This is a genomic window from Dietzia sp. NCCP-2495 (assembly GCF_026011735.1).
In the GTDB taxonomy this organism is placed as follows: Bacteria; Actinomycetota; Actinomycetes; order Mycobacteriales; family Mycobacteriaceae; genus Dietzia.
On record NZ_BRVN01000021.1, the window covers coordinates 1 to 53,089 of the forward strand.

The window sequence follows — 53,089 nt, forward strand, 5'->3', positions numbered from 1 at the left end:
GGACGGACGCCACTGGAAACACAGGAGCAGCTGGCCAAAGAAAAAGACCGCGACGCCGAACTCATGGCACTCGGCTATCGCGTTCTTCACTGGCGATGGCGAGACATCATGCAACCGGATCGACTCTCAGCTCGCATCAGGAAAGTCCTGTACGGCGTCGCATGCTCATGACAGCGGGCGCCCCATGCTCGTGACAGCGGGCGCCGCACGTACCAGCGCAGAGGACTCTGTTGCACGAATGATTCGCTGCGCCTATCGGATTTCACTGCGCCTATGGAATTCCATGGGCGTAGTGGAATCGTATGGGCCTCGATGCGCCTTAGATCGACCCGAGCCTGACATTCGAGCACGAAGCTCGAGCACGAAGCTCGAGCCCGAAGCTCGAGCCCGACACGCCAGCTCCCGCATCCAGCCCCGCTATCCAGTCCCCAGCGAGTCGACCGACGTGGCCAGCCAGACGATCACCACGCCGATGCCGGTGAAGAACACCACGTCGAAGCCCTTGGTCCGCACGGCCAGCAACCGGGCCCGCTCGTAAGACAGCGAGGCCCGGAGCATCGCTGCCCCGAGCGCCACCACTCCGAGGAGGAACGCTCCACGGCGCCAGCGGTCGACAAACACGAATCCCAGGGAGACCGCCAGGCCGATGAGCACCAGCGCGAGCGGCCACTGGGCACGCACCTGCGCCCAGGTCAGCCGCGCGGGCCGAGTGCGGGCGGGCCGGGCGTCGGTCGGCCGGGGCCGGTCAGGGTAGGGCTGCGTCATGCGGACTCACGCCTCGGCGGCCATCCGCTCGCAGCGCTCGACGACGTTGGCCAGCAGGAACGCACGTGTCAGCGGGCCCACGCCGCCGGGATTCGGCGAGACGGCGCCGGCCACGTCCCAGACGTCGGGATGCACGTCGCCGGCGAGCTTGCCGTCGAGACGGGAGACGCCCACGTCGAGCACTGCGGCTCCGGGGGCGACCATGTCCGGGGTGAGCATGTGCGGCACGCCGGCGGCGGCGATGATCACGTCGGCGCGGCGGGTCTCGGCGGCCAGATCGCGGGTGCCGGTGTGGCAGAGCGTCACGGTGGAGTTCTCGCTGCGGCGGGTGAGCATGAGCCCGATGGGCCGGCCAACGGTCACGCCGCGTCCCACCACCACGACGTGCGCGCCGTTGAGGTCCACGTCGAAGCGCCGCAGCAGCGCGATACACCCGTTCGGGGTGCAGGGCAGCGGCGCGGGCTCGTTCAGGACGAGCTTGCCGAGGTTGGTCGGGTGGAGTCCGTCGGCGTCCTTGGCCGGGTCGATCCGCGCGAGAATCGCGTTCTCGTCGAGGTGCTTCGGCAGCGGCAACTGCACGATGTAGCCGGTGCAGGCGGGGTCGGCGTTGAGCTCGTCGATCACGGCCTCGAGTTCGGCCTGGGTGGTCTCGGCGGGCAGGTCGCGCCTGATGGAGGCGATGCCGACCTGCTCACAATCCTTGTGCTTCATCTTGACGTAGCTGCGACTGCCGGGGTCGTCGCCGACCAGAACGGTTCCGAGCCCGGGGGTGATCCCCTTGGCCCGGAGCGCGGTCACGCGCTCGGTGAGGTCGGCGACTATTTCGTCGCGGGTCAGTTTGCCGTCCAGCTTGATCGCGGTCACGCGGTTCAGTATCCCACTCCGGGCCGGGTGCGTCGGTAGCGCACTGCGAGAATGCCGGACATGAGCGGAGCGGGCGAGGACAGGGCCGGAGTGGGCAGCGACGGGGCCACCGGGGCAACCACGGGTGCAGACGAAGTCGCTGCCACCGGGGCGACCACGGGTACAGACGGCGACGACGCAACCGAGACCGACACCGGGGCCTCCACCGGCGCGGCGGTCCGAGTGCTGTTCGACCGTCCCTGCATTCCGCCCAACACGGGCAACGCGATCCGCATGTCGGCGGGGGCGGGCTGCGAGCTGCATCTCGCGGGTCCGCTGGGGTTCGAGCTCTCGGAGCCGCATCTGGTGCGGGCGGGCCTGGATTACCACGACCTCGCGCATGTGGAGGTCCACGAGAATCTCGAGGCGGCGTATGCCCGGCTCCTGCCCGCGCGCGTCTGGGCGTTCTCCGCGCGGGCCGAGGCGGACCTGTTCGACGTGCGGTTCGAGCCGGGTGACGTGTTGTTGTTCGGCCCCGAGCCGACGGGCCTGGCCGAGGATGTTCTCGCCGATCCGCGCGTGACCGGCACGGTTCGGATCCCGATGCTTCCGGGCCGTCGCTCGATGAATCTCTCCAATGCAGCGGCGGTGGCCGTGTACGAGGCGTGGCGTCAGCTGGACGGGTTGGGCAGGTCGGACAGCTGACGCGAGCGTCACGGAAGGCGCAGGCCGTACAGGCGCCGCGAGCGAATCCACCCCGCCGCAAATGTGATTTCCTGACACCAATGCCTTAAAGTTTCGGCATGCCGAAACTTTGCCCGCTCGGGACCCGTAACCGGCCGGGTGCCCACGCCTCGGCAGGCGCTCACCGCCTGGCGTCGGCCGCCGCCGCCGTCCTGGCGATGTCGGTGGTCGCCGCGTGCGGGATACCTGGCCCGGGCAGCGGGCCCACGGTTGTGGACGACGACGACAACACCGCCCTCACGTACACAGCAGAACGCGACTCCTCGGGCCGCGGCCCGGAGCAGACGGCGCTGGGCGAGGACGCTCCCGGCGGGCCTTCCGGCCACACCAGCGGCGACCGCGTCTCCACCGGCCACACCTCCAGCGGCCACACCTCCAGCGGTCACGCCTCCAGCGGCCACGCCTCAGGCGACCGCACTTCCAGCGACCGCACCTCGGGTGACCGCCTCGTCGTAGCCACCACGTTCACCGTCCTGGCGGACATGGTTCGTGTCGTGGGCGGCGACCGGGTGATCGCGGAGTCCATCACCACCCCGGGCGCGGACGTTCACTACTACGAGCCCACCGCGGGCGATCTGCGAAGAGTCGAGGGAGCGGACCTCGTGGTGAGCAACGGGCTCGGGATGGACGCCTGGCTCCTGCGATTCCTCGACGGCACGGATGTTCCGCACGTCGTGACCAGCGAGGGCATCGACCCGCTCCCCGTCCGTGCCGGCAAGGCAACTGGCAGACCCAATCCGCATGCGTGGATGTCTCCGGTCGAGGGCGCCAGCTACATCCGCACGATCGCCCACGCCCTCTCCGAACTCGACCCCGCCGGCGCCGACGAGTACGCGGCCAACGCCGATGCCTACATCGCCCGGCTCGGAGAGCTGGCCCAGCGCGCGAAGGCCGAGGTGGCGGCGATCCCGGCGGAGCACCGCGTCCTGGTGACCTGCGAGGGGGCGTTCTCGTATCTGGCCCGTGATCTCGGGCTCGACGAGCTGTACCTGTGGGCGGTCAACAGCGAGAACCAGGGTCTGCCACAGCAGGTGTCCGGACTGATCGACGAGGTGCGTCGCCGGGACGTGCCTGCCGTGTTCTGCGAATCGACGGTCTCCGGCGACGCCATGACGCAGGTCGCGAGCGAGACCGGCAGCCGCTTCGAGGGCACGTTGTACGTCGACTCGCTCTCCGCCGCGAACGGGCCCGTACCCACGTACCTGGATCTGCTCGACCACGATCTGAGGACCATCACCAGGGAGCTGACCTCATGACCACGCAGCCACTTCCCTACTCCCCGCACACCGGCCCGCCGGCGGCCGTGGTCAACGACCTGACCGTGGACCGCGGCCCGGTGCGTGCGCTCGATGCCGTCTCGCTGGCGGTCCCGGTCGGCGAGATCACGGTACTCCTGGGCCCCAATGGTTCCGGCAAGTCGACCCTGCTCGAGTCGCTGCTCGGGCTGGTCACCCCGACCTCCGGTTCCGTGCAGTTGCTCGGGATGTCGGTGACGCAGGCGCTACGCAGTGGCCGGGTGGCCGCCGTTCCGCAGGCGGACGCCGTGGACCCGCGGTTCCCCATCACCGCCACCCAGGTGGTCCTGCAGGGTCGGCGGCGGTTCACCGGCCCGTGGCGGCGCCCCTCGTCCAACGATCGCGCAGCCGTGGCCGCAGCACTCGACCGGGTGGGGCTGGAGGAGGTCGCCACCCGCCGGATCGGCGAGCTCTCCGGAGGACAACGCCGCCGCGTGATGCTGGCCCGCGCCCTCGCGCAGGAGGCCGATCTGCTGCTGCTCGACGAGCCGTTCAACGGTATGGACGCCGGCAGCGAGGAGGTCTACATCGACGTGCTGCGCGAACTCACCGCCGACGGTCGAGCGGCCCTCATCTCGACGCATCACCTGGGGACGGTTCAGCGTCTGGCGGACTCGGTCGGGCTGCTCAACGGTCGACTCATCGCGCACGGTCCGGTCGCCGAGACCACCACGCCGCAGATCCTGTCGACTTTCCTCGGCGCTCGCCTCGCCCCCACCAACACCGCCCACACCAGCACCGCCCACACCGGCAACCGTCCCGCCAGCGTCGCTTCCACCAGCACCGCCCCCACCGAGGAGGCCTTCCCGTGATCGATCTCCTCACCGAGCCCCTGACGTACTCGTTCATGCGCCGGGCGTTCCTGGTGGTGGCCGCATCCGGCATCGCCGGCGCCTTATTGAGCTGCTGGCTGGTCCACATGGGCTGGTCGTTGATGGGCGACGCGGTGTCGCACGCGGTGCTGCCGGGCGTGGTGATCGCGGCGATGATCGACATCCCGTTCGCGGTCGGCGCACTGCTCGCGGCCCTGATCGCCGTCGGCATGATCGGCGGTGTCAGAGAGGCGGGCACGGTCCGCGAGGATGCGGCGATGGGCATCGTGTTCACGGCCCTGTTCTCCCTGGGGCTGATCCTCATCGCCCGGTTTCCCAGCGGGCAGGACCTGCACTCGATCCTCTTCGGCAGCGTGTTGGGTGTCCGCGATTCCGACCTCGTCCAGGTCCTCGCCGTGTCGGCGTTCACGGTGATCGTCCTGCTGGCCTTCCGCCGCGACCTTGTCATGCTGGCCTTCGACCGTCTCCAGGCCCACACGTTGGGACTGCGCACGCGCACCCTCACCGCTCTGCTCCTGGCCACCCTGGCCACGGCGACGGTCGCGGGTGTCCAGTCGGTGGGTGTGATCCTCGTGGTGGCGACCCTCATCGTGCCCGGCGCGACTGCACAGTTGGTGGCCGGGACGATGCGGGGGACGATGATCGTCGCCGTCGTCGTCGCCCTGGCCGGTGGGGTCTCCGGCCTGTACGTCGGCTACTACGCGGACCTCCCACCCGGGCCGGTGGTGGTTCTCACCCAGGCGGCGTTGTTCCTGGTCGCGCAGTTGTTCGCGCCGCGGCGCGGGGTGGTCCCGCGGGCGGTGGCGGCCTCGCGCGCACGGCGATCGGGGATGATGGTGGCATGACCCACGACCAGCCCACGAGCCTGGCCGACCTCACCCCCACCACGCAGGCGTATCTCATGGCCGCGCACGCGCTGGGTGCCGGCGGCGAATCCGTGACGTCTGGGGCGATCGCGGAGCGGTTGGGAGCGTCACCGTCGTCGGTGAGCGAGGGCGTGCGCAAGCTCGTGGCCCTCGGTCTGGCCGAGCACCGCCCCTATGCGCCTGTCGAGCTGACGGAGTCGGGGCGGTCGTTCGCGGTGGCGATGGTGCGTCGGCATCGGATCATCGAGACCTTCCTCGCGCAGTGCCTGGACTACCCGTGGGACGAGGTGCATGCGGAGGCCGATGCGCTCGAGCACGTGGTCTCGGACCGGTTCGTCGACGCGCTCGACGTGTTCCTCGATCACCCGCGTCGTGATCCGCACGGCGATCCGATCCCCACGCGCGACGGGCAGGTCGACCGGCTCGGCGACATCCCGCTCGACGAGGTGCCCGAGGGGTCGATGGGCGTGGTGACCCGCGTGTCGGACCGCGACAACACCGTCCTGCGTCACCTCGCCGACATCGGTCTGCGGCCGGACTCCGCGGTGCGTGTGGTGTCGCGGCAGGTCGAGTTGGGGATCATCGCGGTGGCGCTAGGCGGTGAGACCGTGCAGGTGGGCACGCCGGTCGCCGCGGCGGTCCGCGTCCGGGTCGACGAGGCCTGACACCGCCTGGGATGACCGTCCGGGCCACGATGACGACGACGACTGCGACACCGCCGGAATCTCCAGCGGCAGCGGTCGCTCGGGGTTCGTCGCGGGCGTGCCCGGTCGGGTGCTGCGGTTCGTGCCGGTCGCACAGGTACGCCGGTCTAGTCTCTCGTTGCGGGCCGCGTTGGCGGCTCGGGCGGCCGGGACCCGCAGTCCGAGGGCGAGGAGCACGGCCAGCATGAGCGCCCCGTCGATCATCGCTGCGGCGGGCGCACCGGTGACGTCGTGGCGCAGGAGCAGGACGGCGGTCATCGTCATGGATGCCTTGTGGAAGAGCACGACCAGCCACAACACGCCCGCTCCGGGTGGCGCGGCGCCGAGGTAGGCGGACAGGGCGGCAAAGACGAGCAGCCCGTAGGCCTGCCAGTAGCCGGTGAGTTGGTATTCGGGCGTGATCTCCGGCGCCTCGAGACCGGCGTGGAACCCCAGGGCCAGCGCTGCGACGGCGGTGGTGAACAGCAGCGTCCGGTACAGCAGCAGTTGGACTCGATCGGTGGCCATGGTCGGTATCGTCGCCCGCCACCGCCGCTGGGCACATCGGGGAGAACCCCGGGTTTGCACCTGATTTGGCGTCTCGGGGCCGTGGCGCACCCGTGCCCGACCTCCCTTGCCGCACCCGTGCCCGGTCTACAGCATCACGCCCGGGTTGAGGATGCCCTGCGGATCCAGCGCGGTCTTGATGCGGCGGCTGAGTTCCATCACGTCGTCGCCGAGTTGGTTCGGCAGCCACGGCGCCTTGAGGCGTCCCACACCGTGTTCGCCGGTGATGGTCCCGCCCATGCCGATCGCCAGGTCCATCACCTCGCCGAAGGCCTGCTGGGCGCGGTCGGCCCGCGCCGGGTCGTCGTCCTCCAACACGATGATCGGATGGGTGTTGCCGTCCCCCGCGTGAGCGACCAGCGCGATCGTCACCTCCAGCCGGGCGGAGATCTCCTCGATGCCGGCGACCAACTGCGGCAGGGCCGGGAGCGGGACGCCCACGTCCTCGAGGAGCAGTGAGCCGGTCTTGCCGAGGCTGGTGAACGCGGCCCGGCGGGCGATGGTGAACTGTTCGCCCTCGTCGGGGTCGTCGGTGGAGAAGACCTCGGAGGCGCCGTTGGCCCGGAACGCCTCGGCCATGAACTCCGTCTCGGCTGCACGGTCGGCGCCGGTGAGGTCGGATTGGGCGAGCAGCATCGCCCCGGCGGTCGTGTCCAGGCCCATCCGCAGGTCGGCCTCGACGGCTCGGATCGAGACGGTGTCCATGAACTCGAGCATGGCGGGCCGGAGGCGACTGGTGATGGCGAGGACCGCTTCGCTGCAGGACACCACGTCGGGGAAGATGCCCACGACGGTCGAGCGGGGTGGTTGGGCGGGCAGGAGCCGGATGATGATCTCGGTGACGATGCCGAGCGTGCCCTCGCTGCCGACGAACAGTTTGGTCAGGCTGAGGCCTGCCGTGTCCTTGAGCCGGGGGCCGCCGAGTCGCACTGCTGTGCCGTCGGCCAGGACCACGGTCAGGCCGAGGACGTAGTCGGTGGTGACGCCGTATTTCACGCAGCACAGGCCGCCGGCGTTGGTGGCGATGTTTCCACCGATCGAGCAGATCTCGTAGGAGGAGGGATCCGGCGGATACCAGAGCCCGTGCTCGGCGACGGCCGCCTTGACCTCGGCGTTGTAGAGCCCCGGCTGGACGGTCGCGGTGCGGGTCACGGGGTCCACGGCGATGTCTCGCATCAGCTCGGTCGACAGCACGATCCCACCCTCGACAGCCGTAGCGCCTCCGGAGAGTCCGGATCCGGCACCACGCGGAACGACCGGGACCGCGTGCTCGCTCGCCCAGCGCATCACCTCCTGGACGTCCTCGGTGCTCCGGGCGCGGACCACGCCGATCGGCATGCCCGGGTCCGGTGCTTTGGCCCAGTCCTGGCGGTAGCCCTGGAGCAGGTCCGGATCGGTGAGCAGCGGGGTCTGGCCCAGTCGGGTACGCAGGTCGTCGATCGCGTCGGCGGTGGTCTCGCTCATGGGGCCCGAACCTACGCCGGTGCGTCCGGCGCGGCAGCCGCATCGACGGGATCTGCACCCGTGTCGGGTCAGCGGAAGTCACGACTGCGTCCGATCGCCAGGCCGAGGTGGAGCCGCTCGACCTTGTCCGCCACCACGCTGACCGCGCCGGAGCTGTTCTCGACGGTGCCGCGGATGATCAGTGCCGGCGACGAGGAGACGACGGGCCGGTACCGCGCCCAGAGTCCGACGGAGCAGACGATGTTGGTCATGCCGGTCTCGTCCTCGAGGCTGAGGAACGTCACGCCCTCGGCGGTGGCGGGGCGCTGCCGGTGGGTGACGGCGCCGGCCACGTGGACCCGGCTGCCGTCGGGGACGTGGGCGAGCCCGGCGGTGGTGCACACCCCGCGGGAATCGAGCCAGGGCCGGGCGTGGACGGTCGGGTACTCCTCGGGGCTGATGCCGGTGGCGGCGAGGTCGGCGGAGGTGAGTTCGAGGATGCTCATCCCGGGCAGGGCCGGGGCGTCGACCTGGCTGAGGCCGGGCAACATGCCGGGCTTCTCGCGTGCGGCGGTGGCCGCCGACCACAGCGCCGCTCTCCGCCCGCCGGTGCCGAGGCAGTCGAGGGCGCCCGCGGTGGCCAGGGCTTCCATCTGTCTGACGGTCAGGCCGGTGCGGCCGGAGAGGTCGCCGGCGGAGGTGTAGGGGCCATGCGTGTCGCGTTCGTCGGCGATGGCGGCGGCCAGGTCGGACCCGATCGCCCGGACCGATTCCAGGCCGAGCCGCACTTCGGTGCCCTGGTTCTCGCAGGTGGCGCCGCCGAGTGAGCGGTTGACGCACGGGCGGTGCACGGTGACGCCGTGGCGACGGGCGTCGGCGACGAGGGATTGCGGCGAGTAGAAACCCATGGGTTGGCTGCGCAACAGGGCGGCGCAGAAGATCGCCGGGTGGTGGCATTTGAACCATGCGGAGTAGTAGACGATCGCGGCGAAGGACTGCGAGTGGCTCTCGGGGAAGCCGTAGTTGGCGAAGGCGCACATCTTCTCCCAGATCCGCTCGGCCACCTCGGGTCCGGTGTCGGGGGTTCCGGGTGGACTGTCGCCGATGCCGTGGAGTTCGCGCATGCCGGAGAAGAACCGTTCGCGCAGGCGCGCCATCTTCTCGGGTGAGCGTTTGGCGCCCATCGCGCGGCGGAGTTGGTCGGCCTCGGCTCCGGTGAACCCGGCGATCGCAGTGGCGATCTGCATGAGCTGTTCCTGGAAGAGCGGGATGCCGAGGGTCCGGCCGAGGACGGGCTCGAGCGCCGGGTGGTCGAACACCGGCTTCTCGAGTCCGTTGCGTCGCCGGATGTAGGGGTGCACGGAGCCGCCCTGGATGGGGCCGGGCCGGATGAGCGCGACCTCCACCACGAGGTCGTAGAACGTGCGGGGTTTGAGCCTGGGCAGCGTGGCCATCTGAGCGCGTGACTCGACCTGGAACACGCCCACCGAGTCGCCGCGGCACAGCATCTCGTAGATCGCGGGGTCGGCGAGGTCGAGCCTGGACAGGTCCACCTCGAGGTCCTTGTGCTCTGCGGCGAGGTCGATCGCGTGGTGCAGCGCGGTGAGCATGCCGAGTCCGAGCAGGTCGAATTTCACCAGGCCGACCGCGGCGCAGTCGTCCTTGTCCCATTGCAGGACGGTCCGCCCGGGCATCCGTGCCCATTCGACGGGCACCACGTCGGCGACGGGCCGGTCGCAGATGACCATGCCGCCGGAGTGGATGCCGAGGTGTCTGGGCAGGCCGACCATCTGGCGCGCGAGCCCGAGCACGTCCTCCGGGACGGTGTTTTCGGCGGTCTCCCGTTCGTGTTTCTTCAGACCTGACCAGCGGTCGACGCTCTTGGACCAGGCGTCCTGCTGCCCGGTGGAGTAGCCCAGTGCGCGGGCCACGTCGCGCACGGCCGAGCGTCCGCGGTAGGTGATGACGTTGGCCACCTGGGCGGCGTGATCTCGTCCGTAGCGGGCGTAGACGTACTGGATGGCCTCCTCCCGGCGCCCGGATTCGATGTCCACGTCGATGTCGGGCGGGCCGTCGCGTTCCGGGGACAGGAACCGCTCGAACAGCAGCTGCGCGCCCACCGGGTCGACGTTGGTGATCCCCAGCGCGTAGCAGACCGCGGAGTTGGCGGCCGAGCCCCGGCCCTGGCAGAGGATCCCTTCCCGTCGGCAGAACTCGACGATGTCGTGGACCACGAGGAAGTATCCGGGGAAGCCGAGTTCGCTGATGACGGTCAGTTCGCGGTCGATCTGCGCGTACGCCTGCGGGTGCGTCTCGCGACTGCCGTAGCGGCGGGCGGCGCCGGCGTAGGCGTGTTCGGCGAGCATGCTGTCCTCCGTGTGGCCTTCGGGCACGTCGAACGGCGGGAGTTTCGGTGCGATGAGGGCGAGGTCGAAGGCGCATTCCCGACCGATCCTGTCGGCGGCGGCGACGGCGTCGGGCCACCGGTCGAACATCTCGGCCATCTCGTCGCCGGAGCGCAGGTAGGCGCCCCCTGCGGCGGGGAGGTGGGCGGCGTGGGTTTCCAGCGCGTCGCGGGCGCCGAGTGCCGCCATGACCGAGGCCAGGCGCGAGTCCGTGGGGTCGGCGCAGTGGGCGGCGGTGGTGGCGACGACGACGAGGCCTGCCGCCTCCGCCAGTCCCGCCAACGCGTCGCAGCGCTCGGTGTCCTCGGGGACGCCGTGGCAGGTCAGTTCGACGATCACCCGGTCCTGCCCGAAGAGGTCGACGAGCTGGCCGAGGGCCGTGCGGGCCGCCGGGATGTCGTACTCGGCCGCCGCCGGGCCGTTCTTCTCGAGTGCGCGGCGCACCCGCCCGTTGCGGCAGCCGGTGAGGATGTACCAGTGACCGCCTGCGGCCTCGGCGAGTTCGGCGATCTCGTATCGGGGTGCACCCTTGGCCCCTCCGCGCAGATGGGCGCGGGCGATCGCGCGGGAGAGCCTCCTGTAGCCCTCGCCTCCCCTCGCCAGGACCAGGAGGTGTTCGCCGCCGGGGAGTGTGAGTTCGGCGCCGAACACTGTGGCCAGGCCGAGTTCGGTGGCGGCTTCGGCGAAGCGGACGACTCCGTACAACCCGTCGTGGTCGGTGATCGCGAGAGCGGTGAGTCCCAGTTCGGCGGCGGTCTCCGCCATCGCCTCGGGCGATGAGGCTCCGTCGAGGAAGCTGAACGCGGTGTGCGCGTGGAGTTCCGCGTACGGCACGGTCGACGCCGCCGTCCGCAGCGGCGGGGGCGTGTACTCGGATCGCTGCCGTGACCAGGCGGGGGCGTCGTTGCCGTCACCGGGGTGCGGGTGCTCGGGTCCGCGCGGGGCGGGCCGCCCGGAGAGCACTCGTTCGAGCTCGGACCAGCTCTCGGGTCCGTGGTACCAGTTCATCCGGCACCACCCGGGCTGTGGTCAGAGTTCGGTGACCGACTCCACGAACCAGGCCTTGGCGCCGGTGGGCGGCTTGCGGCAGCTCTGCTTGCGGTCCGGGAGCGGCCGGGTGTCGGTCTCGACGCGCCAGGCACGACCGTCGGTGTGGCGGACCACCGCGACGCGGGAGTTCTCGGGGTCGATCTCCACGCGGAGATCGTCGATCCCGGCATCCACGCCGGAGTCTCGAACCGCGACCTCGGCGACCTGCCCGGCCGGCGGCCATGTGCTGCGCCCCCGCAGGTGCTCGGTGACGACCTCGCCTTCCAGTTCGCCCTCGACGATCCGGACTGCGAGATCGATGCCGGCGGGTCCGTAGGTGTAGCCGGTGCCGGGGAGCAGCAGCACGGGAGCGAAGCGGTGTCCCCCGGTGTGCGAGCACTCCCACACCAGCGCGTCGGGGTCGAGATCGAGCAGCCGCCCTCCCAGCTGCTTCTCGAGCACGGCCGCGATGGGCCGACCCCGCACGGCACAGCACTGGTCACGCTTGGCGTGGGTGCACACCAGCGGTAGCGGTGCCGAGACCTCGCGGGTGCCCGGTACGTGCCCGTCCGGCGAGAGGTCCAGGTCGAGGATGTCCTCGGGACGCGCGACGCGGCCGGCCCGAACGGTGCGCCGTCCCGGTCTGGTGTCGCAGATGTAGAAGCGGTGACTGTCGATGAGCTGCCCCTCGCGGCCTGGTCTCCGGATGAAGAGCATGCGGGATCCACAGTCCGCCACGTGCTTCTTGATGCGTTCGGACAGATCTTCGCCGAGGGCCTGACCGTCGAATATGTCGCGACCCCAGTGTCCGGGGATCTCCAGCAGGATCCACGAGATCTCGTGGGCTGCGGTCCCCGCCGGTGGTTCGTCGGCCGACTGGAAGGAACACCAGTCCGAGTATGCGGAGGAATCGTTGACTGCCACGCTTCCATCGTGCCCCACCGATCAAGGATGCGTAACAGTAGCCACCTCGTGGGGCAAAAGTGATTAAAAGGATCTAGCCTGGAGGCATGAGTACCCGACATCGCCGCTTCGTTGCCGCCGCCGCCCTGGCCACCGCCACCGCCCTGGCGATGGCCGGGTGCGGTGCCGATTCCTCTCCCGAGGCCACACCTGACCAGACCACGTCGGCGGGCACCTCGTCCGCTGCTCTGGCCCAGAACCTGACGCCGGATGAGACCGATGCCGCCGACCCGTCGGCCGGCCCGTCTGATCCGGAGCCCAAGAGCGCGACGCCGGACACTCCGGAGTCCGAGCGACCGGCGCTGGTCGTCTCCGAGATCCGCATGGGCGATTACCAGGGCAAGGACCGGGTGGTCTTCGAACTCGACGGCACCGGCGTCCCGAGTTACACGGTGGATTACGCGGACGCTCCCGTCCAGCAGGGCAGCGGCTTCCCGGTCGAGGTGGACGGGGATTCCTTCCTCCAGGTGATGATTGGCGGCCAGGTCCTGCCGACCGAGACCGATATGACCGAGATCCCCGTGGGGCTCGTCACCGGTGACGGCGCCTCCGGGGTGAACGGGGTGTACTTCGCCGGGCAATTCGAGGGACTGGCCCAGTCCGTGATCGGACTGGACGGCACGGACCGTGACTTCTCCGCCTTCACGCTGCAGAACCCCACCCGACTGGTGATCGACATCGCTCGCTGACCTCGGGGGACGGACACAGCTCGCGTCGTGCGCGGTCATTCGTAGACCCCTTCCACGGTCCAGCCTCCGGGTGAGTCCCCGAGCGGGCGGCACAGCAACAATGCGGCCGCCCTCTCGGGGACGACCTGCATCCGGGCCCGGGGCCTGCGGGGATCGGGCCCCTCCGCGGGCTCCCACCACGCTTCGTCGATCGGCCACGGCCTCGACCAGCCGAGCAGCGAGCAGCGCTGCCCGCCCACCTCGACGACCGAGGGCCTGCCACTGAGCAGACCCCGCGGCGTCACCCGGACGTCCGCTCCGGCGTCGGTACGTAACAGGACTCCCCCCGCCACCGGGACGCGCGCCCGGACGCCGGCCCCGGGATCGCGACTCTCACGGATCTCCAACAGATAGCCCGGTCCCGGCCACACCACGGACGGCGACGGTGCGGGGAGCGCCCCCGGCCACGGCCCCTGCGTCACGGGCTCCGAGGGCGCGTCTCCGTAGGGCACCGCACGCACCCGGTCGGCCGGGCCGCGCCCTCCCGTCTCCACCGGAACCTGTACCGACTCCGGTCCGAGCAATCCCTGCACGCGCACGAGTGCGCGGTGGACCCTGGCCTCGGCAAGGCCCGCCTCGCCCCACAGCCCTTCCTGCACACGGCCGGCCGGGACCACCTCCACGGGCTCGAGGACCAGTGCGGTGACCGCACCTCCTTCCCCACCGGCGATCGCCGTACCGGTGAGCCATCCCTCGAGCTGCCACCGCAGCCGGTCGGCGGTGCCCTCCGGGGTCAGCGGCGCGGAGCACCGCCACACCCGGTTGACCTCCTGCCCGCCCTCGACCCGCGCCGTGATGGACAGCCGCAGGCAGGACACCCCTGCGGCCGCGAGCTGTTCATGCAGTTCGCCGGCCAGGCGTCGACCGAGGAATGCCGCCTCGTCGACCCGCTCGAGCGGCGGATCACACCGGTGCTCGATCGCGGATCCGGTGGGTACGGCGGTCACCGATGGCGGACGCCAGGGCACCGCTCGGGCGATGCGGTGGGCGACGGCGCCCACCTCACCGAATCGCGAGGTGACATCTCTGCTGGTGAGCTCGGCGAAGTCGCCGATCGTCCGTACACCGAGCCGGCGCAGGAGCCCCACCAGTTCGGACAGCACCTCCGGGTCACCCAGAGCGGGTTCCACCACGAGCGCCCCGACAGACAGGCCGGCCAGATATCCGGCGTCCCCACCGGGCTCGAGCAGCGCCGAGCCGCGCGCACAGAGCACCGCGGTGGGCAGCTCATCGGCCAGGCCGACCTGGCATTCGACGCCGGCGGCCGCGACCGCGTCCACCACCTGGGTCACGACCTCCTCCACACCGCCGTGGAAACGCAGTGCACCGTCCGCGGAGAACACGAACAGACCTGGCCGCAGCACCTCGATGCCCGGGACCACCGCGTCCAGCGCCTGGACGACGGGTTCGAACCACGCGGCATCGCGTGCCGGGTCCGCTGTGACCACCACGAGCTCGGGACAGCGGAACTGGGCTTCCCGCCGACGTAGGCCACGCCGGACCCCGACCGCGCGCGCGACGGCATTGCAGGCGAGCACCCCCCTGGGTCCGATGACCGCCAGTGGCAGGTGCAGACCGTGCCCCTCTGCCCGGGCCGCCGCGACCGCCGGCCAGTCCGGGCACCACACCGCCATGACCCGGGCGCTCATCCCGCCGCCACCCATTCCGCGGTTCTCGGAGGGGCCGCACGACCCGAGCAGCGCACCAGCGTGGAGACCGACACCAATCGACCCGCGCCCGCGCCCAGTCCGCCGTAGCGACAATGCCGACCGGCCAGGGTGAGCTCGGTGCCCGGCCATCCGGGACCGACGAGAAGCACCGCGCCCGCGGACCGGACACGACCCGCGAGCACACGAGCGCGCGAGGGGGCCACCCCCGCGACATCGGGCCCCAGCAGGACGAGGTCCAGTCCGTCGATCAGCACGGAGACGACCGCCGCAGGATCCGGCCCGGGATCCGGGACCAGCGCCAGACAGTCCAGCCGGCCACCCTGTTCGGCCACCGCCGCCACCCCGAGTTCCGGCCAGCCCACGACCGCACACCGGACCCCGGCCGCCGTGGCCGCGGCCAGCAGACCGATGCGGAGGGTGGCACTCCCCGCGACCGCCGTGACCCGACCCGCGGGCAGCACGCCGCCCGGCAGCAGCCCGGCCACCGATGCTGGCACGGGGACCCCGGGCACCGCGGGGGTGGCCGGTACCGCCGACGGCGCAGCCCCCTCAGGAGACGCAGCAGACGCAGGGGCCGCGGCAGCCCCCGACTGCCCGGACGCAGGAACCGGGCCCGCCGAGATCACCGCCGCCCCCGGGACCGCCGAAGCGCCGACGGAGGACCCCGTTGCGCCAGGAGTCCCTCCACCCCCGGGCGATGGGAGAGCCGTGACACCCGGGCGCGACCGGGCAGCAGCCGGAAGTCCCCCACCGGGCATGGAGGCCAATCGACGCCGCAGTTCAGCAACCCGATCAGCCGTATCAAGCTCCGACAGATCCACACCTGAACGGTCGACAGCAGAACCTCGCAGTACCATCACCACAACCTCCCGCCACGAGCGACACGCCGCCAACGCGTAAATCGAACCGTTTTTCGATGACGACGAATAGTGAACACCACGAGTACGACACGATGCAAGAACTCCTGTTCGAGAACGGTTCCAGCTGCCCTCGGCCCCGAGACGACAGTCTCCGGTGACGCACGACGGCCCGGCGTGGGCATCGTCGTCGTTGTCGTCGTCGACCCCGCTGTTCATCCGGGCTCCACCCCGATGTCGTACCGGGGATCTACTCTCGGTGACCATGAAGGCCTCCATCGGGAACCGCATCGTGCTCATCGGCGCCGGAGACGTGGGTATCGCGTACGCGTACGCCCTGGTCAACCAGGGTCTGGCCGATCACCTGGCGATCATCGATATCAACCACGACAAGCTCGTCGGCGAGGTCATGGACCTCAACCACGGCGTCGTCTGGGCGCCCTCCCCCACCCTCGTCACCGAGGGCACCTACTCCGACTGCACCGACGCCACCATGGTCGTGATCTGCGCCGGAGCCGCACAGAAGCCCGGTGAGACCCGAATCGACCTCGTCGGCAAGAACATGACACTATTCGGAAAAATTGTCAGTGACGTGATGGCGACCGGCTTCGACGGCATTCTGCTGGTCGCCACTAACCCCGTCGACATCCTCACCCAGGCCGCCTGGCGCTACTCCGGGCTGCCCCCAGGCCAGGTGATCGGCTCCGGCACCGTTCTCGACTCCGCACGGTTCCGGTTCATGCTCGGCGAGCACTACGGCGTCGCCCCCATGAGCGTGCACGCCTCGATCATCGGCGAACACGGCGACACCGAGCTGCCCGTCTTCTCCTCCGCCAACGTCTCCGGGGTTCCCCTGCGGCGCGATCTCGACGGAGACCCGGCCAAGCGGGAGCGGCTCACCCAGATCTTCACCGAGACCAGGGACGCCGCCTATCGGATCATCGACTCCAAGGGCTCGACCAGCTACGGAATCGGTATGGGGCTGGCCCGCATCACGCGCGCGATCCTGCACAACGAGCAGGTGTCACTACCCGTCTCGACCCTGCTGCGGGGTGAGTACGGGCAGGAGGGCATCTACATCGGCGTGCCCGCCGTGATCGGGCGGACCGGCGTGCAGAGGGTGGTGGAACTGGAACTCGACGAGACCGAACGGCAACAGTTCGCCCGCAGCGCGAGTGCGCTGCGGGCGGTGTCGGAGCAGTTCGAGGACCTGTGCTGAGTCAGGGAGCTCCGGGCGGATCGCTGGCCGGGAACGACTCCTCGCCCCACTCGTCGGCCAACTCGTCCTTCGAGTTCGGGCGATTGTCCCGCTCGTCCTTCTCTTCCAACTTGCTCTCGGCGTGGTCAGAGTTCTGCGGATTCGACATGCACCACTCCCCTCCTGCCGCACCGGGGCGTGCGACGTGGTCCACGGTACCGGTCAGTGCGGTGGCTTCAACCGAATGGACGCGGGTCGGATTCAGGAAGCGTTCAGCGAACGGAAGAAGCTGGTGGGACGTTCGGCGGCCCGGCTCGATCCGGGGATTCGGGGGCAGTCCGACGCGATCAGGTGAACGATGGGACCGAGAGAGGGAGACGATCGTGCACACCACCGATTACACCGACACCCTGATCCTTCCCGCGCCAGACACCAAGGCGCAGACGGCGACGGCCCCGCCGGCCGGTAAAGGATCGATCGCCGAGCTGCAGTACGAGCGGCTCTCGGCCAGCGACTACGTCTGGACCAGCGACGACCTGATCTTCGATGTGCACTGCCAGCGCAAGGCGATCACCGAAGCCGACCGGCCCGCTGCACGCGCGCAGTTCTTCTCCAAAGGACAACCGTGCCTGCGCACCTCGCCGCTGGCCAAAACCTACGGGTGGGCGTTGCACTTCGATTCCGCCGGGCGGATCGCGCTGCTGCCCATGGGCTCTGAGCGCGTGGCCGAACTGGAAGCCGATCCGGCAGTGACGGTCAGAGCCGCGATGAAGAGCTCGCGCTGACCCGATGCGGATCGGGACGGGCTCTTCTGGCGGACGATTACCAGGTTGCCGGGTTGCCGGGTTCAGCTTCTAACCTGGCTCTGGTTCTAACCTGGTTCTGGCTCTAGCCGGGCTCGGCGTCTGGGAGAGCGCGCAGCCAGTCCAGGACCGGGCGGGTGATCGCCTCCGCGAACTGCGCGTATCCGCCTGGACCGGGGTGCGCGCCGTCCCCCGCGGCCACCTCGCGCATCCACGCCCCACCGGGCCGCAGCGCATCGAAGGTCGGCACGAACGGCACACCCGCCTCGGCGCACACGGACGCGATCGCCTCCGCGCGGGCCACGGTGCGCGCATTGACCTCGTCCCACAGGACCGGCGGCGGGCCGACCACCAGGAACCGCCCCCGCGGTGCCCGGTCGATCATGCCGCGCAGCGCCGCGACCGTTCCCTGCTCATCGACCCGTTCGACCTCGACACCGGGCTCGGCCCCCGCGACACGCATGACGTCGTTGACCCCGAACTCGGCGATCACGGCGGTGGTCGGGAACGCGGCCCGACGCCGGTCGACCTCATCCCAGCGGGCCAGGATCATCTCGGAGGTGTCCCCGCCGATCCCCGCGACCGTGGCGTGGAGGTGCAGATCCTCGTCGGCGGCTGCCTCCACCAGGAGCGCGGTCCAGCCGCGGCCGGTCTCGTCGCCGTAACCGGCCACGAACGAGTCACCGATGATGCACACGGGCAGGTCGCGGGGTTCGCTCACGACGTCACAGTAGCGTCGTCGACAGGAATTCGTGCACGGCAACTCGGCCAATGAGTCACATTGCGCTCCGCGGCGGCGAGCGGTCACAAATGCGACGAAACCCATTCCGAGACCTCGGAGAACGTGAGCGGGTGGGACCACTCGCCGGGGACGCGGCGGATACGTGCGGAGCAGGCCGGGCGGGCCGGGCAACTGGTCGGCCTCACCTCAGCGCCCCGGCCCCGGGCCGGGGTCTCCGAGACGGTCAGTCGAGGTGGCGGGACTGCGCCCAGCGGGTCAGCGCGTGGCGATTGGACTGCTGGGTCTTGCGCAGCACGTTCGACGCGTGGGTCTCCACCGTCTTGACCGAGATGAACAGCTCCTCGGCGATCTCCTTGTACGTGTACCCACGCGCGAGCAGCCGGAGGACCTCCTTCTCACGCGGGGTGAGCGAGTCGACCTCGGGATCGTGTACGGGCTCCCCGCGATCCTCGGGACCGGGTGCGGCACGGGCGAAGGCGTCGAGCACGAAACCGGCCAGGCGAGGGGAGAACACGGCGTCGCCCTCAGCGACGCGGCGGACGGCGTCGGCGAGCTCGTCGCCGGAGATGGTCTTGGTGACGTACCCGCGTGCGCCGGCGCGGATCACGGCGATCACGTCCTCCGCGGCATCCGAGACGCTCAGCGCGAGGAAGGTCGGGACGTGGGCGGCCTCGTCGCCGGAACCGGCGGACTCGAGCACCGAGCGGAGGACTGCGACACCGCCGCCGTCGGGCATGTGTACGTCGAGCAGGACCACGTCGGGCTGCACGCGCGCGATCCCGGCCACCGCCTCGGCGACCGATCCGGCTTCGCCCGCGACCTCGATCGACGGCTGTCCGCCCAGCTCGGCGCGAACGCCACTGCGGAACACCGCGTGGTCGTCGACCAGGAAGACCCGGCACACCCGGCCACCGGCAGCACCGCCAGCAGCACCCTCGGACGCATCCGCACCGCCGACCACAGACTCATCCGTCATCGCGCACCTGCATCATTCGCCCTCCAGCGGCATCTCGATCCCGATCTCGGTCCCGCGTCCGAGCGTACTGCGCACCGTGACGCTGCCCCCGCGACTGGTCACGCGATGCCGGATCGACTGCGCGAGACCGTGCCGGTCATCGCCGACCGTCTCGGGGTCAAAGCCGGCGCCACGGTCGCGGACGAACGCGGACAGCACGCGCCCGTCGATCTCGACGTACACGTCGGCGGTGTCGACGCCGGCGTGCTTGGCGACGTTGACCAGTGCCTCGCGGATGGCGCCGAGCACCGCGTCCTCGGCGTGGCCAACGGCCCGGTCTCCGCCCACCACGACCTGGTCGACGCGGAGTCCGTAGTCGTCCTCGACATCGGCGACCAGCACCCCGACAGCCCCGGCGACGCTGGTGGCGCCGGACGACATGCGGGCCTCGGCGCCGAACAGCCACTGCCGCAGCTCGCGTTCCTGCCGGCGGGCCAGTCGGGAGACCTGGACCTGGTCGTCGGCGCGCTTCTGGATGAGCGCGAGGGTCTGCAGGACGGAATCGTGCAGTTGGGAGGCGATGTTGCTGCGCTCGGACTCGCGGATCCGCGCGGCGCGTTCCTCCTCGAGCGAGTGCCACATCCTCAGTCCGACGGGGACGGAGAGCAACACCACGCCGACGAGGGTCGCCACCACCGCGAGGAGGGAGGACCGCAGGGCGGCGAGCTCGACCTGTCCCAGGACCACCACGGCGAGGCCGACGACAACGAGGGTTGCACCGGCCGTGACGCGGGCCCAGTCGAAGGCCGACCGTGGCGAGGTCTTTCCCCCGCGGTCGTACTGCTGCCAGACGAGCCCCGCACCGAGCGCCACCACCAGGACGGGGACCACAACGTTAAGTCCCGTCGCGGTGGTCAGCATGAACGAGAGCACGGCGCCCAGAATCGCCACCACGAGCAGCGCCTTGCCCCTCCGGTGCTCGCGGGGATCCACGGGCTTCGAGGCTGCAGCTGCACCTGCGCCAGAGCCTGCGCCTGCGCTTGGACCCGCGCCGACACCGGAACCGCCGCGAGGGCCGGGGCCGCCGACAGGTGCGGCCGGGAGCATCACCCAGAGCACGGAGTACATGGCCACGCCGGCTCCGGCGAGGCTGGCGAGCAGGACCATGACCAGCCGCACGTGCGTGACGCTCACCCCGAGGTGCTCGGCCACGCCCGCGCAGACGCCACCCAGGACGGACCCGTTCGGGGACCGCGTCAGGCGCGGGTACCACCGGAACCTCGCCGGCGGCCCGACGGGAAGCCGCACGGTCGGGGCCTCGGCGGGCAGCGGACCGTGCGCTCCGACCCGGGGTGCGGGGTCGGTCGCGTTCTCACTCATAGAAGCCATGGTCACAGATGACCCCCGGGTCCGCATCAGGGGTCGACCCCGAGATTTCCGGGGTCGAAATATCAGGGTTGCTCCCCGATGTGCTGAGAGCGGGGACAGACCACGATAAGAGCCATGTCCAGCACCAGTACCCAAGACCTGTCCGAGGAGCTGCGCTCCCTGTGGCGGACGCGCCCGGTCCGGACCCCGGATGATTCCAAGATCGCCGGCGTCGCCGGGGGCTTCGGCCGTCGCTACAACATCGACCCGGTCATCATCCGCGTCGCCTTTGTCATCACCGCCCTCTGGGGTGGCGCCGGCATCTTCCTCTACGCCCTCATGTGGCTGCTCCTGCGCACCGCCGGAGACGAGGCCTCCAAGGGCGAGGCGCTTATCGGGCGGGGCCGGGCGTCCGGCTCCAAGGTGGGGGCGATCGCGCTCGTCGTCGTCGTCCTCATCTCCGCACCCACCTTCGGCGGTTCCGGTCAGGGCTTCCTCGTAGGCGCCGGCTTCCTGGCCACCGCGGCGATGCTCGCCGGCTGGTACGGGCTGCACCGCCGCACACCCCAGCCGCCGGCCGGGTGGGAGGCGGTCTCCGCGATGCGGCCCGGCACGCCCGGTCCGGGCGCGTGGCGCCCCGGCCAGCAGGGACCGTGGCACCCCGGCTTCGGTGCGGGCTTCGGTGCTGGCTCGGCACCGGGCGCAGCTGCTGGCACCGGTACGCACGGCGACGGCGCCTCCGCCGCGGCCGACGCGCAGGCCCCGGGTGCTGACGCGGACGCCCCGTACGGCCCGCCGACCCCACCGACCTGGGACCCGCTCGGTGCCGCCCCGTTCGCGTGGGACCTGCCCGAGCCCGGCATCCGCATCTCGGACGAGCAGCCGGCCAGGAAGAAGTCGCGGCTGACCAAGATCACGCTCGGCCTGGCGATCATCGCCGCAGCCGTGGCCACCGGCCTGGCACAGCTACCCGGTACGACCTGGCTCGACACGACCCGCATCGCGGCGATCGCTCTGGCCGTGGTGGCCGGCGGACTGCTCATCGGCGCCGTCACCCGTCGCGGTCACGGACTGCTGATCGTCGCCGGACCGCTCGCCGGATTCGTGCTGCTGTCCTCATTCGTGCAGACGAACGCCGCCGACTGGCAGAACTACACCCAGCACCAGTTCGAGATCAGCTCACCCACCCAGCTGGAGACGCCGCTGACCAACGAGTTCGGCAGCCTCAACATCGACATGACAGGCCTGGAGCTGGATCGCGATCGCACCTACACGATCAAGAACGAGGTCGGCGAGGTCCGCGTGACTGTTCCCGAGGGGATGGCCGTGGACGCGAACTGCACGACCGAGATCGGCTCCGTCGACTGCCCTGAGCTCTCGACGAACGACGACGGCCCTGTCCTCACCCTGGATATCTCCAGCGAAATCGGAAGTGTCAAGGTGACCCGATGAACGCGCTCAACACCCCGGCCGCAGATGGCGGCATCGGCGGCAACCAGAACGACCCGGGTGCCAGCAGCGCCCCGACGGAGGATCTGAGCGGCACGTGGCGCGAGACCCCGACGGCGGGGTTCGGCACCGGCCCGACGGCGCAGTTCGGCGCCTCCACGGCGTCCACGTTCGGCACCGGCCCGACCACGGCGATCCCCGAGCAGCCGCTGTATGAGCCGCTGCCGTACGGCACCGGGTTCGCGTCCTCCCAGCCGCTGGGCTTCGGGGTCGGACCGTCGGACACGGGGATCGCGCTGGCGAGTGCGGCCGGCAGCACGGTCGCGATGCCGGAGAAGAAGAAGTCCGGCTCCCCCACCCTGGCCGTCGCGGGAGTGCTCTCCCTGGGTGTGGCTGTGTGGGCGATCCTCGGCGGACCGGTCATCACGCCGACCGTGCTGCTGGCTGGCGGCCTGGTCCTGATGGTGCTCGTCGGACTGGTGATGGTGATCCGGCGCTGAGTCACCGGCGACGCGGAGCTGGAGTCGCCGGAGACAAGGAGGGGCCCAGAGCTACACGCAGACGCGGTAGCTCTGGGCCCTTTCCGTCACTCCCACTCGATGGTCCCCGGCGGCTTGCTGGTGACGTCCAGCACGACCCGGTTGACGTCGGGCACCTCGTTGGTGATGCGATTGGAGATCAAGGCCAGCGTCTCGTACGGCACGCGGGTCCAGTCAGCGGTCATGGCGTCCTCCGAGCTGACCGGACGCAGCACGATCGGGTGACCGTAGGTACGACCGTCGCCCTGGACGCCCACCGAGCGGACGTCGGCGAGCAGCACGACCGGGCACTGCCAGACCGTCTCGTCGAGACCCGCGGCGGTCATCTCCTCGCGGGCGATCGCATCCGCCGCACGCAGCGTGTCGAGACGCTCCTTGGACACGGCACCGACGATGCGGATCCCCAGGCCCGGGCCGGGGAACGGGTGGCGGCCGACGATCGACTCGGGCAGACCGAGCTCGCGGCCCACGGCCCGGACCTCGTCCTTGAACAGCAGGCGCAGGGGCTCGACGAGGGTGAACTCCACGTCGTCGGGCAGGCCGCCGACATTGTGGTGGCTCTTGATGGTGGCGGTGCCGGAGCCGCCGCCGGACTCCACGACATCCGGGTAGAGGGTGCCCTGGACGAGGAAGTCCACGGAGCCGGAGCCGCCGCCGGTGGAGGCCTCAGAGCCGCCGCCGGACGAGGCGTCGGAGCCGCCGGACGAGCCGCCGTCGGACGAGCCCTGGACCTCGAGGGCCTTGGCCACCGCGCGCTCGAAAGAGCGGATGAACTCGCGGCCAATGATCTTGCGCTTGGTCTCCGGATCGGTGACACCGTCGAGGTGCCCGAGGAACACGTCCGCGTCGTCGAGCGTGATGAGCGGGGCGCCGATCGCGGAGGCGAAATCGGTCTCGACCTGCTCACGCTCGCCGGCGCGCAGCAGACCGTGGTCGACGAACACGCAGGTGAGACGATCACCGATCGCGCGCTGCACCAGCGCGGCGGCCACCGCGGAGTCCACGCCGCCGGACAAGCCGCAGATCGCGCGCCCCTCCCCGATCTGCTCGCGCACGGAGGCGATGAGCTGTTCGGCGATGTTCGACGCGGTCCACGACGGCTCGAGCCCGGCGACCTCGGTGAGGAATCGGGTGAGCACCTGCTGACCGTGCGGCGAGTGGAGCACCTCGGGGTGGTACTGGACGCCGGCCAAGCGACGCTCGGTGCACTCGAACGCGGCCACCGGGGCGCCGGCCGACGTGGCGGTCACCTCGAATCCCTCCGGGGCGGCGGTCACGGCGTCACCGTGGCTCATCCACACCGGGTGGTGCTCGGGCAGCCCGGCGTGGAGCTGCCCACCGGACACCGTGACGTCGGTCCGGCCGTACTCGCGGTTCCCGGTCTCGGAGACCTCGCCACCCAGCGCGCGGGCCATGACCTGGAAGCCGTAGCAGATGCCGAACATCGGCAGGCCCAACTCGAACACCTCGGGATCGAGCGACGGCGCGTCCTCGGTGTACACGCTGGACGGTCCCCCGGAGAGGACGAGCGCCACCGGGTTCTTGGCCTTGATCTCCGCGGCGGTCGCCGTGTGCGGGATCACCTCGGAGTACAGGTGCGCCTCGCGGACGCGACGCGCGATGAGCTGCGCGTACTGGGCGCCGAAGTCGACGACGAGGACGGGGCGCGGAGCCGCCGCCTCTGCGGTGAGCTGGGAGTTGGTCTGTGCGTTCTCGGCCACGCACCCGAGTCTATGCGCCGCGGCGTCGTCGTCGTATTCGACCACGGCACCGCACTCCCCAGACCCGAAAATCCGCTACCCCCCGCCCGGATCCGCTACCCGTCCTGGGGTAGCGGATGTCGAGGGAGAGTAGCGGATTCCGGGGAGGGCGGGAACGAGCGCGTCAGCTCACGCCGACGATCGGCAGGCACAGCGCGCCCGGCGCCGCCTCGGGCACGAACGGCGACTTCGGCGGCACCGGCTGGATGCGCACATACGCCTGGCCCTGCGCCGGACGCGGATCGGCCTCGCCCTTGTTGGGCCACAGGGACATGGCGCGCTCAGCCTGCGCGGTGATGGTCAGCGCTGGGTTGACGCCGAGGTTCGCCGAGATCGCGGAGCCGTCCACGACGTGCATGGTCGGGTAGTTCCACACGCGGTGGTACGGGTCCACGACGCCGCGCTCGGGCGAGTCTGAGATGGGGCAGCCGCCCAGGAAGTGCGCGGTCATGGGCATGTTGAACAGGTCGCCCACGGTGCCGCCGGCGATGCCGTCGATCTTGTCGGCTATCCGGCGCGTGGCCTCGTTGCCCTTGGGGATCCAGGTGGGGTTGGGCTCACCGTGTCCCTGCCTACTGGAGACGTAGCGGAACGGGCCGAAGCGCTTGACGAAGGTCTGCAGTGAGTTGTCCAGGTTCTGCATGACCAGCACGATCACGGTGCGCTGGCTCCACTTGCGGTAGTTCACCAACTTCAGGGCGCTGGTCGGCCGGCGCAGGACCTCGAGCAGGAACAGCAGCCAGCGGGGCATGGTGTCACTGCCGTCGGTGAGGAGGGTCTGCAGCGCGGCGATGGCGTTGGAGCCCTTGCCGTAGCGGACCGGCTCGATGTGGGTGTCGGGCGTGGGGTGGAAGGACGAGGTGATGGCCACGCCCTCAGAGAAGTCACGCTCGGGGATGTACTTGTCGCCCGCCGCGCCGAGGATGGACTCGGAGTTGGTCCGGGTGAGCTTGCCGAGCGCGGAGGACATGCGCGGCAGCGAGCCGTCGTCCTTCGCGTAGTGCAGCAGGTGCTGGGTGCCCCACGTGCCAGCGGCCACGATCACCTGCTTGGCGGTGATGGTGGTGGCCCGCTTACCGCGCTTGCTCCACGCCCCGGTGCGCTCGACGGTGACCTCCCACGAGCCGTCCTCGCGCTCGCGCAGGCCGGAGACCGTGGTGCGGTCAAGGATGCGGGCGCCGGCGCGCTCGGCCAGGCCGAGGTAATTCTTGACCAGCGTGTTCTTGGCGCCGTGGCGGCAGCCGGTCATGCACTCGCCGCACTCGATGCATGCCGTGCGGTCCGGGCCGACACCGCCGAAGAAGGGATCGGGGACGGTCTCGCCGGGCGCACCCTGGCCGCCGGTCTTCTCGCCGAAGTACACGCCGACCGGCGTGTAGACGAAGGTGTCCTCCGCGCCCATGTCCCGCGCGACCTCCTTCATCACCATGTCGGAGTGCGTGTGGGTGGGATTGGTGACCACGCCGAGCATGCGACGGCCCTGGTCGTAGAACGGGGACAGCTCGGAGTCCCAGTCGGTGATGTGTGCCCACTGCTCGTCGTTGAAGAACGGCGGGTTGGGCTTGTACAGCGTGTTGGCGTAGTTCAGCGAGCCACCGCCCACGCCGGCGCCGGCCATGACCAGCACGTCGTTGAGCATGTGCACGCGCTGCAGGCCGAACAGGCCGATCTTGGGTGCCCACACGAACTTGTTGAGCCGCCAGGAGGTCTTGGCGAAGTCGGCGTCGGCGAACCGGCGACCGGCCTCCACGACCGTGACCGCGTAGCCCTTCTCCGTCAGCCGCAGCGCGGAGACACTGCCGCCGAATCCGGAGCCGACGACCAACACGTCCGTGTCGGTCGGCAAGGGTGCCGCGGTGGTCGTGTGCGGCTGCCTGGACGACGTCATGACGAAACTCCCCCGTGTGGGCCAATGATGCGGGTCACATTACCCGAGCGCCCAAGAACTTACCCGACAGTAGTACCGCTTATGTAAGTCAACTAGACCGCTGGCCGACTCCGGGGCCGGGCCGGGGCGGGGGCACGGGCCGCTCCGGGCCTCTCCCCCGAAATGCCCCGCACCCCGCAGCGACGTGCGCTGCGGGGCGCGTGACACAGGCGAAACTCAGCTCCGCACGGACAGGTCCACCTTCTGGAAGCCCTTCACGTCGGTGTAGCCGCACTTGGCCATCGCCCGGCGCAGGCCGCCCATGAGGTTGCGCGTGCCGTCGGGCTGGCTGGTCGGCCCCTCGAGCAGTTCGGTGAGCGGCGCGAGCGCGGTCTCGTCGTGCGTCTCGGCGACGAGACCGCGGGGCATGTTGGGGTGCGCGGAGACGGAGTCCCAGTACACGCCCTTGCCGGGCGATTCGAGGGCGCCGGCGAGCAGCGGTCCCAGGACCACGGCGTCGGCCCCGCACGCCACGGCGCGGGCGATGTCGCCGGAGGTGTAGATGTCGCCGTCGGCGAGCACGTGGACGTAGCGTCCACCGGTCTCGTCGAGGTAGTCGCGCCGCGCGGCGGCGGCGTCGGCGATGGCGGTGGCCATGTGGATCTCCACGCCGAGGACCGAGCCGGTGGTGGTGACGCCCTCGGCTCCGCCGAAGCCGACGATCACGCCGGCCGCGCCGGTGCGCATGAGGTGCAGCGCCGTCTTGTAGTCGACGACGCCACCGGCGATCACGGGAACGTCCAGTGAGCCGATGAACTCCTTGAGGTTCAGCGGCTCGTCCTCGCCGGAGACGTGCTCGGCGGAGATGATCGTGCCCTGGATGACCAGCATGTCGATGCCGGCCTTGATCAGCCCCGGCGTGAGCTCCCGCGCGCGCTGCGGCGAGACGCGCACGGCGACGGTCTGCCCCTCGTCGCGGATCGTGCGCACGGCGGCGGCGAGGTACTCCTCGTTGATGGGCGCCCTGTGCAGTTCCTGGAGCCGCGCCACGGCGCGGATACCGGTCAGGTCCTCCAGCGCGATGTCGCGGAGCTCGGCGATGGCCGCCTCGGGGTCGGCGTGGCGGGCCCACAGGCCCTCACCGTTGAGCACGGCCAGTCCGCCCTGGTTGTTGATCTCGATGGCCGACGACGGCGAGACGATCGCGTCCGTCGGATGGGTCATCACCGGGATTTCCATCTGATAGGCGTCGATCTGCCAGGCCGTGGACACCTCCTTGGAGCTGCGGGTGCGTCGGGCCGGGACGAGGTCGATCTCCCCCAGTCCGTACATCCGACGGGCCTCGCGGCCCATTCCGATCTCTACGACATCACGCACGGTTCGATCAGCCCTTGACGTTGTAGTTGGGTGCCTCGACTGTCATTTGGATCGCGTGGGGGTGGCTCTCCTTGAGCCCCGCCGCCGTGATCTGGACGAACTGGGCGTTGTTCATCTCGGGAATCGTCGCCGAACCCGTGTAGCCCATGCCCGCGCGCAGGCCGCCGTTCAACTGGTGCAGCACCTGGCCGACGTCGCCGCGGAAGGGCACGCGGCCCTCGATGCCCTCCGGCACGAGCTTCTCCTCGGAGAGCACGTCGTCCTGGAAGTAGCGGTCCTTGGAGAAGGACTTCTCGGCGCCCGGCTTGCCGCGGCCGCGCATCGCGCCGAGGGAGCCCATGCCGCGGTAGACCTTGTACTGCTTGCCGTCGACGAAGATCAGCTCACCGGGCGACTCGGTGCAGCCGGCCAAGAGCGAGCCAAACATGCAGGCCGAGGCGCCGGCGGCGATGGCCTTGGCCACGTCACCGGAGTACTGCATACCGCCGTCGGCGATCACGGGGACGCCGGCGGCCTTGGCGGCCACGGACGCCTCGAGCAGGGCGGTGATCTGCGGGGCGCCCACGCCAGCCACGACGCGGGTGGTGCAGATGGAGCCGGGGCCGATGCCGACCTTGATGGCGTCCGCACCGGCGTCGATCATCGCCTGGGCGGCGCCTCGGGTGGCGAGGTTGCCGCCGATCACCTGGACGCGGTCGCCGAACTCGCGCTTGACGCGCGTGACCATCTCCAGCGCGTTGCGGTTGTGGGCGTGGGCGGTGTCCACGACGAGCGCGTCGACCCCGGCCTCGGCCAGCGCTCCGGCGCGCTGCCAGGCGTCCTCGCCGGTACCGATCGCGGCGGCCACGCGGAGGCGACCGTCGGCGTCCTTGGTGGCGTCGGGGTGCTTCTCCGTCTTGACGAAGTCCTTGACCGTGATGAGGCCGGTGAGGCGGCCGCCACCGTCGACGATCGGGAGCTTCTCGATCTTGTGGCGGCGCAGCAGACCGAGCGCGGCCTCGGCGGTGACGCCCTCACGCGCCACGACCAGCGGGGCCTTGGTCATGACCTCGTCGACACGGCGACTCTTGTCCACCTCGAAACGCATGTCGCGGTTGGTGATGATGCCCACCAGTTCGCCACGCTCGTCGGTGACCGGCAGGCCGGAGATGCGGTACCGGCCGCACAGTTCGTCGACCTCGGCGAGCGTGTTGGAGGGCTTGCAGGTGACCGGGTCGGTGACCATGCCGGCCTCGGACCGCTTGACCGTGTCGACTTGGGCGGCCTGGTCGCCGATCGAGAGGTTGCGGTGCAGCACGCCGATGCCGCCCTGGCGGGCCATGGCGATCGCCATGCGCGCCTCGGTGACGGTGTCCATGGCCGACGAGATGAGCGGGACCTTGAGAGTGATCTCGCGGGTCAGCTGCGTGCTGGTGTCCACCTCGCTGGGAACCACCTCGGAGGCGGCCGGGAGCAGCAGGACATCGTCGAAGGTCAGACCGACCATCGCGACCTTGGCGGGGTCGTCGCCGCCCGTACGCACGAAGCCTTGCGACTGACTCATCTGCGGTCCTCCTGGGGGTCGTCTCGGTGCACGTTCTACGAGGATAGTGCTTTTGCGGCCGCGGCCTCGAACCGCTGGACCCGCACGTGGGAGGTCCGGGGGCACCGTGTGCCACCAATCACGGGTACGGTGGGGTCGTGAACGATCCACTTCGGCATGGCATGCCGCCCGACCCGTTCGACGGAGATCCTGACGATCCATCGGCGGAACTGGCCGAATTCGATCCCGTCGACGGTCAGTTCCCCTCCGGTCCCCTCGACTCCGAGGAGCGCCAGGCCATCGAGGAGGACCTGGAAGATCTCACGGAGTTCCAGCGTCTTCTGGCCCCGATCGGGGTGAAGGGCGTGGCGGTGCAGTGTGAGGACTGCGCGGAGGAGCACTACCACGAGTGGGACATGCTCCGGTCCAACCTCATCCAGCTCCTCGCGGACGGATCCCTCCTCCCCCACGAGCCGGCGTTCGATCCGATCCCGGATGACTATGTGACGTGGGAGTACTGCCGCGGCTACGCCGATGCGGTGCGCGCCATGCGGCCGCCGCGCAAGCTCAACTGGCGGCGCTGAGCTGAACGCTCCGGCGCACGACCAGCCGAAGCGCGGCCAGCCGCAGCACGACCAGCCGCAGCGCGACCAGCCAGCGCCCCAGAACGCAGACACCGGGCCCACACCTCCGAAAGGCGGTGTGGGCCCGGTGTCGTGTATGCCGACCTCAGGGAGTCGGCATCAGGTCATCGACCTCAGCGTGGCGGCGTCAGTTCGTCGGCGAGGTCGACTTGCCCGAGTTGCTCGGCGCCACGTCCTTCGCCGGTCCCTCCGGCTGCGACTGCGCCGTCGTGGTGGGCACCTGGGTTGTGACGGTGACCCGCGTCGGCGACGTCTGCGTCTGCGTTTCCTGGTTCAGGGTGTCGGCCGGGATCCCCGTCGTGGGCGCCAGGAAGTCCTGGAGCCGCTGGGTGTCGACCGGGATCTGCAGGGTCGTGCTGATCCCCAGGCCGTCCATCGGCAGCGGGATTACAGGCATGCCCGGGGCCGGCGGCGGGATGAGGTTCGACGGCAGCGGGACGGGCACTCCGGGGACCAGGGTGGCCTGGCCCGGCTGCGGCGCGGGCGCCGGACCGGGATCGGGTGCCGGTGCGGGCGACGGGACGGCGGTCGGGGTGACCCGTGACAGGTCTCGCAGGATCGCGTCACGACGCTTCATCAACTCCACCCGTTCAGCGGCGTTGGTCACCTCGTCGAGTCGCTGGCTGACCTGTTCCAGGAGTCGCTCGGCCTCGCTGTGGTCCCCCTCGCGGGCCGCGTCATCCGCAGCCGCGAGGTACTCACTGAGATCGTTGACGAGCTCCACCTCGCCCGCGCGGTCGGAGAAGATCGTCTTGGAGACTCCCCAGAGCGGATCGCCGGGCATCGCGCTGTGCGCGGCCACGGACAGTCCGCCGACGATCATCGCGGCCACCGCGGCGGCGCCGGTCACGGCCTGCCACAGGGCGGGCCGCGTTCCGTGATGGTGGTCGCCACGCCGCGTCCAGACCCGACGCGGACGCAGCTGCGTCACGTTGGAGGCCATCGCGACCTCGATCTCCTCGGCGCTCGGGAGCGGCGGCATGGCCGCGGCGTCCGTCTCGGCGCGCCAGTCGGCGAGGAGGGCGACCAAGGGGTCGTCGCTGTCGGTCAGTTCACCGCTACCGAGAAGGTCCAGGAGTTCATCGTCGCGTGCGACCTCAGCCCGGTCGACATCCTGTGCGTCGAGCGAGGCGACATCGTCCCAGCCCTGCTGGCCGAAATCGTCGTCATTCATCGCCACCGCTCCTCTCCGTCCTTCTCGATCGTTGCCCGGAGCTGCTTCATCGCCCGGTGTTGGGCGACGCGCACGGCTCCGGCCGTGCTGTCGACGATCTCCGCCGTCTCTTCGGCGGAGAGTCCGACCACCACGCGTAGCCGGACGATCTCCCGTTGCTTCTCCGGCAGGGTCTGAAGCAGTGCTCGCACCGCATCTGAGACCTCACCTTCGAGGAGGTGATCCTCCGGCCCCGTGTCGTCTGAGAGCACCTCGGGGAGGTACTCCACGGGATCGGACTTGTTCCGAGCGTTGCCCCTGTGGGCGTCCGCGACCTTGTGAGACGCGATCCCGTACACGAATGCCATGAAGGGTCGTCCCTGGTCTCGGTATCCCGGCAGTGCCGAGAGAACCGCGATCAGGACCTCCTGGGCGACATCGTCAGCAGACAGGTTGGCTCTCTCCGAGCCGCCGACGCGGGAGCGGCAGTACCGCACCACGCCCGGCTGTACGAGTTCAAGCACACGCGACGCGGCGGTGCGGTCTCCCTTGACCGCTGCGGCGACGGCGAGTTCCAACTCGTCTGCTGTACCTGTCATCGAAATCGTGAGCCCGTTCGTTACACGAGGGTGTTACGGGGCGCAACCTTCCTGTCGGGGGTGAGATACCTGATTGTCGGGGGTGGAATGCCCGCATGTCGGAGGTCAGACGCGCGGGCGTCACGAGAACGTCACGAGCACCTGTCCGGGCAAGACGGTGGTCCGATTACGCGTCTGGCCCGGGACTGGCGCCGGGACGTCTACTCCCCCGATGTGCCCCGCGCCCATGTTAGGCGCGGGGCCGGAGTGTCCTAGGTTCACTTATGAGTGCCAAGCGTAACTGGTCGCTTTGCCACTCGACGACATTCCGGCCCGCGACGGCACCGGGCCCCGCCCTCCGGTTGACCGGTGGACGGGGCCCGAACGCGGTGTGCGTTAATGCATCAGTGCGAGTGACCGTGGTGTCCGTGCGCGTCGTCGGCCTCGGCGGGCTTCTCGACGATCGCGGTCTCGGTGGTCAGCACCATGCGGGCGACCGAGCAGGCGTTGGTCACGGCCGAGGACGTGACCTTCACCGGGTCGATGATGCCCCTGGAGATGAGGTCGCCGTACTCGCCGGTGGCGGCGTTGTAGCCGTCCCGGGCGCCGAGCTCGGCGACCTTGCTCACCACCACGGAGCCGTCCTCGCCGGCGTTGGAGGCGATCCAGTACAGCGGCGCGGTGAGGGCCTTGCGGACGACGTTGATGCCCACGGCCTCGTCGGCGTCGGCGGTGTCGGCGGCGAGCCGCTCGAGCGACGCGGCCGCCTGGACGAGCACGGAGCCGCCTCCGGCGATGACGCCCTCCTCAACGGCGGCCTTGGCCGAGTTGACGGCGTCCTCGACGCGGAGCTTGCGCTCGGTGAGCTCGGTCTCGGTGGCGGCACCGACGCGGATCACGGCCACGCCGCCGGCGAGCTTGGCGATGCGCTCCTCGAGCTTTTCGCGGTCCCAGTCCGAATCGGTGGCCTCGGCCTCGCGCTTGAGCTGGGCGACGCGGGCGTCGACGTCGGCCTGGTCACCGGCACCGTCGACGATGATCGTCTCGTCCTTGGAGACGGTGACGCGGCGGGCCTGGCCCAGCACGTCGAGTCCGGCCTCGGAGAGCTTCATGCCGAGGTCGGCGTTGATGACCTGGGCCTTGGTGACGATCGCGAGGTCGTCCTGGAACGCCTTGCGACGGTCGCCGAAGAACGGGGACTTGATGGCCACGACCCGGAGGGTCTTGCGGATCGAGTTCACCACGAGGGTGGACAGCGCCTCGCCGTCGACGTCCTCGGCGATGATGAGCAGCGGCTTGCCGGTCTCGGCGACCTTCTCCAGCAGCGGCAGCAGGTCCGGCAGGGAGCTGATCTTCTCGCGGTGGAGGAGGATCAGCACGTCCTCGTAGATGGCCTTTTGCTCGTCGGGGTCGGTGACGAAGTACGGCGAGAGGTAGCCCTTGTCGAAGGCGATGCCCTCGGTGACAGAGACGTCGGTGTGCAGGCCCTGCGACTCCTCGACGGACACCACGCCGTTGGCGCCGACGGCGTCCATGGCCTCGGCGACCATGCGGCCGATCTCCGGGTCGCGGGACGAGACGGTGGCGACCTGGGCCACGGCCTCGGATCCCTCGACGGGGGTCGCGGCGGCGCGGAGGTACTCCACCACGGCTGCGGCGGCCTTCTCGACGCCCTTGCCCATGGCCATGGGGTTGGCGCCGGCGGCGACGTTGCGCAGGCCCTCGCGGATGAGTGCCTGGGCCAGGACGGTGGCGGTGGTGGTGCCGTCGCCGGCGACGTCATTGGTCTTGGTGGCGACGGACTTGACGAGCTGGGCGCCGAGGTTGGCGAAGGGATCTTCGAGCTCGATCTCGCGGGCGATGGAGACGCCGTCGTTGGTGACGGTGGGGCCGCCGAACGCCTTGGCCAGGACGACGTGGCGTCCCTTGGGGCCGAGCGTGACCTTGACGGTGTCGGCGAGCTCGTCGACACCGGCGAGCATGCCCTTGCGGGCCTGCTCGTCGAATGCGATCAACTTGGACATGGGTTACGGACTCCTCGGAGGAAGTGGAAATTCGAATCGTGCGGGTCAGGCGGTGGTCAGACACCACCGCCCCGGCGGGCCGGAGTTCAGGCCGGCGCCGTCGGGGCGGGGTGGACGCGGCTCAACGTCAGTCGATGATCGCCAGGACGTCGCGTGAGGAGAGGATCAGGTACTCCTTGCCCTCGTACTTGATCTCGGTGCCGCCGTACTTCGAGTAGATGACCTTGTCCCCGGCCTTGATGTCCATGGGGATACGGTCGCCGTCCTCGTCGAAGCGGCCCTCGCCGACCGCGACGACGGTGCCCTCCTGGGGCTTCTCCTTGGCGGTGTCCGGAATAACGAGGCCGGACGCCGTGGTGGTCTCGGCAACGGTGGCCTCGACGAGAATCTTGTCCTCAAGCGGCTTGATCGCCACGATGGATCCTCCGTGTGTAGATGACGAATGTGTTCAGGGGGGCGGGGCTCCGGTGAACGCGTCGTCGCGGGTGACGCTGCCGGCTCCATGCCTATTGGCACTCTATATGCGCGAGTGCCAGCACTCAAGTGTCTCGGGTGCACGATTCGCGCGCGTTCGCGGCTGGCGAACACGCGCCCTCCCCCAGCCGCGACGCCGTTGCCCCGCCACGCGACGAGCACGCGCCTCACCCCGGTGCCGTTCCCGATGACGCCGGTGCCGTTCCCAGTGTTGGTGACGGGAATGGGGACGACGACGACACCGTCCCGCCGTTGCCCAGCCCGGCGCGCATCCTTTCCCCTCCGCTGAGCGCGCATCCTTTCCCCTCCCCTAAGCCACCGTTCAGGCTGCCTCCGTACGGTGTCCCTTCGTGAGACCGAGAAGCAGGCGCGGCGCGACGATTCTGATGATCGTCGCGCTGCTCGTGCTCGCCCTGGTTCTCGCTGGCCTCGAGGCGGCGCGGGCGGTCCTGTTCCCGCGGGTCGATTCTCCGGAGCGCGTCGATGCGATCGTGGTGGTCGCGGGCGCGCCGGACGACCGCTACGTCTACGCCCGCCACCTGGCCGAGGAGGGCGTCGCCGACCACATCCTGGTGTCCCAACCCGGCGGCACCGGAAAGTACGCGGACATGATCGCCGCTTACTGCGCAGCCTCTCCGGTGGTCGCACGAGACGGGCGGCAGATCGACGTGGACTGCTTCACTCCCGACATCGATACGACCGAGGGCGAGACCACTGCGGCCACCCGCATCGCGCGCGAGAAGGGCTACCAGTCACTGCTTGCCGTGACCTACTGGGGCCACGTCTCCCGCGTGCGGATGTACTTCGAGCATTGCTTCGACGGCGACGTCTACGTCACCGACACACCCCGCCCGCTCTCGAGATCACGCAAGCACGCCCTGCTGCACGAGACCGGCGGCTACGTGAAGGCCTTCATCAAGCCCGCCTGCTGACCGCGGCGCCACCGCTCCACACACCGTGGCCCCTCCGCTCCGCCACCTGCCGCTCCACCCGCCTCCGCACCGAGCTCGCGTACCAAACCGGCGTACCCGAGAACTTCGTCGACACCACTGCGAAGCTTGTCGCCCTCAGTGCGAGGATCTGACCGGTTCTTCGCAGTGATGTCGACAAGAACCAAGCGAGCTCTCCCTGCTGCCGAAGTGCGCTCTCCCCGCTGCCGAACGATGACTGCGCCACGGCACTGACTCGCGACTCCATGCGGAAGTCAGCGATTCAATCCGAATCCGCACTCCCCGAGACGGCTCGTCAGACCACCTGCGTCGTCTCGACCGGCAACCCGGGATCCGCGGCGACGGTCAGCGCACTCGGCGCCACCCCGTCTGCCAGGAGCGCGGACGCCACGCCCACGACCATCGCGCCGTTGTCGGTGCACAGTCGGGGTCGCGGCACGCGCAGCGTGATGCCCGCCGCCGCACACCGCTCCCCCGCGAGCTCGCGGAGTCGGGAGTTGGCGGCCACTCCGCCGCCGATGAGCAGGGTGTCCACGCCGAGGTCGGTGCAGGCGCGGACGGCCTTCATGGTCAGCACGTCGGCCACGGCTTCCTGGAAGGAGGCGGCCACGTCGGCCACGTCGAGCTGCTCGCCGTGGCGCTCGGCTGCTTCGATCCGGCGGGCCACCGAGGTCTTGAGGCCGGAGAATGAGAAGTCGTGCCGGGCGTCGCGCTGCCCGGTCATCCCGCGCGGGAACGCGATCGCACGGGGATCGCCGGTCGCCGCGAGCCGGTCGATCACCGGGCCGCCCGGGTAGCCGAGGCCGAGGAGCCGCGCCACCTTGTCGTAGGCCTCGCCGGCGGCGTCGTCGACGGTCGAGCCCAGTTCCACAACCGGCTCGGTGAGCGAGCGGACGTGCAGTAGCTGGGTGTGGCCGCCGGAGACCAGCAGGGCAACGCACTCGGGTAGGGGGCCGCCGTCGAATCCGGCCACGGCTACGTGTCCGACCAGGTGGTTCACGGCGTAGAACGGCACTCCCCACGCGGCGGCGTAGGCCTTGGCGCCGGAGGAGCCGACGAGCAGCGCGCCCGACAGCCCGGGCCCGATGGTCGTGGCCACGGCGTCGGGACGGACAACTCCGGCCTCGGCGAGCGCGGCGCGGACGGTCGGCACGAGCGCCTCGAGGTGCGCACGCGAGGCGATCTCGGGCACCACCCCACCAAAGCGCGCGTGCTCGGACATCGACGACGCCACCACGTCAGCCAGCAGCTCGGCCCGGCCGTCGTCGTGGATCCGCGCCACGGCTACGCCGGTCTCGTCGCACGAACTCTCGATCCCCATGACGGTCTTCACGAGCCGGCCACCTCTCCGGAGTTGTCGCGTGTGCCGGCCCCCGCCGCACCGCCCGCCCTCGCCTCAGCAATGGGAACCGTCTTGGTCCACGACGGCGCCGCCGTCTTCTGCGGCAACGGCTTCAGCGGCAGCGTCTTCCCGGGCCGCGTCATGAGATACGCGTCGGCATTGCTCGGCCGGTAGTACCGCGGACGCAGGCCGACTATTTCGAACCCGTGCGCCTCGTACATAGTCCGGGCGGGCATGTTGTCGGTCCGCACGTCGAGCAGCACGGGCGCGCCCTCGCGGTCCACCACATCGAGCATCTGCCGCAGCAGCGTCCGCCCGATCCCGAGACCCTGCGTCCGCTCGCTCACGCCGATGGTGTGCACCTCGAACTCGCGGTCGCTGCCGGTCCCCAGCGTGGCGAGCACGGCGTATCCGACCAGTTCGCCGTTCAGGCGTGCGGCGAAGCAGTGGTTGTGGCGTGAGCCGATCTCGGACAGGAACGCCGCCGCTGACCACGGTCCGTCGGGGCCGAACAGTTCGAGGTCCAGCGCGGCGCAGGCCATCGCGTCGTCCGCGGTGAGGGCGTCGTACACCACGCTCGCGGCCGTGGTGCGGTCCGCCGGGCTCATCGCTGCACCCCGGTCAGTGCTGCCGACGGTTCGACGGGCTTGGGTGGTACCGCGTCGGGTCTGCGCAGGTACAGCGGCACGAGGGGCGCGGGGTCGGTGCCGGCGAGCAGGTCGGCTGCGGCCACCGCGACGAGTCCGGCCGGGTCGGGCGAGGTAAGTGCGCCCGCCCCCGCCGCGCCCGTCCCGTCGCCCACCGCGGGGATCTCGGCGATCTTGGCGGGCTCGCCCACGACGCGCGCGCCGGTCACGTCGATCTCGGCGGCGGGTCCCACGATCGGGCCCGAGGTCCGCACGCCCTCACCGTTGTAGCGGGCGTGGTACGCCTCGCGTCGCCGGGCATCGGTGACGACGACGACGTCGCCATCCACCCCCGCTGCGCGGGCCCGGGCAGCCACGGCGTCGAGCGAACAGACGCCGTGGACGGGTGCGCCGATCGCGTCGGCGAAGGCGGCGGCGGTGGCCATGCCCACGCGCAGTCCCGTGAAGGGGCCGGGCCCCACACCCACCACCACGGCGTCCAGCTCGGTGGGCGTGATGCCGACGGTGGACAGGCACTCGAGGATGTGCGGGGTGAGCAGTTCGGCGTGGGCGCGGGCGTCGTCGGTGACGCGGGTGGCCAGGGTCTCGATCCTCGGGCCATCTCCCGGGCCTGCGGGTTCCAGGCGGCAGACACCGGCGGTGACGTGAGGGGTAGAAGTATCGACGGAAAGGACCAGCACGAGGTCAGCGTACCGCTGCGCAGGCGGGATCCCCGCCCTCAGCCTGTCAGCCGGCGCGGTACCAGGAGGCGGAGCGGACCTCGGTGTCGTCGCCGCGGCGCATCTCGACCACGAGCGGTGCCTCGACGAGGGACTCCACGAATCCGGCGCCCCACTCCACCACCACCACGTCGTGCTCCAGCGCGGAGTCCAGGTCGAGTGACTCGAGCTCGTCTGCCAGGTCGCGGCGGGTGGGCTGCTCGGCGTCGGGGTCTGCGCCCAGGAGTCGGTAGGCGTCCACGTGGACCAGGCCCGGGCCGCCGGGGGTTTCGGGGGCGTGACGGCGGGCTATGACGAAGGTCGGCGACGTGACCCGGCCGCGTACGCCGAGGCCGGCGGCGATGCCGGTGGTCAGCGCGGTTTTTCCGGCGCCAAGGGGTCCGTCGAGCACCACCACGTCGCCGGCCGTGAGCAGGCCGGCGAGCTCGGCGCCGAGCGCACGCGTGTCCTCGACGGTGGCCAGCTCGCGCCGACCCGGCACCTCGAGCGTCACGATGCCTTCGCGTCCCGGGCGGTGGAGCCGGCCTTGCCGGAAGCAGCCTTGCCGGGTGCGGTCTTGCGGGAAGCAGCCCTGCCGGACTTGGCAGCGCCGGATACGCCAGCTCCGCCCTTCTCGGCCTCGCGCTGGCGCTCGCGCCACTCGACAATCGCGTCGGCGACCAGGTCGCCCAGCACCTCGGACACGAGCGCGGGATCCTCGAGCATCACCATGTGACCGGCCCCGGGCACCACCACGAATTCGGAGTCGGGCAGCTCGTCGACGATGTCGACGGAGCGGTCGAGCGGGGTGAGCAGGTCGCGGTCGCCGCACAACACGGTCGTGCGGACGTCGCGGAGAATCTCCATCGCCCCGGACACGTCGACATCGGAGAGCGCCTCGAAGAAGTTCGCGATGGTGAGCACGTCGGTGGCGGCGATGACCTTGTCGGTGAAGCGCGCGAGGGTCGGGCTGACCGTGGCCGGATCACCGAACGAGCCGCCGTAGACGAGCGGCGAGATGATCGCGCCGAGTGCCTTGCGACCGGAGGTGAACACGCCGGGTGTGCGGGTGGCCAGGCTGGCGAGGTTGGACAGTGCCTTGCTCTCGAGCACCGCGCCGAGCCCCGACTCGGTCAGGTCCGACTTTGCGGTGGCCACCAGCCCCGCCCCCAGGACGCGCTCGGCCACCAACTCGCGATGCTGCAACACGAACGACTGGACGGTCATGCCGCCCATCGAGTGGCCGATCACCACGACCGGCCCGGTGGGCGCGGTCGCCGTGATGACGGTCGCCAGGTCGCGGCCCAACTGCTCGATGGTCGAGTTCTCGCGGGTGCTCTTGCCGCTCGACCCGTGGCCACGCTGGTCGTAGAAGACCATGCGGATCTCCGAGCCGAACCGATCGGCCAGGTGCCGGCGCTGGAAGTGCCACGTGTCCATGGTCAGCGTGTAGCCGTGGGCAAACACGACGGTCATGGGCGCGTCGACGGGCCCGGCCTCGCGCACGGCGAGCGGGACGCCGTCGGTGGCCGCCACCATCGAACCGCGGTCCACGCCGAGCTCGTACATGTCCTCGCCGGCCCACGGGTCCTTGGCCCGCCGACCCGGCATGAGAGTCGCGGCGGAACCGAAGCTCGCGGCGGCGAGTGCGGTCAGCGCTGAACCGACCCCGCCGGGTGTGCGGACCTGGTCATTGACCACCTCGATTGACGCCGGATCGCCGCCAACGGTCTCCGGCGCCTGGACCTCGATCGGCTCAGCGGGCGTTGAGCGTGTGGGGCGTCTCGGGAAACGGAACCGCGGGCGGCCTGAGCCGTCCGCCTCGGCGTCCAAGTCGAACCGACCCTCGTCCTGACGAGCCCCGTTCTTACGAGCCGCGTCACTGCGAGCCGCGTCCTGAGGCCCCTTGGCCCTGCTCTTGCGAGGACCCTTGCCCTTGCGTGACCTGTCCGTCACTTCGCACTCCCCTTGTCGCCGCCGGCGTGGCGTCCCAGCACATGCCGGCGCGCTCTCCCCCGCACAGCGGTAACGACCTCGTAGTGGATGGTGCCCAGCTTGTCGGCCCACTCGGCGGCCGTGGGGCCGCCGTTCGTACCGTCGCCGAACAATACTGCTGTATCGCCGGCGCGAATGGTGGGGTCAGGTGTCGGTCCGAGGTCGACGACGAACTGGTCCATGCAGACCCGGCCCACGTTCGGATACCGGACGCCGCCGATTTCAACGTCGATCTGGCCGGACAGTATCCGCCACACGCCGTCGGCATATCCCGCTGAGATTAGTGCCACTGTCGTGTCGTGAGGCGCGTGCCAGGTGTGCCCGTAGCTGACACCCTGACCTGCGGACAGTCTCTTGATCATGAGGATGTCCGCGGTGAACGACATGACCGGGCGCAGGTCCACATCCAGGTCGCCCACCGGGTCGAGGCCGTAGAGGGCGATGCCGGGGCGGACCATCTCGAAGCCGTCGTCCGGCCGGGTGAGCGTGGCCGCGGAGTTGGCGTGGTGGTTGACCGGGCAGGCGAGGCCCGCGGCCCGGGCCTGCTCCACGGCCTCGTGCAGGCGCGCGACCTGCTGGTCGATCACCGGGTTGCCGGGGTCATCGGCGTGCGCGAAATGCGCCATGAGGCCCGTGACCTCGATCAACCCGCCCGCCTCGGCCGCGACCAGTCGCGTGAGGACCTCCGGCCAATCTTCTGGGGTGATGCCCGAGCGGGCCAGGCCGGTGTCGATCTTGGGGGTCACGCGCGCCCGCAGGCCGGTGCGGCGCGCGGCCTGGATCACCGTGTCCAGGTGGGCTGGGCTGGGGACCGCCAGGTCGACATCGGCTTCGAGCGCCGCGCGGACGTCGTCGGACGGGAGGTAGATCCACGCCAGGATCTCGGCGGTGATGCCGGCCTCGCGCAGTTCGAGCGCCTCGGCGATCGTGGTGACGCCCAGCGCGTCCGCGCCGCCGCGAAGGGCGGCCAGCGAGACGGCGACGGCGCCGTGGCCATACGCATCGGCCTTGACCACGGCCATGACCCGCGCCCCCTGTGCAGCATCGACCAGGACGCGAGCGTTGTGCTCGACTGCGTCCAGGTCGATCTCCGCACGGCAGGGAGCCGGGGGGACATTTGGTGCCATTCTGTCAATTCTGCCAAACGGGATAGCCGGGAGCGATTCAGCGGGCGCGCAGGTCGGCGATCGCCCCAGGCAGCGCGGCCAGCAGATCCGACGCGCCGATCGGAGCACCGGGTCCGCCGGGGCCCAGATCACGACTGTGCGCGGCACGGTAGGCGGCACGGTGAGCGGCGTGCCCGTGGAGTATCGCGGCGGCCGCCGCCGGCCACGCGAGCGACGGGCTCGGTCCCGCGGGCGACCGACTCTGGTCCGCCTGTGACGAGCTCGTCCCGGCTTGTGACGTACTCGACCCCGTCGCGGCGTTGGCGATCAGCGCTCCTGCCACGCCAGCGAGCACGTCACCAGAGCCGGCCGTGGCCGCCCACGAGGAGCCGGCGTCCACCGCGTAGGTCACCTGGCCGTCGTCGATCAGCGTGACCCGGCCTTTGAGCAGGACCGTCGCCTCGATGCCCCGCTCCCTCAGACCCGCGACGTAGCGGCGGAGTGCGCCGGCCCGGTCTGCGCGGTCCCAGCCGCCGGTGAGCCGGTCGAACTCGCCGCCGTGTGGGGTGAGCAGGACCGGCGCGGTGGCACTGCGCAGCAGGACGGGGTGGGCGGCGATGCAGGTCAGCGCGTCGGCGTCGAGGAGTGTCGGCCGGCCATGGGCCAGCACCGCGTCGATGTCGGCAATCCCATCCGGTCCCGTTCCCGCTCCGGGGCCCACGACCCACGCCTGCGCGGTGCCGGCCTCGGCGACCGACGGGTGGCACACCACCTCGGGACGCGCGGCGAGCACGCGGTCCGCGCCCGAGCCGACGTAGCGCACCATGCCCGACGTGGCGGCCACGGCTGCCGAGACGCTGAGCACCGCCGCTCCGGGGTACTTCTCGGATCCGGCGCGGATGGCCACTACGCCCTGGCTGTACTTGTCATCTGACGGGCCCGGCACAGGCCAGGCGCGCCCCACCTCCGCAAGGCTCGGGCGCAGGATCACCCCAGGCGCGGCGCTCTGCTCGGCGCGCAGCCCAACGCGTGTCTCGGCGTCCAGCGCAGCAATCGGCCCAGCGCCCGGCTCGGTGAGTCCGGTGTCCACCAGTTCCACGCGGCCGCAGGCGGGCGAGGCCAGCAGGTGCGCGCGACGGAGCAGTCCAAAAGTTACGGTCAGAGTGGCGGGCACATGCGGGGTGTGGATGGTGCCGGTGTCTGCGTCGACGCCGCTGGGCAGGTCCACGGCCACCCATGGCACTCCCGCCTCGGCCAGCGCGGTGACGATCTGCCCTGCAGGCTCGCGCAGTGGACCGCTCCCGCCGAGGCCGACGATCCCGTCCACCGCCACATCCGGCATCCCCCGCCCGAAATCCGCTACTCCCCCTGCGGATCCGCTACCCCTAGACGGGTAGCGGATCCCCATTCCGGGTAGCGGATTTGCGGAGAATCCAGCCGCTGCGTCAACGGCCCGCCCTCCAGCGCGCCGCAGCGCAGCGAGCCCCCGTGCGTGTGCCCTCGCGGGATCGAGCAACACGGCATCTACGCGGCAGCCCCGCTGGCGCAGCATCGCGCCGGCGTACAGGGCGTCCCCGCCGTTGTCGCCGCTGCCGACGAGCAGGAGCACCGACCCGCCGTACAGCCCGCCGGTGCGTTCCCGCAGCAGCGCCGCGGTGTGGTGGGCCAGGCCGGCGGCGGCCCGGCGCATGACGGCATCGGGATCGCCGGCCGCTGCGGCCGCCTCGATGAGCGGCCTCTCGGCGGACCGCACCGTTTCGACCGGATACGCGCGGCTGGTCACGGCCACCGCCCCCAGGTCGCGTCGGTCGAATGCGCGCGGCTGGTCACGGCAACAGGCCCGTGCTCACCGAAGCCCATGCCCACCGACCCCGGCTCACCAAGGCCCCTGCCCACCAGAACCCCTCCCGCAGCGCCCTACTCGACCGTGACCGACTTGGCCAGGTTGCGCGGCTTGTCCACGTCGTAGCCGCGCGCGGCGGCGACCTCGGCGGCGAACGCCTGGTACGGGATGGTCGCGAGCAGCGGCTGCAGCAGCGTGGTGGAGGCCGGGATGGGGATGAAGTAGTCGGCCAGGGGCTTCACCACGTCGTCGCCCTCTTCGGCAATAACGATTGTCTTGGCGCCGCGGGCCTTGATCTCCTGGATATTGCTGACGAGCTTCGAGTGCAGCACGCCGCGCCCTTCGATGGGCGGCATCACCACAAAGACGGGCAGGTCGTCCTCGATCAGCGCGATGGGCCCGTGCTTGAGCTCGCCGGCGGGGAATCCCTCGGCGTGCATGTAGGCGAGCTCCTTGAGCTTGAGCGCACCCTCGAGCGCGGTGGGGTAGCCCACGTGGCGGCCGAGGAACAGCACGGACTTGGAGTCGGCGAGCTCGCGGGCGATCACGCGGACGGGGTCCAGCGCGTCGACGACCTTCTGAATGTCCTCGGGCATGCGCTCGAGCTGGCGGAACTCGGCGGCCACCTCGTCGGGGAACTTGGTGCCGCGGGCCTGTGCCAGGGCGAGGCCGACGAGGTAGTTGGCGGTGATCTGGGCGAGGTAGGCCTTGGTGGAGGCGACGCCGATCTCGGGGCCGGCGTGCGTGTAGAGCACGGCGTCGGCCTCGCGCGGGATCTGCGAGCCGTTGGTGTTGCACACCGCCAGCACGCGGGCCTTCTGCGCCTTGGCGTGGCGCACGGCCTCAAGGGTGTCGGCGGTCTCGCCGGACTGCGAGATGGCCACCACGAGCGTCGAGCGGTCCAGCACCGGGTCGCGGTAGCGGAACTCGGAGGCGATCTCCACCTCGCATGGGAGCCGGGTCCAGTGCTCGATGGCGTACTTGGCCACGAGTCCGGAGTGGTAGGCGCTGCCGCAGGCGATGATGAACACCTTGTCGATGTCCCGCAGTTCCTGGTCGGAGATGCGCTGCTCGTCCAGGACGATGCGGCCGTCCTGGAACTTGCCGAGCAGTGTGTCGGCCACGGCGGCGGGCTGCTCGGCGATCTCCTTGAGCATGAAGTAGTCGTAGCCGCCCTTCTCGGCGGCTTCGAGGTCCCAGTCGATGTGGAAGGGGCGTCCCTCGACGGGCTCGCCGGCGAAGTCGGTGACCTGGTAGCCGTCGGCGCGCATCACCACGATGTTGTCCTGGCCCAGCTCGACGGCCTCGCGGGTGTGCTCGATGAAGGCGGCCACGTCGGAGCCGAGGAACATCTCGCCCTCGCCCACGCCCAGCACGAGTGGGGTCGAGCGGCGGGCTGCGACCAGCACGTCGGGGTGGGCGGCGTGGCTGAACACGAGCGTGAACGCGCCCTCGAGGCGGGCCAGCACGGCGCGGCAGGACGCCTCGAAGTCGCCGGCGGTGTCGCCGGAGTCCATGGCGCGGGCGAGCAGGTGTGCGGCGACCTCGGAGTCGGTGTCGGAGGACAGTTCGATTCCGTCGGCCTCGAGCTCGGCGCGCAGCGGGGCGAAGTTCTCGATGATCCCGTTGTGGACGATCGCCACGTCGCCGGAGACGTGGGGGTGGGCGTTGCGGTCGCTGGGGCGCCCGTGGGTGGCCCAGCGGGTGTGGCCGATGCCGGTGGTGCCGGCGAATCCGGTCTCGCCACCGCCGTCGGTGAGCGCGGCCTCGAGGTTGGCGAGCTTGCCTTCCTTCTTCTCGACGCGGGTGGTGCCCTGCCCGTCGAGGATCGCGACCCCCGACGAGTCATAGCCGCGGTATTCCATCCGCCGTAGGGCCTCAACAACTACAGGAAGGGCAGTCTGGTGGCCCACGTAACCGACGATTCCGCACATGGTTGCCGATTGTAACCACGCGGAGCGCACGCCCTACGGCCCTGATCCCGCGTGGAGGCGATACTGTGGGTTTCGTGGCCATAAAGACCAAGGAATTGCATGCGAAGGTGAGTCGTCGGGGCCCCTTTGGGGTGGATACCGGCGATCTCGGGTTCACGGGCACCCCGGGCGCGATCTTCGTGCCGCGGGGCGCCCCGTCACCCGCCCCGATCGTGGGGTGGGCGCACGACTGGACCAAGGGCCCGCAGCATTACACGGACACGCTCAAGCATCTCGCGTCGTGGGGTTTCGTGGTGGTGGCGCCGTCCACTGATCACGGTCCGCGGCCGAGCCATCAGCTGTTCGCCGATCACCTGTCGGCCGCGATCGAGAACACCCTGCAGTCGACGCTGGGTCGGGGCTCGGTGCGCGCGGATCCGCGGCGCATCGCCCTGGCCGGTCATGGCCTGGGTGGCGGGGTGGCCGCGCTCCTGGCGTCGCAGCGCACGGATATCGATGCGGTGGCGATGGTCTTCCCGTCGGAGACGGTGCCGTCGGCGGCCGAGCGCGCGAGCCTGATCGACGCGCCAGGGCTGCTGGTCGAGGCGTCGGGCGGCACGTTCGCCGAGGACGCGCGGGATCTGCACGTGGCGTGGCGGGGTGAGTTGGTGCACCGTCGCCTGGAGAAGGCCATCGAGAAGGGCCTGGTGGAGCGGAAGTCCCTGGTGGTGGGTGTCGGCCTGGCCGATCCGGACAAGCGGACGCACCGCGCGGTCCGTCCGCTGTTAGCGGGGTACTTGTTGGCGACGGTGGGTGACGACGACGACTACGCCGCGTTCGCCGATCCGGAGGCCAAGATCAAGGACACCGTGTCGGTCACGCGCGAGATGTTGGCCGAGGAGGCCGACGATCTCGTCCCGTCCGCTCCCCCGCTGCTCAGGCTTGCCAAGTCGTTCATCGGCGGCTGAGCCGCTCAGGCGGCTGAACCCTCAGACCGCTGCCACGATGTCGGCGAGTCGCTCGGCCACGCTGCGGGCCCGCTCGGGGTCCTGGGCCTCGACCATCACGCGCACGAGCTGCTCCGTACCCGAGGGGCGCAGCAGCACGCGTCCGGTGTCGCCGAGCTTCGCCTCCTCGGCGGCCACCGCGTTCGACACGGCGTCCGAGGCGGCCACGGCGGCCTTGTCGCCGACGGGCACATTGATGAGCACCTGCGGCAGGACGGTCATCACGGCGGCAAGGTCGGCGAGGCTCGAGCCCGTCTCGGCCATGCGCGCCATGATCCGCAGGCCGGTGAGCACGCCGTCGCCGGTGGTGGCGTGGGCGGGCAGGACGAGGTGCCCGGACTGTTCGCCGCCGAGGCTGAACCCGCCCTCGCGGAGGCGTTCCAGGACGTAGCGGTCGCCGACCTTGGTCTCGGACATCTCGATGCCGGCCTCGCGCATGGCGACCTTGAGTCCGAGATTGCTCATGACGGTCGCCACCAGGGTGTTGCCGGCCAGTTCGCCGGAATCGCGCATGGCCAGGGCGAGGATCGCCATGATCTGGTCGCCGTCCACCACGGTGCCGGCGGCGTCCACGGCGAGGCAGCGGTCGGCGTCGCCGTCGTGGGCCAGTCCGAGATCGGCGCCGTGTTCCACCACGGCGGCACGCACGTCGTCGAGGTGCGTGGAGCCGCACTTGTCGTTGATGTTGTAGCCGTCCGGCGTCGCGTGGATCTCGATCACCGTGGCTCCGGCTTCGCGGTACGCGCAAGGTCCGGCCTGGCTGGCGGCGCCGTTGGCGCAGTCCACCACCACCGTGAGGCCGTCGAGCTTGCCCGGCGTGGCGCCGAGCAGGTGCGAGACGTAGCCGTCCAGGGCATCGGCGGAGGAGGCGTGGCTGATTCGGCCGATCGCGTCGCCGGTCGGGCCGGTGATGGAATCAGTGGTGATGGCGCCTTCGATGGCGTCCTCGATCGCGTCGCCGAGCTTGTGGCCGCCGGCGGCGAAGAACTTGATGCCGTTGTCCGGCATGGCGTTGTGTGAGGCGGAGATCATGGCGCCCAGTGCAGCACCGTGCTGGGCGGTGAGGTGGGCGACGGCCGGGGTGGGCAATTCGCCCACGAGCAGCACGTCGACGCCCTGGCTGGACAGGCCGGCGGCCAGCGCGGCCTCGAGCATCTCGCCGGAGACGCGGGGGTCACGGCCCACCACGGCCAGCGGCCGGTTGGGTCCGGGGCGATGGTCGGCGTGTTCGGCTGCCAGGACGGCCGCGGCGGCGGCTCCGAGTCGTAGCGCCAGGTCCGCGGTGAGTTTCCGGTTGGCCAGTCCACGAACTCCGTCGGTGCCGAACAGTCTCGCCATGTGGTGGATCCTCCGATGATTGGTGTGTCAGTGGTCAGGCCTCGCACAGAATAGCCGCCAGGTTACGACACCGCGTCCGAGTAAATGCAGAGCAGGCCCCCGCTCGTGCGGGAGCCTGCTCTGGTGAAGCGATCTCGGAAAGTGAGATCAGCGCTTCGAGTACTGCGAGGCCTTACGGGCCTTCTTGAGGCCGGCCTTCTTGCGCTCGACGGCGCGGGCGTCACGGGTGAGGAAGCCGGCCTTCTTCAGGGCCGGGCGGTCCTCGCCCGAGTACTGGGTTAGGGCGCGGGCGATGGCCAGGCGCATGGCGCCGGCCTGACCCGAGGGGCCGCCACCGTGGAGCAGCGCCACGATGTCGAACTGCTCCTCGCGCTCGACGAGGACGAGCGGCGACTTCACGAGCTGCTGGTGCACCTTGTTCGGGAAGTAGTCGTCCATGGTGCGGCCGTTGAGGGTGAACTGGCCGGAGCCGGGAACCAGGCGCACGCGGGCGACGGCTTCCTTGCGGCGACCAACGGCCTGGGCCGGACCGTCGTGGACGATCGGGGCCACGTCGTCGGCGGCGAACTCGACGTCACCGGCGTAGTCGGCCTCGCTGTAGTCCTCGGCGACCTCGGCGGCGATGTCCGCCACCAGATCGTCGGCGGTCTCGGCCTCGGGGGTGATGTTCTCGTCGGTCACTGGGCCACCTGCTTGATCTCGTAGGGCACGGGCTGCTGGGCGGCGTGCGGGTGCTCGGCACCGGCGTACACCTTCAGCTTCGAGGCAACGGAGCGGCCGAGCTTGTTGCTCGGCAGCATGCCCTTGATGGCCTTCTCGACGACGCGGTCCGGACGGGTGTCCATGGCCTCGCCGAGCGTGCGGGACTTGAGGCCACCGGGGAAGCCCGAGTGGCGGTAGTGGTTCACGCGCTCGCGCTTGTTCGACGAGATCGCGACCTTGTCAGCGTTGATGATGATGACGAAGTCGCCGGTGTCGGCGTTGGGGGCGAACTGCGGCTTGTGCTTGCCGCGGAGGATGTTGGCGGCCTGGACGGCGAGTCGACCGAGCACCACATCAGTGGCGTCGATGACGTACCAGGCGCGTGTCACATCCCCGGCTTTGGGGGCGTACGTAGACACTGGCGATACCTCTGTCTATCTCGTGGGCTGCCGGCCGGTTGGGCGCTCTGGCCCTCGCACGGCGGCCGGTGGTGACCCGCGCGAGGGCGTCCGACATGCCCCGCATGCGGGAATGACACGAACGCCGAGGGTCCACGTTACCGGTCCGGGCCTCCCCGTCCAAGTCGTCACCGGCGTCGGTTAGACTCACCGACGGTTCCCGCCCTCGTAGCTCAGTGGATAGAGCACGGCTCTCCTAAAGCCGGTGTCGCAGGTTCGATTCCTGCCGGGGGCACCACGTCGCCGTAGTGCGCTCCGCCCCGCCTATCCCCCACTACTGGTCCGTGCCCAGCGCGCCGTTGGGCGGCGACGGGCGACGATCGGAGCGACGACGCCGAGGACGACGACGACAAGGGCCGCCATTGCGACCCGACCTCACTCGCTCCGGGCGCGCCGATCGAGCGGGACCACTGTGGGTGTGCCCGCCACCGGGTCGGCCGCGATGACGCACGGCAGGCCGAAGACCTCCTCGACCAGCTCGGCGGTGAGCACGTCAGCCGGGGCGCCGGTGGCCACCACCCGACCATCCTTCATCACTACCAGGTGCGAGGCGTAGCGGGCGGCCTGGTTGAGGTCGTGGAGCACCGCGATCACCGCGCGCCCGGACTCGTGCTGGTCCCGGAGTAGGTCCAGCACGTCGTACTGGTGCGCGATGTCGAGGTACGTGGTGGGCTCGTCCAGCAGGAGGACGGGCGTCTCCTGCGCGAGCAGCATGGCGATCCACACGCGTTGACGCTGGCCGCCGGAGAGTTCGTCGACGAACCGAGTCGACAGTTCGCTCACCCCGGTGGAGGCCATGGCGGCGGTCACCGCGGTGTCGTCGGCGCGGCTCCACTGGCGTAGTGGACTGTGGTGAGGGTGCCGGCCCCGGGCCACCAGGTCGTCAACCCGGATCCCCTCCGGGGTGACGGCACCCTGTGGCAGGAGCCCGATCCGGCGGGCGACCTCCCGGGTCCTGAGCCGGTGCAGGTCGTGCCCGTCGAGCAGGATACGCCCCTCCCCCGGAGCGATGACGCGGGCCAGCGCCTTGAGCAGCGTGGACTTGCCGCAGGCGTTGGGGCCCACGATCACTGTGAACGCGTCCTCGGGAAGCTCCAGGTCGAGCCCGCTGGCCACGACCCGGCGCTCGTAAGCGAGCTGGGCCCCCTCGACGGCGAGCACCGGAGCCACCGCGGACGCCTCCGTGCGAGCCGGGGCGTCCGTGCGCGCGGAATCACCGTCGAGGGAGGCGTCACGCGCCTGTGGGGAGGGGCGAGGCATCAGCCCAGGATCTCCTGGACGTCGTCGAGGATCTCGCCGGCACCCAGGACGCCGATGCCGACCATCCAGGTCTCGTCCTCGACCTCGTAGGCCTTCCCGGCCTTCACCGCAGGCAGGTCCCCCCACAGGCCGGTCACGGTAGCCATGGTCGTCGCCGACGGGTCGCCGCCGGGGTTGGTGAAGAACACGACCTCGCCGGTGATCTGCTCGTACAGCTCCGGGGAGAGCTCGGCCATGGAGTACTCGTTCCACTCGCGCTCGCCCAGGTCGAAGCCCATCTGGGACAAAATCGAGCCGGAGAACGTCTCGGGACCATAGAGGCGGAAGTTGTCCGGGCGGAACCGCACGATCGACAGGGTGGTGCCCTCCGCGCCCACCTGCTCACCGACCTCGGCGATGCGGGTGTCGAGGTCGTCGATCAGCTCCTCCATCTCCTCGTCCTCGCCGAGGGCGGCGGCGGTGATCCGCGCCTGCTCCTGCCAGTCGGTGCCGGAGTTCTCGGAGTACACGGTGGGGGCGATGCCGGAGAGCTCGTCGTAGATGGCCTCGTGGCGGACCTTGGCGCCGATGATGAGGTCGGGGGCGAGCGCGGCGATCGCGTCGATGTCGGGTTCGGAGGTCAGGCCCACGACCTCGGCGTCGACGTCGCCGAGGTACGGCGGTGCGCCGGTGCCGGCGCCGGACTCGGTGATCCCGACGGGTGTGTGGCCGAGCGCGACGAGCGCGTCGAGGTGCGGGGAGTCGAGGACGACGACCCTCTCGGGCGTCCCGTCGATCACGGTGTCGCCCATCGCGTGGGTGACGGTGTAGGCCTCCTCCGAGGTGGCCTCGGTGGAGTCGCTGCTGCTGGAGCACGCGGACAGGGCCAGAGCGGAGGCGATCGTCACGGCGATCAGGGCGGGCACCGAGCGGCGCCGGCGAGAGAGTCTGTTCATGGGTACAGATCCAACCACACAGGCAAGCCTGACCTAAGTGCGAACCTGCTCTAGAGTTCCACCGTGGCCCCACGACCTCTCCCCGACTCCGACGCCGCCGCACGGCCCGCGGTGCCCGGCACAGAGCCTGCGCCCCCGAGCACCCGGACACCCCGCCGCGGGACCGGAGTGGTTCCCGGACTGATCGTGGCCGTGCTGGCCCTGGCGGCCGCCGTGGTGGCCAGCCTCGCGATCGGCGCCCGCCCGATCCCGCCCGCCGAGGTGGTGGGCGCCCTGCTCGGCCAGGGCACGCAGAGCGTGGTGGGGATCGTCGGCGAACTGCGGGCCAACCGGACCGTGCTCGGGCTGGTGTGCGGTGCGGCGCTCGGCGCGTCCGGGGCGCTCATGCAGGCCGTGACCCGCAATCCGATCGCCGACCCGGGAATCCTCGGCGTCAATGCCGGCGCCGCGCTCGGGGTGGTCGCCGGAGCGACGCTCACCGGCGGCCTCGGCCTGGCCTCCACGGTGTGGTTCGCACTGGCCGGCGCCGCTGTGGCGTCCGCGATCATCCTCCTGCTCAGCACCTCGGCGCTCGCGGCGTCCTCACCCGTTCGGCTCACCCTGGCCGGGGTGGCGCTGGCGGCGGTGCTGTCCGGTCTCACCCAGACGTTCGTCGTGCTGGACGAGACCGTCCTGCAGGCGTACAGCTTCTGGCAAGTCGGCTCGCTCACTGCGCGGTCGATCGACGAGGTCACCGGCGTGATCCCGCTCGTCGTCGCGGGCGCCGTGATCGCCCTGCTGCTCCTGCGCGGCCTGGACGCGCTCGCCCTGGGCGACGACTCGGCGGTGGCGCTGGGCGTGCGCCCCGGGTGGGTGCGGGTGTGGTCGCTCGTCGCCGTGGCACTGCTCGCAGGGACCGCCACTGCGCTGGCCGGGCCCATCAGCTTTGTGGGCCTGGTGGTGCCGCACCTCGTCCGTGGGCTCGTCGGCCCGAGCCTCATCCGGGTGGTCCCGCTGTCCATGGTGGTGGCGCCCGCGCTGTTGTTGGCGGCCGACGTGATCGGCCGGGTGATCGCGGGCGGGTCCGAGACCCCGGCGGGCGTCGTGATGGCGTTCATCGGCGCGCCGCTGCTGGTGGCGTACCTGGCCGCCGGCCGACGAGTGGGTGTCGCATGACGATAACCGCACCGCGCCCCGCAACAGCCCTGCCCAGCGACGAACGCCTCCTCGCCGCCGGCCGATTCTCGGTGCGGCTGCACCTGCGCACCGCGTGGGTCACTGCGATCCTCGCCGTCGTCGTCGTCATTCTCGTGGCCGCCTCGCTGGTGATCGGCGAGTTCATCATCTCGGTCCCCGACGCGGTGGCGACCCTGCTCGGCGACGCACCCGACCGCACCACCAACTTCTTCATCCACGAACGCCGCCTGCCCCGGGCGCTGGTCGCGCTGGCGGTGGGCGCGGCTCTGGCGACGTCGGGCGCGCTGTTCTGCGCGCTCACCCGCAATCCGCTGGCCAGCCCGGACATCATCGGCATCACCCAGGGCGCGTCGGCGGGCGGGGCGACGGTGATCCTCGTGCTGGGCGGCGGTATCGCGCAGGTCGCCACGGGCGCACTCGCGGGCGCGGCGCTCACCGCCGGGTTCATCCTGGCCCTGACGTGGTGGCGCGGGCTCAGCGGCGCCCGCCTGGTCCTGCTCGGCGTGGCCCTGGGCGCCCTGGCGATGGCGTACGTGGCGCACCTGCTCTCCCGTGGGTTCGTGGCCAGCGCGGTCACCGCCCAGATCTGGCTCACGGGCTCACTGCAGGGCCGCGGGTGGTCCGAGCTGTGGCCGCTGGCGTGGGTGCTGCTCGTGGCCGCGGTGGTGATCTCCACGCAGTCGCGGAGCATGCGGGCTCTCGCGCTGGGCGACGACGTCGCGGTGGCCCTGGGCGTACGACTGCGTCGCACGCGGCTGGTCCTATTGGCGACGGCCACGGTCCTGGCCGGGGCGGCCGTGGCGACGGCCGGGCCGATCTCGTTCGTGGCGTTGGTGGCTCCGCACCTGTCGCGGCTCCTCACCCGCAGTGATCGGGTCCTGCCGGCGGCACTGCTGGGCGGGGTGCTGCTGCTGGCCTCCGACCTCGTGGCCCAGCACGCCTTCGCCCTGCCCCTCCCGGTGGGCGTGGTGACCGTGGTGCTCGGCGGACTCTTCTTCCTGGGCCTGCTGTGGCGCGAGGGGCGGCGTGGCTGAGGCTGCCGGTACAGGCGGAAGTCGGGCCCGCACCCGCCCGTGAAACCGGTCGTCAACGCAGCTGCGGTCAGTCGCAACTACTCCTGGCACGCCGCCGATGGATCCCCGGCCTCGCACGTCTCCGATCCGGGTTCGCCAACAACCCCCGGTTCGACGCTTGGCGCAATTGGCTCCTGCGCCTCTGTCGGCTCGTCAACGATGGACGGATCCGGGGGCTCTGAGGTCTGCGCAGGAACGCCTGTCGGAAACTGGCATTCAGACACGTCCGCCACATGGTGATCGGTCTGCGGGCATACGTACGGGTACTTCGACAGTTGCTCACTGCGCAAAGCGGCACATTCCGGGTGGTAGCCGTACGATCCATCGCTCATCCAGCCGGTCTCCGTCCACGCTCCCCCGCCGTAGACACACTCGACGTGAGTCGGGCCGACGGGCGTCGGGCTGGCGGCCAGAGGGGGTGCGCTCTCTACGCTGGCAGTCCGCGTCGTCGACTCGGTCGACGTGGTCTTGCTCGTTGTGGTGGGCGTCGAACTGCTGGGGC

The 53,089-nt window shown here is 70.5% G+C and carries 48 protein-coding genes and 1 tRNA gene; 16 read left to right on the forward strand and 33 right to left on the reverse strand.

Going from position 1 to position 53,089, the window contains the following annotated elements; all coding sequences use genetic code 11:
• Positions 1 to 417 precede the first annotated feature (417 nt).
• On the reverse strand, positions 418 to 765 hold the full coding sequence (locus OPF83_RS14290) for a DUF3017 domain-containing protein (protein WP_264888215.1): 348 nt from the start codon (positions 763 to 765) through the stop codon (positions 418 to 420).
• Between the two features lie 6 nt (positions 766 to 771).
• A complete protein-coding gene (locus OPF83_RS14295) occupies positions 772 to 1,629 on the reverse strand; it encodes a bifunctional methylenetetrahydrofolate dehydrogenase/methenyltetrahydrofolate cyclohydrolase (RefSeq protein ID WP_264888217.1) in 858 nt (285 codons plus the stop codon).
• 222 nt (positions 1,630 to 1,851) lie between these two features.
• On the opposite strand from OPF83_RS14295, the gene OPF83_RS14300 reads away from it, so the two are divergent.
• The 5 genes from OPF83_RS14300 (at position 1,852) to OPF83_RS14320 (ending at position 6,011) form a co-directional block, all read left to right on the forward strand.
• Positions 1,852 to 2,313, forward strand: a complete 462-nt coding sequence (locus OPF83_RS14300) for a tRNA (cytidine(34)-2'-O)-methyltransferase (protein WP_264888267.1) — start codon at positions 1,852 to 1,854, stop codon at positions 2,311 to 2,313.
• Between the two features lie 98 nt (positions 2,314 to 2,411).
• Positions 2,412 to 3,608, forward strand: a complete 1,197-nt coding sequence (locus OPF83_RS14305) for a metal ABC transporter substrate-binding protein (protein ID WP_264888218.1) — start codon at positions 2,412 to 2,414, stop codon at positions 3,606 to 3,608.
• Positions 3,605 to 4,459, forward strand: a complete 855-nt coding sequence (locus OPF83_RS14310) for a metal ABC transporter ATP-binding protein (RefSeq protein ID WP_264888219.1) — start codon at positions 3,605 to 3,607, stop codon at positions 4,457 to 4,459. Before OPF83_RS14305 ends, OPF83_RS14310 begins: the two co-directional genes overlap by 4 nt.
• The gene (locus OPF83_RS14315; RefSeq protein WP_264888220.1) at positions 4,456 to 5,325 is read left to right on the forward strand and encodes a metal ABC transporter permease; all 870 of its coding nucleotides are present in this window, start codon (positions 4,456 to 4,458) and stop codon (positions 5,323 to 5,325) included. Before OPF83_RS14310 ends, OPF83_RS14315 begins: the two co-directional genes overlap by 4 nt.
• Positions 5,322 to 6,011, forward strand: a complete 690-nt coding sequence (locus OPF83_RS14320; protein ID WP_264888221.1) for a metal-dependent transcriptional regulator — start codon at positions 5,322 to 5,324, stop codon at positions 6,009 to 6,011. Before OPF83_RS14315 ends, OPF83_RS14320 begins: the two co-directional genes overlap by 4 nt.
• On the opposite strand, the gene OPF83_RS14325 is transcribed toward OPF83_RS14320, so the two are convergent.
• From OPF83_RS14325 to OPF83_RS14340, 4 genes are all read right to left on the reverse strand, one after another.
• Positions 5,940 to 6,557, reverse strand: coding sequence for a hypothetical protein (locus tag OPF83_RS14325; protein ID WP_264888222.1), 618 nt, complete (start codon positions 6,555 to 6,557; stop codon positions 5,940 to 5,942). The genes OPF83_RS14320 and OPF83_RS14325 overlap by 72 nt on opposite strands.
• A 126-nt stretch (positions 6,558 to 6,683) precedes the next feature.
• Positions 6,684 to 8,060 (reverse strand): FAD-binding oxidoreductase, encoded by a 1,377-nt coding sequence (locus tag OPF83_RS14330; RefSeq protein ID WP_264888223.1) that lies wholly within the window; start codon positions 8,058 to 8,060, stop codon positions 6,684 to 6,686.
• Between the two features lie 68 nt (positions 8,061 to 8,128).
• A complete protein-coding gene (locus OPF83_RS14335; protein ID WP_264888224.1) occupies positions 8,129 to 11,452 on the reverse strand; it encodes an error-prone DNA polymerase in 3,324 nt (1,107 codons plus the stop codon).
• Positions 11,453 to 11,473: 21 nt separating this feature from the next.
• Entirely contained in the window at positions 11,474 to 12,397 is a 924-nt protein-coding gene (locus tag OPF83_RS14340; protein ID WP_264888225.1) for a sucrase ferredoxin, read from the reverse strand.
• Between the two features lie 86 nt (positions 12,398 to 12,483).
• Between OPF83_RS14340 and OPF83_RS14345 the strand changes: the two genes are divergently transcribed.
• On the forward strand, positions 12,484 to 13,125 hold the full coding sequence (locus OPF83_RS14345) for a hypothetical protein (protein ID WP_264888226.1): 642 nt from the start codon (positions 12,484 to 12,486) through the stop codon (positions 13,123 to 13,125).
• Between the two features lie 35 nt (positions 13,126 to 13,160).
• Here OPF83_RS14345 and OPF83_RS14350 read toward each other — a convergent pair whose 3' ends face one another.
• Both OPF83_RS14350 and OPF83_RS14355 read right to left on the reverse strand, forming a co-directional pair.
• Positions 13,161 to 14,813, reverse strand: coding sequence for a DNA polymerase Y family protein (locus OPF83_RS14350; protein ID WP_264888227.1), 1,653 nt, complete (start codon positions 14,811 to 14,813; stop codon positions 13,161 to 13,163).
• Entirely contained in the window at positions 14,810 to 15,331 is a 522-nt protein-coding gene (locus tag OPF83_RS14355) for a hypothetical protein (RefSeq protein ID WP_264888228.1), read from the reverse strand. The genes OPF83_RS14350 and OPF83_RS14355 overlap by 4 nt, the downstream gene beginning before the upstream one ends.
• Positions 15,332 to 15,956: 625 nt before the next feature.
• On the opposite strand from OPF83_RS14355, the gene OPF83_RS14360 reads away from it, so the two are divergent.
• Positions 15,957 to 16,910 (forward strand): L-lactate dehydrogenase, encoded by a 954-nt coding sequence (locus OPF83_RS14360; RefSeq protein WP_264888229.1) that lies wholly within the window; start codon positions 15,957 to 15,959, stop codon positions 16,908 to 16,910.
• Position 16,911: 1 nt separating this feature from the next.
• On the opposite strand, the gene OPF83_RS14365 is transcribed toward OPF83_RS14360, so the two are convergent.
• The gene (locus OPF83_RS14365; RefSeq protein ID WP_264888230.1) at positions 16,912 to 17,058 is read right to left on the reverse strand and encodes a hypothetical protein; all 147 of its coding nucleotides are present in this window, start codon (positions 17,056 to 17,058) and stop codon (positions 16,912 to 16,914) included.
• Between the two features lie 214 nt (positions 17,059 to 17,272).
• On the opposite strand from OPF83_RS14365, the gene OPF83_RS14370 reads away from it, so the two are divergent.
• Positions 17,273 to 17,674, forward strand: coding sequence for a DUF6157 family protein (locus tag OPF83_RS14370; RefSeq protein WP_264888231.1), 402 nt, complete (start codon positions 17,273 to 17,275; stop codon positions 17,672 to 17,674).
• A 103-nt stretch (positions 17,675 to 17,777) separates the two neighbouring features.
• Here the strand turns inward: OPF83_RS14370 and OPF83_RS14375 are convergent, their stop codons facing one another.
• The 3 genes from OPF83_RS14375 to OPF83_RS14385 form a co-directional block, all read right to left on the reverse strand.
• The gene (locus OPF83_RS14375; protein ID WP_264888232.1) at positions 17,778 to 18,413 is read right to left on the reverse strand and encodes a GDSL-type esterase/lipase family protein; all 636 of its coding nucleotides are present in this window, start codon (positions 18,411 to 18,413) and stop codon (positions 17,778 to 17,780) included.
• Between the two features lie 244 nt (positions 18,414 to 18,657).
• Complete coding sequence (locus OPF83_RS14380) at positions 18,658 to 19,410, reverse strand: response regulator transcription factor (RefSeq protein ID WP_309297795.1); 753 nt, start codon at positions 19,408 to 19,410, stop codon at positions 18,658 to 18,660.
• A gap of 12 nt (positions 19,411 to 19,422) precedes the next feature.
• Positions 19,423 to 20,769: an ATP-binding protein gene (locus tag OPF83_RS14385; RefSeq protein ID WP_264888233.1), complete on the reverse strand. Its 1,347-nt coding sequence runs from the start codon at positions 20,767 to 20,769 to the stop codon at positions 19,423 to 19,425.
• A 123-nt stretch (positions 20,770 to 20,892) separates the two neighbouring features.
• Here OPF83_RS14385 and OPF83_RS14390 point away from each other — a divergent pair, with 123 nt between their 5' ends.
• Both OPF83_RS14390 and OPF83_RS14395 read left to right on the forward strand, forming a co-directional pair.
• Positions 20,893 to 22,209, forward strand: coding sequence for a PspC domain-containing protein (locus OPF83_RS14390; protein WP_264888234.1), 1,317 nt, complete (start codon positions 20,893 to 20,895; stop codon positions 22,207 to 22,209).
• A complete protein-coding gene (locus OPF83_RS14395; RefSeq protein WP_264888236.1) occupies positions 22,206 to 22,706 on the forward strand; it encodes a hypothetical protein in 501 nt (166 codons plus the stop codon). The genes OPF83_RS14390 and OPF83_RS14395 overlap by 4 nt, the downstream gene beginning before the upstream one ends.
• Positions 22,707 to 22,792: 86 nt before the next feature.
• On the opposite strand, the gene guaA is transcribed toward OPF83_RS14395, so the two are convergent.
• The 4 genes from guaA to guaB all read right to left on the reverse strand — a co-directional run bounded on the left by guaA (position 22,793) and on the right by guaB (position 29,292).
• Positions 22,793 to 24,466 carry a glutamine-hydrolyzing GMP synthase gene (gene guaA, locus OPF83_RS14400; RefSeq protein ID WP_264888237.1) on the reverse strand — a complete coding sequence of 558 codons (1,674 nt, stop codon included), beginning with the start codon at positions 24,464 to 24,466 and terminating at the stop codon, positions 22,793 to 22,795.
• A gap of 163 nt (positions 24,467 to 24,629) precedes the next feature.
• Complete coding sequence (locus OPF83_RS14405) at positions 24,630 to 26,393, reverse strand: GMC family oxidoreductase (protein WP_309297796.1); 1,764 nt, start codon at positions 26,391 to 26,393, stop codon at positions 24,630 to 24,632.
• A gap of 216 nt (positions 26,394 to 26,609) precedes the next feature.
• Positions 26,610 to 27,749, reverse strand: a complete 1,140-nt coding sequence (locus OPF83_RS14410; RefSeq protein ID WP_264888238.1) for a GuaB3 family IMP dehydrogenase-related protein — start codon at positions 27,747 to 27,749, stop codon at positions 26,610 to 26,612.
• Positions 27,750 to 27,756: 7 nt separating this feature from the next.
• The gene (guaB, locus tag OPF83_RS14415) at positions 27,757 to 29,292 is read right to left on the reverse strand and encodes an IMP dehydrogenase (protein WP_264888239.1); all 1,536 of its coding nucleotides are present in this window, start codon (positions 29,290 to 29,292) and stop codon (positions 27,757 to 27,759) included.
• A gap of 137 nt (positions 29,293 to 29,429) precedes the next feature.
• On the opposite strand from guaB, the gene OPF83_RS14420 reads away from it, so the two are divergent.
• On the forward strand, positions 29,430 to 29,855 hold the full coding sequence (locus tag OPF83_RS14420; protein ID WP_375546273.1) for a DUF5319 family protein: 426 nt from the start codon (positions 29,430 to 29,432) through the stop codon (positions 29,853 to 29,855).
• Between the two features lie 187 nt (positions 29,856 to 30,042).
• On the opposite strand, the gene OPF83_RS14425 is transcribed toward OPF83_RS14420, so the two are convergent.
• The 4 genes from OPF83_RS14425 to groES all read right to left on the reverse strand — a co-directional run bounded on the left by OPF83_RS14425 (position 30,043) and on the right by groES (position 34,085).
• A complete protein-coding gene (locus OPF83_RS14425; protein WP_264888240.1) occupies positions 30,043 to 31,089 on the reverse strand; it encodes a hypothetical protein in 1,047 nt (348 codons plus the stop codon).
• Positions 31,086 to 31,667, reverse strand: coding sequence for a sigma-70 family RNA polymerase sigma factor (locus tag OPF83_RS14430; protein ID WP_264888241.1), 582 nt, complete (start codon positions 31,665 to 31,667; stop codon positions 31,086 to 31,088). Before OPF83_RS14430 ends, OPF83_RS14425 begins: the two co-directional genes overlap by 4 nt.
• Before the next feature lie 383 nt (positions 31,668 to 32,050).
• Entirely contained in the window at positions 32,051 to 33,670 is a 1,620-nt protein-coding gene (groL, locus tag OPF83_RS14435) for a chaperonin GroEL (protein ID WP_264888243.1), read from the reverse strand.
• Positions 33,671 to 33,797: 127 nt separating this feature from the next.
• The gene (gene groES, locus OPF83_RS14440; RefSeq protein ID WP_264888244.1) at positions 33,798 to 34,085 is read right to left on the reverse strand and encodes a co-chaperone GroES; all 288 of its coding nucleotides are present in this window, start codon (positions 34,083 to 34,085) and stop codon (positions 33,798 to 33,800) included.
• Between the two features lie 409 nt (positions 34,086 to 34,494).
• Between groES and OPF83_RS14445 the strand changes: the two genes are divergently transcribed.
• The gene (locus OPF83_RS14445; RefSeq protein WP_264888245.1) at positions 34,495 to 35,076 is read left to right on the forward strand and encodes a YdcF family protein; all 582 of its coding nucleotides are present in this window, start codon (positions 34,495 to 34,497) and stop codon (positions 35,074 to 35,076) included.
• Between the two features lie 313 nt (positions 35,077 to 35,389).
• On the opposite strand, the gene tsaD is transcribed toward OPF83_RS14445, so the two are convergent.
• The 8 genes from tsaD to glmS form a co-directional block, all read right to left on the reverse strand.
• Entirely contained in the window at positions 35,390 to 36,415 is a 1,026-nt protein-coding gene (gene tsaD / locus OPF83_RS14450) for a tRNA (adenosine(37)-N6)-threonylcarbamoyltransferase complex transferase subunit TsaD (protein ID WP_264888272.1), read from the reverse strand.
• An 8-nt stretch (positions 36,416 to 36,423) separates the two neighbouring features.
• Positions 36,424 to 37,044 (reverse strand): ribosomal protein S18-alanine N-acetyltransferase, encoded by a 621-nt coding sequence (gene rimI / locus OPF83_RS14455; RefSeq protein ID WP_264888247.1) that lies wholly within the window; start codon positions 37,042 to 37,044, stop codon positions 36,424 to 36,426.
• Positions 37,041 to 37,763 carry a tRNA (adenosine(37)-N6)-threonylcarbamoyltransferase complex dimerization subunit type 1 TsaB gene (tsaB, locus tag OPF83_RS14460; RefSeq protein ID WP_264888248.1) on the reverse strand — a complete coding sequence of 241 codons (723 nt, stop codon included), beginning with the start codon at positions 37,761 to 37,763 and terminating at the stop codon, positions 37,041 to 37,043. Before tsaB ends, rimI begins: the two co-directional genes overlap by 4 nt.
• Before the next feature lie 46 nt (positions 37,764 to 37,809).
• On the reverse strand, positions 37,810 to 38,298 hold the full coding sequence (gene tsaE / locus OPF83_RS14465) for a tRNA (adenosine(37)-N6)-threonylcarbamoyltransferase complex ATPase subunit type 1 TsaE (protein WP_375546275.1): 489 nt from the start codon (positions 38,296 to 38,298) through the stop codon (positions 37,810 to 37,812).
• Positions 38,292 to 39,737, reverse strand: a complete 1,446-nt coding sequence (locus OPF83_RS14470) for an alpha/beta fold hydrolase (RefSeq protein WP_264888252.1) — start codon at positions 39,735 to 39,737, stop codon at positions 38,292 to 38,294. Before OPF83_RS14470 ends, tsaE begins: the two co-directional genes overlap by 7 nt.
• Positions 39,734 to 40,903, reverse strand: coding sequence for an alanine racemase (alr, locus tag OPF83_RS14475; protein ID WP_264888254.1), 1,170 nt, complete (start codon positions 40,901 to 40,903; stop codon positions 39,734 to 39,736). The genes OPF83_RS14470 and alr overlap by 4 nt, the downstream gene beginning before the upstream one ends.
• A 37-nt stretch (positions 40,904 to 40,940) precedes the next feature.
• A complete protein-coding gene (locus OPF83_RS14480; protein WP_264888255.1) occupies positions 40,941 to 42,665 on the reverse strand; it encodes a bifunctional ADP-dependent NAD(P)H-hydrate dehydratase/NAD(P)H-hydrate epimerase in 1,725 nt (574 codons plus the stop codon).
• A gap of 134 nt (positions 42,666 to 42,799) precedes the next feature.
• Positions 42,800 to 44,659 (reverse strand): glutamine--fructose-6-phosphate transaminase (isomerizing), encoded by a 1,860-nt coding sequence (gene glmS, locus OPF83_RS14485; RefSeq protein ID WP_264888256.1) that lies wholly within the window; start codon positions 44,657 to 44,659, stop codon positions 42,800 to 42,802.
• 74 nt (positions 44,660 to 44,733) lie between these two features.
• Here glmS and OPF83_RS14490 point away from each other — a divergent pair, with 74 nt between their 5' ends.
• A complete protein-coding gene (locus OPF83_RS14490) occupies positions 44,734 to 45,606 on the forward strand; it encodes an alpha/beta fold hydrolase (protein ID WP_264888257.1) in 873 nt (290 codons plus the stop codon).
• Between the two features lie 21 nt (positions 45,607 to 45,627).
• Here the strand turns inward: OPF83_RS14490 and glmM are convergent, their stop codons facing one another.
• The 3 genes from glmM to rplM form a co-directional block, all read right to left on the reverse strand.
• Positions 45,628 to 46,983, reverse strand: coding sequence for a phosphoglucosamine mutase (gene glmM / locus OPF83_RS14495; protein WP_264888258.1), 1,356 nt, complete (start codon positions 46,981 to 46,983; stop codon positions 45,628 to 45,630).
• A 147-nt stretch (positions 46,984 to 47,130) separates the two neighbouring features.
• The gene (gene rpsI / locus OPF83_RS14500; RefSeq protein ID WP_375546274.1) at positions 47,131 to 47,664 is read right to left on the reverse strand and encodes a 30S ribosomal protein S9; all 534 of its coding nucleotides are present in this window, start codon (positions 47,662 to 47,664) and stop codon (positions 47,131 to 47,133) included.
• Positions 47,661 to 48,104: a 50S ribosomal protein L13 gene (rplM, locus tag OPF83_RS14505; protein ID WP_264888259.1), complete on the reverse strand. Its 444-nt coding sequence runs from the start codon at positions 48,102 to 48,104 to the stop codon at positions 47,661 to 47,663. Before rplM ends, rpsI begins: the two co-directional genes overlap by 4 nt.
• 201 nt (positions 48,105 to 48,305) lie before the next feature.
• On the opposite strand from rplM, the gene OPF83_RS14510 reads away from it, so the two are divergent.
• Positions 48,306 to 48,381, forward strand: a tRNA-Arg gene (locus OPF83_RS14510).
• Positions 48,382 to 48,518: 137 nt separating this feature from the next.
• Here OPF83_RS14510 and OPF83_RS14515 read toward each other — a convergent pair.
• Positions 48,519 to 49,403, reverse strand: coding sequence for an ABC transporter ATP-binding protein (locus OPF83_RS14515; RefSeq protein ID WP_264888260.1), 885 nt, complete (start codon positions 49,401 to 49,403; stop codon positions 48,519 to 48,521).
• Entirely contained in the window at positions 49,403 to 50,338 is a 936-nt protein-coding gene (locus OPF83_RS14520; protein WP_264888261.1) for an ABC transporter substrate-binding protein, read from the reverse strand. The genes OPF83_RS14515 and OPF83_RS14520 overlap by 1 nt, the downstream gene beginning before the upstream one ends.
• Before the next feature lie 63 nt (positions 50,339 to 50,401).
• Between OPF83_RS14520 and OPF83_RS14525 the strand changes: the two genes are divergently transcribed.
• Positions 50,402 to 51,493, forward strand: coding sequence for an iron ABC transporter permease (locus OPF83_RS14525; RefSeq protein WP_264888263.1), 1,092 nt, complete (start codon positions 50,402 to 50,404; stop codon positions 51,491 to 51,493).
• Complete coding sequence (locus OPF83_RS14530; RefSeq protein WP_264888265.1) at positions 51,490 to 52,548, forward strand: iron chelate uptake ABC transporter family permease subunit; 1,059 nt, start codon at positions 51,490 to 51,492, stop codon at positions 52,546 to 52,548. Before OPF83_RS14525 ends, OPF83_RS14530 begins: the two co-directional genes overlap by 4 nt.
• Positions 52,549 to 53,089 lie beyond the last annotated feature (541 nt).

Bases quoted from the DNA above. Each gene is read 5' to 3' on its own strand.
- OPF83_RS14290 (WP_264888215.1), bottom strand. From the start codon at position 765: ATGACGCAGCCCTACCCTGACCGGCCCCGGCCGACCGACGCCCGGCCC.
- OPF83_RS14305 (WP_264888218.1), top strand. From the start codon at position 2,412: ATGCCGAAACTTTGCCCGCTCGGGACCCGTAACCGGCCGGGTGCCCAC.
- OPF83_RS14310 (WP_264888219.1), top strand. From the start codon at position 3,605: ATGACCACGCAGCCACTTCCCTACTCCCCGCACACCGGCCCGCCGGCG.
- OPF83_RS14320 (WP_264888221.1), top strand. From the start codon at position 5,322: ATGACCCACGACCAGCCCACGAGCCTGGCCGACCTCACCCCCACCACG.
- OPF83_RS14325 (WP_264888222.1), bottom strand. From the start codon at position 6,557: ATGGCCACCGATCGAGTCCAACTGCTGCTGTACCGGACGCTGCTGTTC.
- OPF83_RS14330 (WP_264888223.1), bottom strand. From the start codon at position 8,060: ATGAGCGAGACCACCGCCGACGCGATCGACGACCTGCGTACCCGACTG.
- OPF83_RS14335 (WP_264888224.1), bottom strand. From the start codon at position 11,452: ATGAACTGGTACCACGGACCCGAGAGCTGGTCCGAGCTCGAACGAGTG.
- OPF83_RS14345 (WP_264888226.1), top strand. From the start codon at position 12,484: ATGAGTACCCGACATCGCCGCTTCGTTGCCGCCGCCGCCCTGGCCACC.
- OPF83_RS14350 (WP_264888227.1), bottom strand. From the start codon at position 14,813: ATGAGCGCCCGGGTCATGGCGGTGTGGTGCCCGGACTGGCCGGCGGTC.
- OPF83_RS14360 (WP_264888229.1), top strand. From the start codon at position 15,957: ATGAAGGCCTCCATCGGGAACCGCATCGTGCTCATCGGCGCCGGAGAC.
- OPF83_RS14365 (WP_264888230.1), bottom strand. From the start codon at position 17,058: ATGTCGAATCCGCAGAACTCTGACCACGCCGAGAGCAAGTTGGAAGAG.
- OPF83_RS14380 (WP_309297795.1), bottom strand. From the start codon at position 19,410: ATGACGGATGAGTCTGTGGTCGGCGGTGCGGATGCGTCCGAGGGTGCT.
- OPF83_RS14385 (WP_264888233.1), bottom strand. From the start codon at position 20,769: ATGAGTGAGAACGCGACCGACCCCGCACCCCGGGTCGGAGCGCACGGT.
- OPF83_RS14390 (WP_264888234.1), top strand. From the start codon at position 20,893: ATGTCCAGCACCAGTACCCAAGACCTGTCCGAGGAGCTGCGCTCCCTG.
- OPF83_RS14395 (WP_264888236.1), top strand. From the start codon at position 22,206: ATGAACGCGCTCAACACCCCGGCCGCAGATGGCGGCATCGGCGGCAAC.
- OPF83_RS14405 (WP_309297796.1), bottom strand. From the start codon at position 26,393: ATGACGTCGTCCAGGCAGCCGCACACGACCACCGCGGCACCCTTGCCG.
- guaB (WP_264888239.1), bottom strand. From the start codon at position 29,292: ATGAGTCAGTCGCAAGGCTTCGTGCGTACGGGCGGCGACGACCCCGCC.
- OPF83_RS14425 (WP_264888240.1), bottom strand. From the start codon at position 31,089: ATGAATGACGACGATTTCGGCCAGCAGGGCTGGGACGATGTCGCCTCG.
- OPF83_RS14430 (WP_264888241.1), bottom strand. From the start codon at position 31,667: ATGACAGGTACAGCAGACGAGTTGGAACTCGCCGTCGCCGCAGCGGTC.
- groL (WP_264888243.1), bottom strand. From the start codon at position 33,670: ATGTCCAAGTTGATCGCATTCGACGAGCAGGCCCGCAAGGGCATGCTC.
- tsaD (WP_264888272.1), bottom strand. From the start codon at position 36,415: ATGGGGATCGAGAGTTCGTGCGACGAGACCGGCGTAGCCGTGGCGCGG.
- rimI (WP_264888247.1), bottom strand. From the start codon at position 37,044: ATGAGCCCGGCGGACCGCACCACGGCCGCGAGCGTGGTGTACGACGCC.
- alr (WP_264888254.1), bottom strand. From the start codon at position 40,903: ATGGCACCAAATGTCCCCCCGGCTCCCTGCCGTGCGGAGATCGACCTG.
- glmS (WP_264888256.1), bottom strand. From the start codon at position 44,659: ATGTGCGGAATCGTCGGTTACGTGGGCCACCAGACTGCCCTTCCTGTA.
- glmM (WP_264888258.1), bottom strand. From the start codon at position 46,983: ATGGCGAGACTGTTCGGCACCGACGGAGTTCGTGGACTGGCCAACCGG.
- OPF83_RS14515 (WP_264888260.1), bottom strand. From the start codon at position 49,403: ATGCCTCGCCCCTCCCCACAGGCGCGTGACGCCTCCCTCGACGGTGAT.
- OPF83_RS14520 (WP_264888261.1), bottom strand. From the start codon at position 50,338: ATGAACAGACTCTCTCGCCGGCGCCGCTCGGTGCCCGCCCTGATCGCC.
- OPF83_RS14530 (WP_264888265.1), top strand. From the start codon at position 51,490: ATGACGATAACCGCACCGCGCCCCGCAACAGCCCTGCCCAGCGACGAA.